48 protein-coding genes (2 of these 48 running past the window's edge) are annotated in these 57,671 nt (G+C 54.7%); 25 read left to right on the top strand and 23 right to left on the bottom strand.

The features are described 5' to 3' along the window. Positions 1 to 1,348 carry the 3' portion of an MFS transporter gene (locus tag LZ463_RS18555; protein WP_241457303.1) on the top strand. The gene continues 44 nt to the left of window position 1, outside the view, so the window shows 1,348 of its 1,392 coding nt (coding positions 45-1,392); its start codon lies beyond the left edge, outside the window; the stop codon is at positions 1,346 to 1,348. Positions 1,349 to 1,414: 66 nt separating this feature from the next. Here the strand turns inward: LZ463_RS18555 and LZ463_RS18550 are convergent, their stop codons facing one another. Together LZ463_RS18550 and LZ463_RS18545 are read right to left on the bottom strand one after the other, a co-directional pair. Next, on the bottom strand, positions 1,415 to 2,338 hold the full coding sequence (locus tag LZ463_RS18550; RefSeq protein WP_241457302.1) for a prolipoprotein diacylglyceryl transferase: 924 nt from the start codon (positions 2,336 to 2,338) through the stop codon (positions 1,415 to 1,417). Positions 2,339 to 2,437: 99 nt separating this feature from the next. Then, positions 2,438 to 3,121: a M949_RS01915 family surface polysaccharide biosynthesis protein gene (locus tag LZ463_RS18545; RefSeq protein ID WP_241457301.1), complete on the bottom strand. Its 684-nt coding sequence runs from the start codon at positions 3,119 to 3,121 to the stop codon at positions 2,438 to 2,440. A gap of 232 nt (positions 3,122 to 3,353) precedes the next feature. Between LZ463_RS18545 and LZ463_RS18540 the strand changes: the two genes are divergently transcribed. After that, entirely contained in the window at positions 3,354 to 4,154 is an 801-nt protein-coding gene (locus tag LZ463_RS18540; RefSeq protein WP_241457300.1) for a substrate-binding periplasmic protein, read from the top strand. A gap of 47 nt (positions 4,155 to 4,201) precedes the next feature. Here LZ463_RS18540 and LZ463_RS18535 read toward each other — a convergent pair whose 3' ends face one another. Beyond that, complete coding sequence (locus LZ463_RS18535) at positions 4,202 to 5,821, bottom strand: ATP-binding protein (protein WP_241457299.1); 1,620 nt, start codon at positions 5,819 to 5,821, stop codon at positions 4,202 to 4,204. 46 nt (positions 5,822 to 5,867) lie between these two features. After that, the gene (locus LZ463_RS18530; protein ID WP_241457298.1) at positions 5,868 to 6,848 is read right to left on the bottom strand and encodes a substrate-binding domain-containing protein; all 981 of its coding nucleotides are present in this window, start codon (positions 6,846 to 6,848) and stop codon (positions 5,868 to 5,870) included. A gap of 366 nt (positions 6,849 to 7,214) precedes the next feature. Between LZ463_RS18530 and LZ463_RS18525 the strand changes: the two genes are divergently transcribed. The 7 genes from LZ463_RS18525 to LZ463_RS18495 all read left to right on the top strand — a co-directional run bounded on the left by LZ463_RS18525 (position 7,215) and on the right by LZ463_RS18495 (position 12,024). Beyond that, a complete protein-coding gene (locus tag LZ463_RS18525) occupies positions 7,215 to 7,724 on the top strand; it encodes a GNAT family N-acetyltransferase (protein ID WP_241457297.1) in 510 nt (169 codons plus the stop codon). Beyond that, a complete protein-coding gene (locus LZ463_RS18520; RefSeq protein ID WP_241457296.1) occupies positions 7,721 to 8,182 on the top strand; it encodes a hypothetical protein in 462 nt (153 codons plus the stop codon). Before LZ463_RS18525 ends, LZ463_RS18520 begins: the two co-directional genes overlap by 4 nt. A gap of 151 nt (positions 8,183 to 8,333) precedes the next feature. Next, positions 8,334 to 8,549 (top strand): hypothetical protein, encoded by a 216-nt coding sequence (locus LZ463_RS18515; protein ID WP_241457295.1) that lies wholly within the window; start codon positions 8,334 to 8,336, stop codon positions 8,547 to 8,549. 826 nt (positions 8,550 to 9,375) lie between these two features. Beyond that, positions 9,376 to 10,326, top strand: coding sequence for a carbonic anhydrase family protein (locus LZ463_RS18510; protein WP_241457294.1), 951 nt, complete (start codon positions 9,376 to 9,378; stop codon positions 10,324 to 10,326). A 490-nt stretch (positions 10,327 to 10,816) separates the two neighbouring features. Continuing rightward, on the top strand, positions 10,817 to 11,422 hold the full coding sequence (locus LZ463_RS18505; RefSeq protein ID WP_241457293.1) for a hypothetical protein: 606 nt from the start codon (positions 10,817 to 10,819) through the stop codon (positions 11,420 to 11,422). Continuing rightward, positions 11,373 to 11,666, top strand: coding sequence for a hypothetical protein (locus LZ463_RS18500; protein ID WP_241457292.1), 294 nt, complete (start codon positions 11,373 to 11,375; stop codon positions 11,664 to 11,666). Before LZ463_RS18505 ends, LZ463_RS18500 begins: the two co-directional genes overlap by 50 nt. Before the next feature lie 142 nt (positions 11,667 to 11,808). Next, a complete protein-coding gene (locus LZ463_RS18495; protein ID WP_241457291.1) occupies positions 11,809 to 12,024 on the top strand; it encodes a hypothetical protein in 216 nt (71 codons plus the stop codon). A gap of 56 nt (positions 12,025 to 12,080) precedes the next feature. Here the strand turns inward: LZ463_RS18495 and LZ463_RS18490 are convergent, their stop codons facing one another. Beyond that, positions 12,081 to 12,722 carry a Rossmann-fold NAD(P)-binding domain-containing protein gene (locus LZ463_RS18490; RefSeq protein WP_241457290.1) on the bottom strand — a complete coding sequence of 214 codons (642 nt, stop codon included), beginning with the start codon at positions 12,720 to 12,722 and terminating at the stop codon, positions 12,081 to 12,083. Here LZ463_RS18490 and LZ463_RS18485 point away from each other — a divergent pair. The 3 genes from LZ463_RS18485 to LZ463_RS18475 all read left to right on the top strand — a co-directional run bounded on the left by LZ463_RS18485 (position 12,721) and on the right by LZ463_RS18475 (position 14,760). Continuing rightward, positions 12,721 to 12,978: a hypothetical protein gene (locus LZ463_RS18485; RefSeq protein WP_241457289.1), complete on the top strand. Its 258-nt coding sequence runs from the start codon at positions 12,721 to 12,723 to the stop codon at positions 12,976 to 12,978. The genes LZ463_RS18490 and LZ463_RS18485 overlap by 2 nt on opposite strands. Before the next feature lie 345 nt (positions 12,979 to 13,323). Continuing rightward, a complete protein-coding gene (locus tag LZ463_RS18480; protein ID WP_241457288.1) occupies positions 13,324 to 13,896 on the top strand; it encodes a TetR/AcrR family transcriptional regulator in 573 nt (190 codons plus the stop codon). Between the two features lie 36 nt (positions 13,897 to 13,932). Next, entirely contained in the window at positions 13,933 to 14,760 is an 828-nt protein-coding gene (locus LZ463_RS18475; RefSeq protein ID WP_241457287.1) for an SDR family oxidoreductase, read from the top strand. A gap of 128 nt (positions 14,761 to 14,888) precedes the next feature. Here LZ463_RS18475 and LZ463_RS18470 read toward each other — a convergent pair whose 3' ends face one another. Then, entirely contained in the window at positions 14,889 to 16,907 is a 2,019-nt protein-coding gene (locus LZ463_RS18470) for an alkyl/aryl-sulfatase (protein WP_241457286.1), read from the bottom strand. 168 nt (positions 16,908 to 17,075) lie between these two features. On the opposite strand from LZ463_RS18470, the gene LZ463_RS18465 reads away from it, so the two are divergent. The 3 genes from LZ463_RS18465 to LZ463_RS18455 all read left to right on the top strand — a co-directional run bounded on the left by LZ463_RS18465 (position 17,076) and on the right by LZ463_RS18455 (position 20,337). Beyond that, the gene (locus LZ463_RS18465; protein ID WP_241457285.1) at positions 17,076 to 17,990 is read left to right on the top strand and encodes a LysR family transcriptional regulator; all 915 of its coding nucleotides are present in this window, start codon (positions 17,076 to 17,078) and stop codon (positions 17,988 to 17,990) included. A gap of 219 nt (positions 17,991 to 18,209) precedes the next feature. After that, the gene (locus LZ463_RS18460) at positions 18,210 to 18,767 is read left to right on the top strand and encodes a TetR/AcrR family transcriptional regulator (RefSeq protein WP_241457284.1); all 558 of its coding nucleotides are present in this window, start codon (positions 18,210 to 18,212) and stop codon (positions 18,765 to 18,767) included. A gap of 28 nt (positions 18,768 to 18,795) precedes the next feature. Continuing rightward, a complete protein-coding gene (locus LZ463_RS18455; RefSeq protein WP_241457283.1) occupies positions 18,796 to 20,337 on the top strand; it encodes an FAD-dependent monooxygenase in 1,542 nt (513 codons plus the stop codon). A gap of 12 nt (positions 20,338 to 20,349) precedes the next feature. Here LZ463_RS18455 and LZ463_RS18450 read toward each other — a convergent pair whose 3' ends face one another. Then, the gene (locus tag LZ463_RS18450) at positions 20,350 to 20,928 is read right to left on the bottom strand and encodes a PadR family transcriptional regulator (protein ID WP_277624094.1); all 579 of its coding nucleotides are present in this window, start codon (positions 20,926 to 20,928) and stop codon (positions 20,350 to 20,352) included. Between the two features lie 126 nt (positions 20,929 to 21,054). Here LZ463_RS18450 and LZ463_RS18445 point away from each other — a divergent pair, with 126 nt between their 5' ends. Continuing rightward, positions 21,055 to 21,651, top strand: coding sequence for an ester cyclase (locus LZ463_RS18445; RefSeq protein ID WP_241457281.1), 597 nt, complete (start codon positions 21,055 to 21,057; stop codon positions 21,649 to 21,651). 199 nt (positions 21,652 to 21,850) lie between these two features. Further along, positions 21,851 to 22,576: a TMEM175 family protein gene (locus LZ463_RS18440; RefSeq protein WP_241457280.1), complete on the top strand. Its 726-nt coding sequence runs from the start codon at positions 21,851 to 21,853 to the stop codon at positions 22,574 to 22,576. Between the two features lie 43 nt (positions 22,577 to 22,619). On the opposite strand, the gene LZ463_RS18435 is transcribed toward LZ463_RS18440, so the two are convergent. From LZ463_RS18435 to LZ463_RS18415, 5 genes are read right to left on the bottom strand one after another with little or no spacing between them, the layout of a single operon-like run. Further along, on the bottom strand, positions 22,620 to 23,192 hold the full coding sequence (locus LZ463_RS18435; protein WP_241457279.1) for a hypothetical protein: 573 nt from the start codon (positions 23,190 to 23,192) through the stop codon (positions 22,620 to 22,622). Beyond that, positions 23,189 to 23,638, bottom strand: a complete 450-nt coding sequence (locus LZ463_RS18430) for a (2Fe-2S)-binding protein (protein ID WP_241457278.1) — start codon at positions 23,636 to 23,638, stop codon at positions 23,189 to 23,191. Before LZ463_RS18430 ends, LZ463_RS18435 begins: the two co-directional genes overlap by 4 nt. Positions 23,639 to 23,676: 38 nt before the next feature. Further along, a complete protein-coding gene (locus LZ463_RS18425) occupies positions 23,677 to 25,869 on the bottom strand; it encodes a xanthine dehydrogenase family protein molybdopterin-binding subunit (RefSeq protein WP_241457277.1) in 2,193 nt (730 codons plus the stop codon). A gap of 53 nt (positions 25,870 to 25,922) precedes the next feature. Next, positions 25,923 to 26,240 carry an antibiotic biosynthesis monooxygenase family protein gene (locus LZ463_RS18420; RefSeq protein WP_241457276.1) on the bottom strand — a complete coding sequence of 106 codons (318 nt, stop codon included), beginning with the start codon at positions 26,238 to 26,240 and terminating at the stop codon, positions 25,923 to 25,925. A 40-nt stretch (positions 26,241 to 26,280) separates the two neighbouring features. Further along, positions 26,281 to 27,303 carry an MBL fold metallo-hydrolase gene (locus LZ463_RS18415; RefSeq protein ID WP_241457275.1) on the bottom strand — a complete coding sequence of 341 codons (1,023 nt, stop codon included), beginning with the start codon at positions 27,301 to 27,303 and terminating at the stop codon, positions 26,281 to 26,283. Between the two features lie 198 nt (positions 27,304 to 27,501). Here LZ463_RS18415 and LZ463_RS18410 point away from each other — a divergent pair, with 198 nt between their 5' ends. After that, positions 27,502 to 27,972 (top strand): hypothetical protein, encoded by a 471-nt coding sequence (locus LZ463_RS18410; protein ID WP_241457274.1) that lies wholly within the window; start codon positions 27,502 to 27,504, stop codon positions 27,970 to 27,972. On the opposite strand, the gene LZ463_RS18405 is transcribed toward LZ463_RS18410, so the two are convergent. Beyond that, positions 27,969 to 29,033 (bottom strand): hypothetical protein, encoded by a 1,065-nt coding sequence (locus LZ463_RS18405; RefSeq protein ID WP_241457273.1) that lies wholly within the window; start codon positions 29,031 to 29,033, stop codon positions 27,969 to 27,971. The two genes, LZ463_RS18410 and LZ463_RS18405, sit on opposite strands and share 4 nt — an antisense overlap. A gap of 214 nt (positions 29,034 to 29,247) precedes the next feature. Between LZ463_RS18405 and LZ463_RS18400 the strand changes: the two genes are divergently transcribed. Continuing rightward, positions 29,248 to 29,679 (top strand): winged helix-turn-helix transcriptional regulator, encoded by a 432-nt coding sequence (locus LZ463_RS18400; RefSeq protein ID WP_241457272.1) that lies wholly within the window; start codon positions 29,248 to 29,250, stop codon positions 29,677 to 29,679. A 56-nt stretch (positions 29,680 to 29,735) separates the two neighbouring features. On the opposite strand, the gene LZ463_RS18395 is transcribed toward LZ463_RS18400, so the two are convergent. From LZ463_RS18395 to LZ463_RS18385, 3 genes are all read right to left on the bottom strand, one after another. Beyond that, complete coding sequence (locus tag LZ463_RS18395) at positions 29,736 to 31,991, bottom strand: xanthine dehydrogenase family protein molybdopterin-binding subunit (protein WP_241457271.1); 2,256 nt, start codon at positions 31,989 to 31,991, stop codon at positions 29,736 to 29,738. Continuing rightward, positions 31,988 to 32,488: a (2Fe-2S)-binding protein gene (locus tag LZ463_RS18390; protein ID WP_241457270.1), complete on the bottom strand. Its 501-nt coding sequence runs from the start codon at positions 32,486 to 32,488 to the stop codon at positions 31,988 to 31,990. The genes LZ463_RS18395 and LZ463_RS18390 overlap by 4 nt, the downstream gene beginning before the upstream one ends. A 145-nt stretch (positions 32,489 to 32,633) precedes the next feature. Continuing rightward, positions 32,634 to 33,611 carry a sodium-dependent bicarbonate transport family permease gene (locus tag LZ463_RS18385; RefSeq protein ID WP_241457269.1) on the bottom strand — a complete coding sequence of 326 codons (978 nt, stop codon included), beginning with the start codon at positions 33,609 to 33,611 and terminating at the stop codon, positions 32,634 to 32,636. A 92-nt stretch (positions 33,612 to 33,703) separates the two neighbouring features. Here LZ463_RS18385 and LZ463_RS18380 point away from each other — a divergent pair, with 92 nt between their 5' ends. After that, positions 33,704 to 34,606: a LysR family transcriptional regulator gene (locus LZ463_RS18380; RefSeq protein ID WP_241457268.1), complete on the top strand. Its 903-nt coding sequence runs from the start codon at positions 33,704 to 33,706 to the stop codon at positions 34,604 to 34,606. 4 nt (positions 34,607 to 34,610) lie between these two features. Here LZ463_RS18380 and LZ463_RS18375 read toward each other — a convergent pair whose 3' ends face one another. The 7 genes from LZ463_RS18375 to LZ463_RS18345 form a co-directional block, all read right to left on the bottom strand. Then, a complete protein-coding gene (locus LZ463_RS18375) occupies positions 34,611 to 35,435 on the bottom strand; it encodes a purine nucleoside phosphorylase YfiH/LACC1 family protein (protein ID WP_241457267.1) in 825 nt (274 codons plus the stop codon). A 79-nt stretch (positions 35,436 to 35,514) separates the two neighbouring features. Next, positions 35,515 to 36,165 (bottom strand): polar amino acid ABC transporter permease, encoded by a 651-nt coding sequence (locus LZ463_RS18370; RefSeq protein ID WP_241457266.1) that lies wholly within the window; start codon positions 36,163 to 36,165, stop codon positions 35,515 to 35,517. Then, the gene (locus LZ463_RS18365; protein ID WP_241457265.1) at positions 36,162 to 37,856 is read right to left on the bottom strand and encodes a transporter substrate-binding domain-containing protein; all 1,695 of its coding nucleotides are present in this window, start codon (positions 37,854 to 37,856) and stop codon (positions 36,162 to 36,164) included. Before LZ463_RS18365 ends, LZ463_RS18370 begins: the two co-directional genes overlap by 4 nt. Before the next feature lie 11 nt (positions 37,857 to 37,867). Further along, positions 37,868 to 38,695, bottom strand: coding sequence for a class I SAM-dependent methyltransferase (locus tag LZ463_RS18360; protein ID WP_241457264.1), 828 nt, complete (start codon positions 38,693 to 38,695; stop codon positions 37,868 to 37,870). After that, complete coding sequence (locus tag LZ463_RS18355) at positions 38,692 to 39,585, bottom strand: transporter substrate-binding domain-containing protein (protein ID WP_241457263.1); 894 nt, start codon at positions 39,583 to 39,585, stop codon at positions 38,692 to 38,694. Before LZ463_RS18355 ends, LZ463_RS18360 begins: the two co-directional genes overlap by 4 nt. Next, positions 39,582 to 41,702, bottom strand: a complete 2,121-nt coding sequence (locus tag LZ463_RS18350; protein ID WP_241457262.1) for a SpoIIE family protein phosphatase — start codon at positions 41,700 to 41,702, stop codon at positions 39,582 to 39,584. Before LZ463_RS18350 ends, LZ463_RS18355 begins: the two co-directional genes overlap by 4 nt. 2 nt (positions 41,703 to 41,704) lie before the next feature. Continuing rightward, entirely contained in the window at positions 41,705 to 42,148 is a 444-nt protein-coding gene (locus LZ463_RS18345) for an ATP-binding protein (RefSeq protein ID WP_241457261.1), read from the bottom strand. A 385-nt stretch (positions 42,149 to 42,533) separates the two neighbouring features. On the opposite strand from LZ463_RS18345, the gene LZ463_RS18340 reads away from it, so the two are divergent. The 5 genes from LZ463_RS18340 to LZ463_RS18320 all read left to right on the top strand — a co-directional run. After that, positions 42,534 to 43,220: a hypothetical protein gene (locus LZ463_RS18340; protein WP_241457260.1), complete on the top strand. Its 687-nt coding sequence runs from the start codon at positions 42,534 to 42,536 to the stop codon at positions 43,218 to 43,220. A 114-nt stretch (positions 43,221 to 43,334) separates the two neighbouring features. Next, positions 43,335 to 52,181, top strand: a complete 8,847-nt coding sequence (locus LZ463_RS18335; protein ID WP_241457259.1) for a type I polyketide synthase — start codon at positions 43,335 to 43,337, stop codon at positions 52,179 to 52,181. Then, on the top strand, positions 52,178 to 53,254 hold the full coding sequence (locus tag LZ463_RS18330; RefSeq protein ID WP_241457258.1) for a TauD/TfdA family dioxygenase: 1,077 nt from the start codon (positions 52,178 to 52,180) through the stop codon (positions 53,252 to 53,254). The genes LZ463_RS18335 and LZ463_RS18330 overlap by 4 nt, the downstream gene beginning before the upstream one ends. 14 nt (positions 53,255 to 53,268) lie before the next feature. After that, the gene (locus LZ463_RS18325; protein WP_241457257.1) at positions 53,269 to 57,237 is read left to right on the top strand and encodes a non-ribosomal peptide synthetase; all 3,969 of its coding nucleotides are present in this window, start codon (positions 53,269 to 53,271) and stop codon (positions 57,235 to 57,237) included. 65 nt (positions 57,238 to 57,302) lie between these two features. Next, positions 57,303 to 57,671, top strand: partial view of a non-ribosomal peptide synthetase gene (locus tag LZ463_RS18320; protein ID WP_241457256.1) — the start only. 4,293 nt of this gene lie beyond the right edge of the window; 369 of the gene's 4,662 nt are visible here — the first part of the coding sequence; the start codon lies at positions 57,303 to 57,305; its stop codon lies off the right edge, out of view.

The following is a 57,671-nucleotide window of genomic DNA, read 5'->3' as shown; positions in this document are numbered from 1 at the left end:
ACGCACGGGGACCCGCTGGGGTATCTTGCTGATTTTATTTATCGTAACGACCATTAACTATGCTGACCGTGCATCCATCTCCATCGCCGGGCCAGAGTTAAGCAAGAGTCTGGGTTTGTCGTCGGTACAGATGGGGTTTATCTTTTCGGCATTTGCCTGGTCTTATGTGCTGGCGCAAATTCCAGGTGGATGGCTGCTGGACAGGTATGGTTCCAAGATCACTTACTTTTTCAGTATCTTCATGTGGTCACTGTTTACCATGCTCATGGGGCTGGTAGGGTTCTTGTCAGGAGCGTTGGCGATTGCGGTGCTGTTTGCGTTGCGCCTGCTGGTCGGTGCGGCAGAGGCCCCCTCGTTTCCTGGTAACAGCCGTATTGCGTCTGCCTGGTTCCCTGTCAGTGAGCGTGGGCTGGCAGCGGCGATCTTCAATTCTGCACAATATTTTGCGACCGTGATTTTTGCCCCCTTCATGGGCTGGATAGTCCATCAATGGGGATGGCCCAGCGTATTCTATGTCATGGGAGCGCTCGGTATCATGATGTCTGTGGTCTGGAAGTTCAGACTGCACGACCCGCAAACACACCCGCGCATCAATGCTGCAGAACTCCAGTATTTAAAAGATGGCGGGGCCTTGATCGATCTTGAAAACGCGCATCAGGTCAAAAAGGCGGAGCAGCTCGATACAGCGTCCATCATCAAACAATTGCTGTCCAACCGCATGTTGCTGGGTGTGTATATCGGCCAGTATTGCATCAATACCCTGACGTATTTTTTCCTGACCTGGTTCCCGGTATACCTGGTTTCTGAACGGCACATGACTATCCTCAAGGCGGGCTTCGTTGCTGCCATACCCGCCATCGCAGGTTTTATTGGCGGAGTACTCGGCGGTATCATTTCTGACCGCATGATCAAATCTGGCGTGTCTTTATCCAGGGCCAGAAAAACACCTATCGTCATCGGCCTGCTCATGGCGATGAGTATGATCTTTTGCAATTACATCAGCGCGGATGCAATCGTCATTGCGACCATGTCACTGGCCTTTTTTGGCAAGGGCATAGGCGCTCTCGGTTGGGCGGTGGTATCTGACACAGCACCAAAAGAAGCGGGAGGTTTGAGCGGCGCGTTGTTCAATACTTTCGGTAATGTCGCAGGCATCACCACGCCCATCGTCATAGGCTATATCCTGCAAGCCACAGGTTCATTTGCTGGCGCCCTGGTTTTTGTAGCTGGCAATGCTGCTATTGCTATCTTTTGCTATGTGTTTATTGTTGGTGATATCAAGCGTATGGAGTTTAAACCTGTCAAAGGCGAAGGAAAAGAAACAAACCTCGTGGTCAGCAAACAGTGAAATGCATAACCCAGACAAACCTGGACTGTATGCCGATGAAAAATGGGTGTTGATAGATAAGTCTGGCTAATTCGCCATTGCGCCTGACACAGGTGTTGCTGTCGAGCGCTTGCGCAACATCAGCATACCGGCAAGCCCAGCGACAATCAGGACGCCGGAGATGAATTCTGCCTGCGTCGCATGGATACCAAGGACATCGAATACAGGATTGATGCGGATTTTTTCTATCAGCAATCGTTCTATACCAGCCAGCAGCATATACATGGAAAATAACCATCCGGCCTGGAATCGATTTTTCCTGAAAACCCATAACAAGGCAAAGCAAACCAGGCTCATTAAAACTTCATACATGGGTGTGGGGTAGACACCCGGCGCTGCAATGACGGCGCCGACGATATTGTTATCATAGGTTTGAGCCCATGCCCACAGGGGTAACCAGTCTGGTTTGAGTGTCAGGTTTGCCACGCTGCCCCAGTCCCCATCACCAGATACCTGGCAACCGATGCGGCCTATCGCATAGCCCAGCATCATCGCTGGTGCTGCTGCATCCAGGGCTGGGCGCAAAGCAAGTCGCCACCGCCTGACACAGTACAGGCCGGTCAGCGTACCGGCGATCAGCCCACCAAAAATACTCAGGCCGGATGTGGTGAATATCATCGCCATTGGGTTGATCATAAACTCGTCGGTATGTTCAAGTATATGAAATAACCTGGCACCAGCGATACCCGCCAGCATGACCACAAAGCTGAGGTCGGCGACGATTTCTTGTGGCTGCACGTCCATAACAGTACTGGCGCCATTCTCATTTTTTCTCTTCATTCTGGCTGTGCCGATCTGCCCGTTACTGTGCTTGCGCTGTAATTCACGCTTGAGCGCGTAGGCAGCAACCAGCATGGCGATGCCAACGAAGAGGCCAAACATGGGTATAGGCAGCGGCAGCGAAATGCCAAACAGACTGCGTACTACATCTGTCAAATAAGGAAAGGCCATGTGCGTCTTTAGTCAAAAGATAATTTTTTATCTTAACATGGGGGAGCTCACCAGTTATTTCTGTATTGATTTTTAAGTGAGGCTTATGGATGGCAGCAGCTAATTTCCCTGCGATTTTCTCGGCATGAATTTATAGCTATTATCAAACCCGTACAAATCACCTTTGTACATCGCTTCCATCTTCTTTATCAGATTCTTTTGCACTGAGGCCGGCAGGGCAAAGAAATTTTCTGTCGCCGTGGTCTGCCGTTGGCCGTCAAGCTTGCCCGTCACGGCGCGGATGACGACCTTGCTGCCCTTGTAGAACATCACGATCTTGATGCGGCCAGAGAAGGCGTCACGATCGACGAGCCCGTCATCACCCTTGTTATAGAAGCGATAGACGATGACTGCCCCCACGTTGCCGTCCTTGTCGATGTCGCTGGTATCGGTCAGCCTGCTCCAGAATTCCATGCCTGCTTCTTCTGCGCTGGCCTTGTCGCGTATGCTGGCAATATTGCTCAGGGATTTGTCTGCCTCTATCTTCAGCAGATGGGCTTCTATGGCGCTTGACAGTGTTTCTGTTCCATATTTCAGGTCCTGCTTTTCGGTCAGGTAAAGCACATAGCTGCCGGATTGATCGCTGTAGCAGTAATGCTTGAATAGCGGCAGCGTTACCCTGGCTTTTTGCAGGGTATCGGGGGCGGACATCCAGGCCTCAGTCTCGCATGTGCCAGGTGGATTCTTGCCTTGTCCCCAGGCCAGGACGGGTAGTGCAAGGAGTAAAACGATCAAAGACTTCATATCGTTGCCTGTCTGATTACAAAATACAAAAGGGGGCTTAGCATAGCAAAAAGTATGAGGTGACGATTGAAATCTTGATGTTTGTTACAAGTCAAGGCTTGTTCAATGTGAGCGACATGGGAATGGCATTTAACAAAAGTACACACATGCTGATGGCAATCTGTCGGACACTGTTATAGTCCACCAAACATCACTGTTCAGAAATGTCAGTTGGAAAAATGAGCAAGAGACCATGATGTTGCGCATCAAATTACTGCTGTTGCTGAATTGCTGCCTGTTTGCGCAACAAGTACTGTCTCAGGATAAACCAGCCTGTCTGTCACACCCTATCCGTTACGGTGTATTTGATTCCGGTTATTACTACCATGACGGCAAGGGCATGGATGTCGACATTGCCAACGAGCTTTACACCAGGACAGGCTGCCGTTTTGAAGTCATTGTCCTGCCTATTGCCCGACAGTGGTTTGCCATGCGTAATGGTGAACTGGACATGATTGCAACAGCAGTGCGCACGCCGGAAAGAGAGGGCATGGCCTATTTTTTCAGCATGCACTATGCGACACCCTTTCTGATTTCGCTGGCGATGCTGCCGCCAGACATTCAGAGCATGGAAGGCCTGCTGAAAAGCCCGGACTTCACAGTTGGCGTGCAGAGAAAAGTTGATCATGGCCCTTATCTTGAATCCATCATTGCCCAGTTTCGCAAACAAAACCGTCTGATCGAAGCCACTGACACCAGGGCGCTGGTGCGTATGCTCAATGCCAACCGCTTCATGGTGGCCTTGTCCTACCCTATGTCTTATCGGGCGACGGCTGAGCAGATGGGGCTGGCGAACCGCCTGCAAACCTATGACCTGAGCCTGCCGCAGACGGGCGAATTCAGCAGTCTGGCGCTCTCAAAAAAAACCTTTGACCCTGTCGAGGCGGGCAAATGGCATGAGCTGATCAGGGACATGCACAGGGATGGTACGGTCAAATCCATCCTGGGCAAGTACCTGCCGCCTTCAGAGTCCCCCCGTGCCGTAATGGAATAACAAAAGGGAAATGCAGCCAGCCAGCCCGGAAGCTTCACTGAAGGCATTTACTGAATGCAACTGAGCGGCAGCAACAATTCAAAACGTGTTCCGACACCTGGTTTGCTGTTGACATGTATCGTACCCTGCAGGATAGAGTGCACAATATTGTAGACGATGTGCAGACCAAGGCCAGAACCGCCTCGGCCAAGCTTGGTCGTAAAGAAAGGATCAAATATCCGTGGCAGGTTTTCCGGTGTGATGCCGCAACCATCATCTTCCACGGCGAGCAGCACGGAACTGTTGCCCTCAACTCTGGCTGAGATGTGAATGTGGCCCTCGGTTCGCTCTTCAAAACCATGTACCAGCACATTATTGATCAGATTGCTGATGACCTGCCCCAATGGACCGGGATAACTGTCCATGGCAATCAAGGGGCTGATATCGATACTCAGTTCAAAACGCGTCTTTTTGAATATGGGCTGCATCATCAGCACGATTTCCTGCACGATATCAGACAGCAGGAAATGCCTGGCCTGTGAAGTCTCACGATCAACCGCCACCTGTTTGAAGCTAAGTACCAGCTCACTGCTGCGTCGCAAATTGCGCAACAGGATCTCGCTGCCCTGTTTGACTTCACTGATGTATTTATCCAGGTTTGAACGCTTCAGGGTGTTGGCCCGTGCATCTTCTGACAGGCTCTCTGTCATGTCAACCAGACTGCTTGCCATCATCACGCTATTGCCTATCGGTGTATTCAATTCATGCGCCACGCCGGCCACGAGCGAACCGAGCGCTGCCATTTTTTCGCTGGCGACCAGTTCATTCTGGGTGCGTTTAAGCGTGTCGACGGTCGCCTCCAGCTCCATATTGGTCATCTCCAGTGTTTCTGTGCGTTCTATCAGACTGTCGCGCATGGTGCGCATGACATAGAGGAGACTGGATTCGTCCCCTTTGTTGAGCCTGATTTCAGAGAGCAGGTCACCTTCGGCGATGCGCCTGGCAATGGCGGTGGCATAGTCTGGCTCGCCACCCAGTTGTCGCAACAGTGAACGGGTCAGCCAGACAGTCACAATGATGCTGAGCACAACTGCAGTAGCAGCCAGGGCCAGCATCCATTGCCTGGCAGACAGATAGGATGTGGCGATCTTCTCACTGGCCTCTGCCATCGATGCACTTTGCAGGCGATTGAGCTTGCGCAAGGCATTAAAGTATTGAATCTGGTAAGGATGCAAATCAACCAGCAGCAGGTTCTTGGCTTCCCCCATGTGCTGGTCGGTCACCAGCTCGACAAAGTCTTCCTGATTAACAATGTAAGCTGAATGAATCACGTCAATTTCATGCAGGATTTCCTTGCCTTCCGCGTCATGGATACTGTCTTTGAGATGAGCGAGCGACTGCGCCATACTGAACTTGGCGGTATTGATGTCCTGTAGTTGTTCGCGGATTTGTTGCGCATCGTTGAGGAACAGGGTATTGCGCATTGCCCGCGCAATACTCTCCAGATCATTGATGACCTCGTTGACCAGCTGAGTCTTGGCGTAACGGTCTTTCAGGGCGCTGCTTGTGTTTTTTTGCAGTTCTGACAGCATGGAAAGGCCGGACAGGCTGACCAGTATCAATAGCATGATCACCAGGCCATAACTGAGTGCAAGACGCTGGCCCAGTTTCAAACGGCGACTGCGCATGGTTGTCAGGTTTCAGTTGGACATGAGGTCATCAGGCTGACGGGGCCTATTTCGCCTCATTCCCGAACACAGTTTTATTTGCAGTCGGTAACAGTTCGATAATATTTTTATTGGTCGCGATCAGGATGGGGACGATGATCTGTTTGGGTGGCGTTTGCCCAGCCAGGCGCGAGAACAGGGCTTCTGCCGCCTTGGTGCCTATCAGGTAAGGCTGCTGCATGCCGACAGCGACGATGGTGCCGCTTTTCAGGTGATCGATAAATTCAGGGATGCCATCAAAAGACCCGACCAGGACCTCGCCGGTTTTATGCTTGTCCTTGAGCGCAGCCAGGGCGCCCAGCGTAGGTTTGTCGACCTCAATGAACAGGCCGCGCAGCTTGGGGTTTTCTTTCAGGATGTCGCTGACAAAGGCGTAGGTCTCTTCTATCGTATAGGTCTGCATTTGCCGCAAGGCGACTTCTTTGGTAAAGCCGGCCTCTTTCATCGCATCCCTGAAACCATTGGTCCGGTCCTGCCCGTTCTTGCGTGACAAAGAAATCGTGCACAAGGCAAATGCTTCATTGACCCAGCCCTTTTCTTTCATGGCAGCGGCCAGGGCGACGCCGACACCATAGGCGCCCTTATAATTATCGGCCTTGACGTAAGACACAAAGTCACCGCCATTCGTGCCGATGTCGGCAATCACCACCGGCACTTTGGCCTGGCTGGCCAGGGCCAGTACGGCCGTGGCCGACTTGCTGTCAGTGGGCGAAATGACAATGCCCGCTGCTCCTTTGGCAATTGCCGTCTTGACATGAGCCATCTGCTTGTCGTCATCATTGGTACTGTCCATGACTTCATAACGATAGGCATTCGATTCCACAACAGACTTGACGCCGCTGCCCAGGGTGCGCCAGAACGGCAGGTCAAGACCGGGGGTAATGTAGACGATCAGTTTTTCAGTTGCATGCGCCGGGCTGCTGAGAACAAGGGCCATCATCAGTTGCGGGAACAGGTAGCGCCAGAACCATATGAATTTGTTTCTCACGTCTTTTCCCCTTTACACAGGTTGGGACTGATGCACAACAAAAATGAAGGAAGCGATGCCTGCCTGCAGACCAGAATAGCAAAGAATGATCAAAAAACGAAGATAATCTATGTGATCTGTGCAAGCCTGAAGACAGGAGATGAGTCAAGAGAGTAGGCTGGGGAATGATTCCATCAACCAATGAGAATCATCTTGCAGCGCAATATCCCCGTTGCAGCTTGCGTCGCCCTGAAGGCCATGTTGGCGTCCATGTATCGAAGCAATCGCACCTGTCGCTTCAGGCAAAGCAGATACCTTACTATTGGCGGCACGGCGCATCTGTCGTAAGCTGGCGACAGATCACGACAGAAAGTGAATGACGCCAGCATGACTGAAAACCATATCACCATTCGCCGCCTGGGTGCGGCAGACTTTGAAGACTATCGCCACATCCGCCTTGAAGCCCTGAAAACAGCGCCTGAAGCATTCGGCTCCACCTATCTGGTTGAATCACAGCGCAGCGATGAAGAATTCTTCGCCAGACTGTCGTCCACCATCGTCCATCTTGCCTATGTCAATGGCAGCGTGGCCGGCATGGTTGGCCTCAAATGCGAGACTGGCCTGAAAGACAGCCACAAGGGTTTTATCTGGGGCATGTACGTACAGCCGGAACACCGCCACCTTGGACTGGGTGCTGCCCTGCTCACGCAGGCGCTGGAAGTCGCCGCAGGCCTGGTCGAACAGGTCACCCTGAGCGCCGTCAAGGACAACCTCGCCGCAGTACGCCTGTACCAGAAACTGGGTTTTGACATCTACGGGACCGAGCCACGCTCATTGAAAAGTGAGGGTGTGTATGTTGATGAAGTACTGATGGTGAAGTTTTTGCGTGAAACATGAACTTCAAAATCCAACATGAAAGCAGGGCAATGCGATACTGGTTCTATGTTTTTGTAGTGGCCGTCATAGCGGGAAAAATCTTTCTTGCGACACAGAGAATCGAAGGCGTCATTGTGAAACAGACGATTTCCGCGAACAAGGGCTACGTGATGAAAGCTGACGCATCGCCTGCCACAAGAAAGGGCAACCCGATTCATAGCATAACGACGCGTGCTGAGAATCCGGCAAAAACCCGGCTATCAGAGGAGCAGGTCAAATCGATTGCCAGGGCAGCATTGGAAAAAAAGCACATGGTGTTTAGCGATTTTCATGATCCGGTTGTGGAATTTGAACCAATTGATAAAGATCACAAATGGCAGATTTTTTTTCGTGATAAATCGATGACTGTCGATGGCGATGTCATGATCTTGATCGACGACCTGACTGGCGAGGTCCGGTTTGTTCCAGCTGGTGGGTGACAGGGAACATAGCAGCCATACGCGATAGCGGCGGTCAGCATGAGCGATGAAAGTCATGACATTTGTCACAAAATACTGCTTACAGTTGCTACTGATGCAGACGACCTGCCTTCCTTATACTGAAGTCTCAATCAACCAAGGAAAGACTGCCATGTCTGATATGCTCGCTTACTCACAAATCGTTCCCCTCGGTGCATTTTGTGTTGCCATCGCCTATTCTGTTTGCCATGCCTGGATCAAGACCAGCCAGCAGGAAACGGACCTGCAATACCGTACCATGGAACATCAGGAAAAGATGAAAGCCATGGAACTGGAAATCGCCAGGAACAATGCAACTGCCGCCGAGAGAAAAACACAGCAAGCCTGAGTCAGTCTACCGCAGCCCATGTCATGCAGTAGCGGCGTCAGCCGCAAAGCGCCACATACGCATCTGTCCAATGACACCAATAGCGTATGCGACGCTCTCATGATCGCGGCCCGAGTAAGTACGATTAGTGGAACATAATCGTACTTACCTGCGCTTGCTATCGATGGCCCCAGGCTCACGAAATTGAACCGCCACGACATAGCTACCAGCTATCCAGGAAAAGAGCCAAACTAAGCCGGGTATCAGCGCGATCATTAATTGATCCCGATGGTTAAACACACCGTTGTCTGAGTTTAATAAAGTGTAAGTTACCATTGCTATCCAGCCGGTCGAAGCAATGAACGCAGTCAGGTACCAGAGATACTGGCCCCAGAGTTTTCGTTTGAATAGACCTGCAGATCCGGCGAAGCACATTATTACAGCAATTGACCATATCCAGTTTGATGTGGATATAAGCCAGTAACTAATGCTCGTAGCTAAGACGAACAAGTATAGCGCGAGGATATTGATTATCATTTTACACACTGAATTTGAGCAATCAGATTTTAGCGTAGTTATCTACCGGTTCAGTGAAAGTTCCGAGCCATGTCGACAAAAGATGACGCTCGCCGCTTCAGAATGAATTCAGGACGGCGCCTGTTCGTGCTGTATCCATAAAGCCGCATCAGGCAATAAATTTTTTGCAATATTTACGAACCTGGCCTATATTGTAAAATATTTAATTGTAAATAATGCAATTAAATGTTTTTATTCGCTATACTGCGTCTGCGTTTTTTCAGTCTGCGGTTGGCCCAACTTCCATAGACGAATGAGGCAGGCAATGTTCATGAACAGGAAAAAACTGACAAACACCCGGCGTTTGATACTGATGCTGGCCTTGTTATCCGGCTTGGGCGGTTGCGCAGGCAATCAGCCAGAATCGTCCACACAGTCGACGTCAAAGCCTGCATCGGGTATAGAATCACAAAAAACAATGCCCGCCAGCACGGCCTCAGACAGTTCTGCAGGGCAGTGCCACGACTGGAAATATCCCGAACTGTCAGGCACCACCAACAACTGGGTCAAAGACGGCTGCGCCAAATGCGCCGCCAGCGTACCAAACCAGTCGCCTATCGTGCTGGACCCGACTACAGCCAATGGACGCAGCGCATTTGCCCTCCCCACCAACCTGAGCGACTACAGTTATACGGTTAGCCTGGTGCGCAGGGATGACCACAACAACTACGCCTTTGCAGTCAGCCGCAGCGGTGACAGACCACTGACGGTGATGTCTTCCAACTGGGGAAGACCGATGACATTGAAGCTGGAAGAGTTCCATTTCCACGTCCCGGCAGAACATGTCGTTGTCGGCCAGCCTGTTTCCATGCTGGAGATGCATGTCAAAGCACCTGTTATCGGCAGTGTCCCGCAGCTGACAGCTGTATTCGCCATCCAATTTGCCATAGGACCAGAAACAGGCGCCCCTTACAACGTACTTCAGCCAGTGGCAGAAAGCATGGCAGGGAAATCACTCGCACAGGTTAAGCCATTCGAACTGGGCAGCCTGATCGTACCGTTCCTGACGCAATCGCAATTCCAGTACTACGGCTCACTGACCACCCCTACCTGTGATGCACCGGTATTCTTTTTTGTACTCCGCGAACCCGTACGTATCAACTCCGCCGACTGGAAATCCATCGCCAATAGCCTGACAGCATTGAACGGTGTCTCCAACGCCCGCCCGATACAGGCGCGGCCTTTGACGATGCCGTCGAGTGTTGCGATTGTGGGGCGTTGAGCGGGGGATAGGGGATTGGGCGTTGGGACAGCAGGTTGGTACGATTAGTGAAACGTAATCTTATTAAGGAACCTCTGATTAAGTCCAACAGATCATTAGAAAGGCATTGATTTTTCGAGGATTAATTTCGCGATTTTGGACTCATTCAGAAGTTCCTTAATGTTGACTCTTTAGAGACGCATCGACGGAAGATGATGTTCGCGATAACAAAATGAATTCAGGCTGATAAAGCAGCAACCCGCAAAATACGCTTCACTAGATGTATTTAGTGTCATATTGGAGAGACCTATTGCTGCTTGAGCGCTTTACATGTGTACGATTACACTAAGCATACCTATACATGTTAATGGGCATGACAAAGCAGAGAGTTAAATATTATTAATTGTGCAATTGAACGGACTTTGATGCTGAAATCTCTTTATAGTTAGTGTTGATGTCGCATCATGCTTTTATAAAGTGATACTAGAGTTTATTTGATTCAAGGCAATTTATGAATAATATTAAATCGTTTGTCGATTGGTTATTTGTTTCCGTATTAGGTCGGCTCTTGGTAATAACAAGCGTACTAATTGGACTGTTTACTCTTTATACAAACTTCTATCCTGATAAAGCTCAAGTAAAGGCAATGTGCCAATCTTTCGATTATGTCGCCATTCCGAAAGATCTTTTTAATACTGAAATTCTTGCCCCTAATAGTGGTGCTACGGATTCTAAATCTGGCGCGAAGGAAGTTAAAAAAAATAATATCCAAAAAGTTGAGCCGGCTGAAGAACTGAAGAAGTTTCGTAAAACGGTTACAGATTTACTTATGGAAATTCCATCTGAACGTCCTAGTTCTGTTTTGCATTGTTTCGTTACTAATTCTGGTACACAAGAGGCAAAAGATGTTGTGTTAGACACTCCTGACGATATAGTTGCCGTTAAGTTAAACGAAGAGGTTCAACACAGTGATAAAAAAGCAAAAAAATCAATTAATTTAGGGGTTATACGTCCAAAAGGAAAAATTAATCTGATGGTGTGGACAGGGGCGTCATATTTAAGTAAAGATGACGAAGAATATACTTTGTCTTTTTCTGGGGGGGAAAGGGTATTTTGAAACCCCGTTTCTTGCATATGGTTGGGTTGCGACAGTAGCAAAGATAGCTAAGGCTATAGACCGAAATCCCATATTAATGATTGTTATTTTTGTAATTTTTATCCTAATGGGTAAATCTATACTTGATGGAATAAAGTTCGATAGACGAATTAAATCCCAAATTGAATCAAAATCTGAGTTGGCTAAGACTGAAATTTCGAATGCAGTTAATGACCCAATGAACAAACAAGATTGGCGTGACTGACATGTCCAGTAAGCTCAAGTCTCTTAAGCCAAAGTCAAAGAAAGTCATGACATTTGTCACAAAATACTGCTTACAATTGCTACTGATGTAGACAGCTTGCTTTCCCTATACTGAAGTCTCAATCAACCAAGGAAAGACTGCCATGTCTGATATGCTCGCTTACTCTCAAATCGTTCCCCTGGGTGCATTTTGTGTTGCCATTGCTTATGCTGTGTGTCATGCATGGATCAAGACCAGTCAGCAGGATGTCGACCTGCAACTGCGCACCATGGAACATCAGGAGAGGATGAAAGCCATGGAGTTGGATATTTCCAGGAACAATGCAGCTGCGTCTGCTCAGAAAAATCTGCTGACCTGAAGCAGCTTGCCCTGCGCTTGATCAGCTTGCCTGCGACGGGCGCATGTGATGTTTCGCTATCGCATGTCGCCCGACAACAGAATTTGCCTGCCCTTTGCACGCGGCACTGACCAGAGCAGTGCCCTGGCGACATCGGTGGCTTCGATGGGTTTGTAATTGGCAGGGAAGAGGAAACCCAGCACTTTGCCAAGTTTTGCCGCCCAGATTTCGCCTGGTCTGACTGCTTGTCCCAAAGCCTGTCTGTCACCGATCAGCATGGATGGACGGGCGAAGACCACTGCTTCAAATGGCATTTGCGCCAGTGCAGATTCGACTTCCCCTTTGACGCGGCTGTAGAACACGCTTGAGCGGGGATTGGCGCCCATGGCGCTGACAAGGCCGATTTTTTTGACGCCTGCAGCCAGCGCCGCAACGGCCACCGCCAGATTGGCGTCGTGGTCCACGGCCCTGAAGGCGGCCTGGCTGCCAGCCGTCTTGATGGTTGTTCCCAATGCCAGGTACAGTTCATCCGCTGCTGGCAAGGCGGGCAGGGCGGTGAAGTCGACCAGGTGCGCCATCAATTTGGAATGTTCGATTGCTGGCTTTTTGCGACCAAGAACATGTATCGCAGACACGGTGCTGTCAGCCAGCAGTCCCTCAAGAATCTGGCGGCCGACCAGGCCGGTGGCTCCTGCCAGAATGACGATTCGGTCAGGCATGAAAACGCTCCTTTCGTGTGGCAATACTGAAGTTGGCTTGCATGGGCTATCGACAGCAAGTCTCCTGTCCCTTGATTATTGGCAGCTTTTTTTCTATATTAAGCGAATATCTATTCGTTTTCAAGTGCAAAGGTTTGAGGCTGATGCGGGCGATGTGCTGCGCCTTCTGATGTTCTGTCTGGCAGGGGTAAGCAAACAGGCTGGCGCAACATTGCACCGGACGGTTTTTGCTTCGGCGATGCCTGTATATCAATGAGGACGATACACCTAAAACCGTCATTCCCGCGTGCTTTTAGCGGGAACCTATCGTTGATCAACCTGCGCAGACGTAAGAAGGACACGGCTGATCAAGCATAGATACCCGCCTGCGCGGGTAGGACGAGGGAATGACGGCAAGTTGCAGCCTTTGGGATGTTTTGCGTAAGTGCTGCTTAATTTCTGCAAGAGAAATCTCTTATGAAAAAGCACCTGTCGACAATCAATTAAGCGAATGTTTTGTCCCGGTTATTTGCCCTGAAAAGATCGATATTGCTTTTGTAACTAAAAAAAATAATGAAAATTTCTCTTTTAATCGAATATTTATTCGTTTAAAATTTGAGTCATGAAACCAAAAGATGAAAAAAAACTTGCCGCCATCATTGCCACAACCTGCCGTATGGCAGCGGAACGTGGTTTGCTGGGCCTGACGCTGATTGACATCGCCAAGGCTGCCGGCATCGCTACCAGTACGCTCTATGTTTATTTTGCTGACAAGGAAGCCTTGTTCAACGAAGTGTATCGCCATGCCAAACAGGAGGCGATGAATTTTTATATTGAAGAGATTGACCCGTCTGCTCCCCTCAAGCTGCGGGTGCGCAAAGTGTGGAATCGCATGCTTGACCATAGATTGCGCCGGTACGATGAAGTCAGCTTCATGGAGCAATTTATCGGTTCGGCCTACATGACGGATGAAATCCGGGCCTACACCGCGCAGCTTAGTGACGGTTTGCTGAAAATCGTTGCCGAAGGGCAGCGCGAAGAAATATTAAAGGATATTCCGGTTGCGTACCTGAATGCATGTTTCATTGGTTCGGTTCGCGAGACTGGCCGAATGATGCGTGCCGGTCTGGTTGCCGATAGCGAAGAGTCCCGGTCGCTTGCCTTTCGGCTTTGTTGGGACGCCATTCGCTGTTGATTTTTTTTGATGCTTAACCAAGCAAGGAATAATGCCATGTCTGCTGAAACTTCTCCTGTTGTATTGATTACCGGCGCTTCGACCGGGATAGGCAAAGCGGTTGCCAACCTGTTTGCCGACAAGGGCTGGCGTGTTGCCGCCACCATGCGCGACCCGGCAAAGGGCGGGGATCTGGCCGCGCGCCAGGGTGTGGCGGTGTTGCCGCTTGATGTCACGCAAGCGGCATCGGTGGCAGCAGCCGTTGCGGCCACGCTGGAGCGGTTCGGGCGGATTGATGCTGTTGTCAACAATGCCGGTTATGGCCTGTTTGGCCCGTTTGAGACGGCAAGCGAAGAGCTGATCGCCCGTCAGTTTGCCACTAATGTTGAAGGTGTCTTTGCCGTGACCAGGGCCGTGCTGCCGACGATGCGAAGCCAGGGCAGTGGTACGATCATCAATGTTGCCTCGCTTGGCGGCTTGATCAGCCTGCCATTTTTCTCGCTTTACGCAGCGACAAAATTTGCCATTGTCGGTTTTACCGAGTCCCTGTCTTTTGAGCTTGCTCCATTGGGAATCCGCGCCAAGTACATTGCTCCCGGTGGTGTCAGCACTGACTTTGCAGGCCGCTCACTCGCAACGACAGTCGGTCAGGGTGAAAACCCCTACGCAGCCAGCCTTGGTAAAGTCATGGCGGCGACGGGCGCCCGTCGCAGTAATTATTCTTCACCCGAACTCATTGCAGAGGTCATCTACACGGCAGCGACCGACAACACCGGGCGCGTGATGTACCTGGCAGGGCCAGATGCCGAACAGGCCTATTCGCTGCAAAGAACCCTGTCGGAAGCAGACAGGCTGGCGATGTTGCGCCAGCACGCCGGTTTATAAATATTTCCAGTAGATGTACATTGTGTCAGCGTACGATCGGCTTCACCTGATCGTACGCCTGTCGTGTTTTGAACCTGCAAAAGTTGCCAAATCACACCTGTGGAGCAATCGCCAGGTGGTATAAAAATTCACTTCGTCACAATCGCAAACGTCCCCGGCGCTTTATCGATCAGGCCAAAAAAACGTACCAGATCGATCTTGCTGCCGTCTACCTTCAGGTCATCGCTGAACAGCGTATCTTTTACACCTGCCGTGCCCGCCATCATCTTGATGAAGATGGTTTTGGTCAGCGTGAGTGTGGCGTTGGCGTCTTTGACTGGTGCTGCTTTTTTGTGGTGCAGGACGGCGTTTTCTATCCATAGCACGTAAGACTCCTTGGTGTCGGTCAGCACCAGGTTGAGCTTGTAGTCTTTGCCTTCGGCGTTGGGGCCGTTGAGGCCGGCGGCCATGGCTTCGAGGAAGCGTTCTATCGGGGTCTGGCCCAGCATGTCTATCATGGCGGCGCGGTTGACGCCTTTGGCGGGCGGGCCGTTGCGCAACTCGCTGGCGGCGGTCAGATAGCTGTTGCGCCAGGTTGATGCTTCTGCCATAAAGCCCATTTGTTCATAGGTGCGGGCCAGCAGTTCTTTGGCGTTTTTGTTGCTGCTGTCGGCAAAGACGACGTGGTTGAGCAGTTCTGCTGTCCAGCGGTAGTCACCTTTGTCGAAGGCGGTTTGTGCGGCGGCGATGGCCTTGTCGGCACCGCCTGCCAGTTCGACATAATGCTTTGCCGATTCTTGCGGGGGCAGGCGGTCGAGGTTGGCCGGGTTGCCGTCATACGCGCCGATGTAGAACTGGTAGACGGCTTTGACATTGTGGCGCAGATCGCCATAGTAGCCGCGTGCGCCAAAATAGCTTTCCAGCGATTTGGGCAGTTTGATCTTGTCGGCGATTTCATACGGGGTATAACCGGCATTGATCAGGCGTACGGTCTGGTCATGGGTGTATTTGTAGACATCGCGCTGTTTGGTGATGAATTCTGCAATGCGCGCTTTGCCCCAGACCGGCCAGTTGTGCTGGCCAAAATACACGTCGGCGTCGGCGCTTTGTTCCAGCGCCTGTTCCAGGTACAGGCCCCAGCGTTGCGCATCGCGTGCCTTGGCGCCGCGTACCGGCAGCAGGTTGTGCATGGTTTGCGCCAGTATCTCTGCACCGGCATAGGCTTTTTTGTCGGGGATGCTGAAGGTCAGTTCTGAGGGGGCCTCAGCACCGGGCACGTTGTGGAAGACAAAGTTCACGCCATCCACGGCCAGTTCTTGCGTTTGTCTGGTGATCAGCTGGTTTGGCTCCAGCACGCCGATGCTGCCATAGGCCACGGCCTTGCCCAGGCCGGTATCGACCATGCCTTTGGCTGAACGTTCAAGGTCTTTGCCAAACTGGTAGCCAGAGCGCCTGGCCATGGCAGTGCCGACCAGGATGTTTTCGCTGGTGGCTTCTTCCATGAAGCCATCGGGGGCAATGACGGGGATTTTTTTGCTTGCAACTTCTTCCGGTGTGATGACACCGAGCGCGCCGCCAAAATGGTCGGCGTGGCTATGGGTGAAGACGACGGCGGTTACCGGTTTGTCGCCCAGGTGTTTGCGGGCAAAGGCGATGGCGGCTGCGGCGCTTTCTTTTGAGGTCAGCGGGTCGACAATGATCCAGCCGGTCTTGCCTTCGATGATGCTCATGTTGGCGATATCAAAACCGCGCAACTGGTAAATGCCATCGGTGACCTTGAACAGGCCGATCTGGGCGTTGAGCCTGGCATGCCGCCACAGGCTGGGGTTGACAGTGGCCGGGGCTGGGCCTTCTACAAATTTCCAGGCATCAAAGTCGATCAGTACTTCACCTGTGGGGCCCAGTATCTTGCCTTCCGGCCTGGCGATCAGGCCACGTTTGGCGTCTTCAAAGTCTTGCTGGTCATCGAGCGCCAGGGTTTGGGCCATGTCGGCATTGGTCTTGAGGGTGGCGGCCGTGGCGTCACCGATGGCGGCTGCCGGAGCGCTGGATTTTTGGCCGCATGCCCCCAGCAGCAGGCTGCCGGCCAGCGTGGCGGCAAGCAGGCTCAGGGGCAACCGCTTTGGCGTGAAGAATGTTGATTGAGGCGCAGGGGCAGGGTGTGGCATGGCAGGTCTCCATTTTGGTCTTTAATGGAAGAGTGTAGGGCTGGCAATGTTATCCGTCCAATGCATTTATACGATAAAATCAATGCACTGCATGCATGGATAAATTAAATAAATAACATCATGCGATGATGCCCGCTGCCAGCTTGCCGGTGCTGCCTTTTGGAGGGGATGATGGAGCTGAAACGACTCAGGCATGTTGTTGCCCTGGCCGATGAAAAGAATTTTGCCCGTGCTGCCGAGCGGGTACATCTGTCACAGTCAGCTCTCAGCCGCAGCATACAGGCGGCGGAGGCAGAGTTGCGTGTGCAATTGTTTGATCGCGGTACGACCGAGGTCGTCCCCACCCCGGTGGGCAGCTTTTTTATCGCCAGGGCGCGCAAGCTGCTGTTCGACAGCAATTGCCTGCAAAGAGATATCGAGCTTTACCGCAGCAAGCAGATCGGTGAGCTGGCCATCGGTGTTGGCCCTTTCCCGGCGGCGACACTGCTGCCGTTGTTGATGCCAGAACTGCGTCAGGATTATGCCGGGGTCAGCCTGCGCGTTGAAGTCAATAACTGGCAATACCTGACCCAGCACTTGCGTAATGAAGAGCTGGACTTTTTTGTTGCCGATACCCGTGACCTGCCGCCCGACCAGGACCTGGACATTGATTTGCTGGCGCGACAGCAGGGCGGCTTCTTCGTGCGCGCCCGTCATCCTCTGCTGGGCAAGGTCAGCCCGCAGGCGGCTGACATCCTCGACTATGGCCTGGCATCAGTACGCTTGCCGCAGGCGATACGCAAGGTGCTGGCCCAGCTGTTGGGTTTGCCAGCCGGGGCCAGTCTGCCGGTGGCGCTGGAATGTGATGACGTACAGACATTGAAGCGCGCCACGCTGGAATCAGACACCATACTGGCCGCCATCAATGCCGCCGTTGCAGATGAAGTCAGGCGGGGTGACATGCTGCCGCTGGTGATACCGTCTTTCCCGGCCATGCATTCTGAAGTTGGCATTGTATCGCTGCGCGGGCGCAGTCATTCACCGGTGGCGCAATTCGTGATCAGACGGTTCCACGAACTGGCGGAACAGCATGCACGTGCCTGAACAAAGAGCTGACTCTCAAGACTGTTTCTCAAGATTGTAAGCACGGGGCGATACCCGGCAGGCAAGTCGCTTTCCTATCTCTCCTTGTGAAAATGCTTATGGATATATCCTGATAGGATGGCTGGTTTTAAAAATTATGTAGTGACTACAAAATTCTACTTGATAGTAAAATGTAGTTGCGTATAATTTGTGTTGAGATTGGATAAAGAAAGCATGCGCATGACAGGATTACGAGAAAGAAAGAAGGCCAAAACCCGCAAGCTCATTGCAGACATCGCCCGCGATCTGTTTATTGAACGAGGCTATGGCGACGTCACCGTTGCCGAGATTGCCGAGAAAGCAGAGGTGGCGGTAACGACGCTGTTCAATTATTTCCCGACAAAAGAATCCCTGATCTTTGATCTGGAAGATGAGATCGATGCCGATATCCTGACGGCGATCAGGGGCAGGGATGATGACGTATCGATCCTCGACGCGCTGCATCAGTATTTTTTGACCAGCAAGCTGTTCAATCCGCCGAGCAGGCAGACATTTGCAGGGTTTGGCAAACTGATCCGGTCCACGCCCGAGCTCAGCACGTATCTGCGCGGCTTGTGGGGCCGTTATGAAAAGACCCTGGCCAAAGAAATCCAGGGCGAGTCTGGCATCAATAAAACCGAGGCTGAATGCATGGCCAAGCTGATACTGGAAGGGGTTAGCTTTGCCTGTAATTCGCCCTCTCCCAAAGACGCCCTGAATTTTACGTTTACCGTCCTGAAGCAGGGCTGGAACAAGTGAAGCACAATCAAGTAAAGCAATAACACCAATGGATACACCATACAATAACAACAAAGAACAGCCGGTTTACGATGTCATCATCAGTGGTGCCGGCCCTGTCGGGCTTTTCCTGGCGTGTGAACTGGCGTTGGCCCAATGTTCAGTCCTGATACTGGAAAAGGCCGGGAGCCCGGATTCGCCGTTCAAGCAGCGCCCTTTCGGCATACGCGGGCTTTCTGCACCGACCATAGAAGCGCTCTACCGTCGCGATCTGCTGGCAGGGCTGGAACTGCATAAGCAACTGAAAAACCCGCACCAGAATGCCGGGCAGGGGGCACGCCGCCAGGTGGGGCACTTTGCCGGCATCCCCTTTCATGAAGGGGATGTTGATACGGCGCAGTGGGGGCACAGGCTGCCGGGTTCTACCGACCTCAGCCTGATTTCCGAGATGAAGGAGCTTGAAACGGTGCTGTCGCACCGCGCATTATCCCTGGGTGTGGAAATCAGGCGCGGGCTGGCGCTGGCTTCTTTTCAGCAGAGCGATGACGGTGTTACTGTCCGGGCTGGTGAGCAGGGCTTCACTGGCCTGTGGCTGGTCGGCTGCGATGGTGCACGCAGTGTCGTTCGCAAGTCGGGCGGTTTTGAGTTTGCCGGTACAGAACCGGAATTCACCGGTTACTCCACCCAGCTTGAGCTTGTCGACCCGGAAAAACTCCAGCCTGGCCGCAACCTGACGCCGCGAGGCATGTACCTGCAGTCCCAGCCCGGCTTTATCGCCATGCAGGACTTTGACGGCGGTGCTTTTCATCAGTCAGAGCAGCCCATTACGCTTGCGCATGTGCAGGCAGTGCTGCGCCGTATCTCTGGTACGGATGTAACGGTCAAGGCCCTGCATGTCGCCAGCACTTGGACAGACCGGGCGCGCCAGGCAATGGCTTACCGGGATGGGAGAGTGCTGCTGGCAGGCGACGCCGCGCACATCCATTCACCGCTCGGTGGCCAGGGGTTGAACCTGGGCTTGGGCGACGCCATGAACCTGGGCTGGAAGCTGGCGGCAACCATACAGCACTGGGCGGCGCCAGGTTTGCTAGACACTTATCAGACAGAGCGGCAGCCGATCGGTGCGCAAGTGCTGGACTGGTCGCGAGCCCAGGTCGCCATCATGCGGCCGGACCCGCATGCCCGTGCACTCAATGCGGTCATGCGCGACCTGATGACGACGCGCGACGGCGCTACCTATATGGCGGCCAGGGTCTGGGGCGTTTTCACCCATTATGATCTTGAAGGCAGTCACCCATTGACGGGCCGTAGCGTTCCCAATATTGAACTTGAGAGCGGCACCTTTGTCGGCGAACTGATGCGCGATGGCAAGGGCATGTTGCTCGATTTTGACATGAACGTCACATTGGCAAAATTGGTTGCGGAATATGGCGGACAGGTAAAGTATGTGGCGGCCAATGCAAAAGAGAGCCTGGGACTGAGCGCCTTGCTGATACGCCCTGATGGTATTGTCGCCTGGGCTTCAGATGGTGGGTTTGATGAGCAGGCAGTCAGACAGGCATTGGCTCTCTGGTTTGCAGCACAGGCTTGAATCAGGTGCCTGCTATTGATCTGCCCCGTCGGGGGTGGAACTGGTATTGATGTCTTCATTGGCAGCGATTACCGCCATGGCTTCATTGCACCAGTTCAGGTAAGCCTGCTCATACAAAATACCACAGCGCAGCACCAGGTATTCCAGCACTTCATTTGCCTTGCCCTGACCCGCATCGGGGTATTTGCTGGTGAGCACTTTTTCATAAAATTGCAGGGTGCCCTGGTGCGACTGGCCATGCCGTGCAATCTCTTCGAGTAAAACACCTGGTGCAACTGCAGTCCCTGCCTGCAACTTGACCATCAGGTCTTCACGCATGCCCGATACCGGAACCGGTTGGGCTACCCAGGCTGCCAGCACCTTGCGCCCCAATGCCGTGATGGAATACACCTTGCGGTCTGGCTTGTCTTTTTGCTTGCTGGTCTTTGACTTCACCCAGGCATCTTTTTCCATGATGGACAGTTCACGGTAGATCTGCTGGTGTGTGGCATGCCAGAAATGGCTGACCACCCGGTCGAATTCTTTCGCCAGGTCATAGCCTGTGGCGGGTTGCTTCATCAGGGAAGCGAGTATTGCATGTGCAAGCGCCATCGTCGGAATAAAAAAACAGTCAACAAGCGAACAATAGCATATCTATGCAAATCATTGCATATGCCTGAAAAATGCATTAGCATTCATATGCAACTTTTTGCATATGGTTAAAAAGGGCAAGAAAATATGATGAAACAAACGTCGGGCAAGACAGTCCGGGCGGCCTTGCTGAGTGGTTTACTTGGGCTTGGCGGACTATTTCTTTTATCAAATCCAGCAGCCAGTGCTGCTGCACAAGACGGGGTCAAGGCAATGGATACAAAGATGAAATCTGGACAGAAACCGGGCGCGGTACCGGACATGGCAGTCAGTGAAGCTGAAGCCATGGTGAGAAAGTATTATCAGACCATAGAAATGCAGCCTTTCAATGAAGGCCAGGCCAGTGAATTCTTTTCTGACGAGTACACCAACTATCCAAAAAGAGACATTGCGCCTGGCAGTTCGGTCAAAAGCAGTACGCTGGGTTTGCTGCGCAGTCTGTCCCATGCTTTCCCTGATGCAAAACGCAAGCTGCTCATCGTCGAGGCTTTGAGTGACAATCGGGTGCTGGTGTATTTTTCTTTTGAAGGTACGCACAGCGGCCAGTTCTTTGGCTTTCCAGCGACTGGTAACAAGGTGTCTTTTATTGGTGTCGACATCTTCAGGATCAAAGACCATCAATTCATCGAGAACTGGCATGTGGAAGACTTAAGCAAGCTGTTTGAGCAATTGAAGGCCAGGTAAATGGTTTCCCTGTCATGGTCCGGCAGTTTTGCTGTCGGCCACAGGTCGAATAGGAATCAAACACCAGTCAGACCAAACTGATCGTGGCATGGCAGACTCAGACTGGCATATAAATGCATCAGGGATGTACATCCTGATTGCCTAACTTATTGTAATTGCTATAATTTGCTCACCCATGCCCAGCCCAGAGGAGAGCGCCTTGTCTGACAATGATCATCAAAAACATCGCGGTTATATTTCCCTGCACAGGATGGACGGTTTCAGCGATGCCGTGTTTGCCTTTGCAGTGACACTGCTGGTGGTGTCACTGGAAGTGCCGAAGTCAGCGCATGAACTGTTTCACCTCATGCACGGATTCATTGCCTTTGGCGTGGCGTTTACCCTGCTGATGATATTGTGGTACCAGCACAGCAAATTCTTCAAGCGCTTCCCGATTACAGACCTATGGATGATTTCGCTGAACATGATGTTGCTGTTCGTCATCCTCATGTATGTTTATCCACTCAAGTTTTTATTCACCAATCTGTTCGATACCCTGATCTGGAAAAGTGGCGGGGACAGTTTTTCGTCCGTATCTGAAATCAGGCTGCTGATGATGATTTATGGTGCCGGGATGATCGCTGTCAATTTTGTTTTTTTTCTCATGCACAAGCATGCCTGGCGCTTGCGTGAACGCTTCGATCTTGATCAGTCGCAGATCAATGAACTGTATTCAGACATGGCGGGCAATATCGTCAACATGAGTGTGGCTGCCCTGTCGGTATTGATTGCGGCAGCAACCAGTGACCAGGGAGCCTGGGCCGGTTATATCTACTTCTTGCTGGGCCCTGTACATTGGGGCGTAGCCGAATGGAGCCGCAAGCGAATGGAAAAGAAAGCCTTGCAAGACAAGGCTACCGAAGAATCAGCCAAGGCTGATGTCTGACGCCGTCACGGCGTGCGGGGTAAAGTCTTTTCTGTTGCAAGTTTCAGGGAGGGCACTTCCCGCCGGTATTGCTCCACAGGCTGGCGTAGCTGATCAATTCTTCATGACTAAGCGGCGGTGTCGTCCTGGCTTCGCCTCTGGCATTCTTGCCTGGTGACCAGGCCCACAGCACCAGGGGTTCTGTGCGCAGATGTTCGACCAGCGCCGCCAGGTTGCGGTCGCCATTCTTTTTCGGGTCACGCAGGCTTTGGCAAAGCTGCCTGCCTTTCATGGCGATGCCGGGGCTGCTTTCCCATGTCATGCTGGCCGGCGCATGCTGCCAGTTGCTGGCCCCCGGTACGCCGCTGGTCTGGTTGCTGGTCTGGTGACAGCCTATGCAAAGTGCACCGGGTTTGCCTTTTCCTTCATGGCCATTGAACACACGGAACTGGTGCACATGCCTGTCGTCTGCCTGCCTGGGACTGTCACCGGCAGAATGGCAATTCAGGCAGCGCGGATGGAGCAGGACTTTTTCCACCTGCTGCCAGGCGGCAATGCTGTCATTGCTTTCGGCGGCGGACGCAGCAGCCAACGGCATTGACAAGAAAAATATCAGTATGGAAACCAGTTTCATCATATGGCTTGCCCCGTTGCTTTCTTGATGGCGATGCGTACCCGGTGGTAGGTGCCGCAACGGCAGATATTGGTCATCGCCTCATTGATCTGCTGGTCAGTCGGTTGCGGTACTTTTTTGATCAGTGCTGCGGCAGCCATCAGCATGCCTGACTGGCAGTAACCGCATTGCGGCACCTGGGCTGCGATCCAGGCCTGTTGCAGCGGATGCGAGCGGTCAGGCGACAAACCTTCTATGGTGGTGATACTGGCACCCTGCGCAGCACCGGCAGGGAAGGAGCAGGACCGGACCGCATTGCCGTCAATATGTACCGTGCAGGCGCCGCAGGCGGCAATGCCGCAGCCGAACTTGGTGCCGGTCAGGCCCAGGGATTCGCGTATTGTCCAAAGCAGGGGTGTTGTCTCTGCGACGTCGACCTGGTGCTTCTGGCCATTGACTATCAGTTCCATTTCATCATTCTTTCATTGTGGGTGATCAGGTCAACAATTCAGGCAAGCCTGAAACCATGATGCGAGAGCGGCAGCCTGCGTATTCTTTTGCCGGTGGCGGCAAACACGGCGTTCGACAGGGCAGGCGGCACGGTGATAGGGCTGACTTCACCCACACCGCCCAGGGCAGCGCCGCTGTTGATGAAGGCGACACTGATCTGCGGCGTCTGCGCCAGATAAGGCAATTCATAGTCGTTGAAATTATGCTGCTCGCAGCGGCCCTGCTTGAAGCTGATGGCGTTATTGGCATAGGCCATGCCAAATACCACGCCACCCTCTATGCCCGCTGTGGCGATACCAGGGTCCAGCACTTTGCCGCAATCGACAGCCAGCCAGGTGTGCAGCAGGTGGATGTCATTGCCCCTGACTTCCAGTTCCAGCACCTGGGCGATATAGCTGCCGAAGGCATAGGCAAAGGCCAGTCCCCTGGCGCGATTCTTTTTGCCCGGTTTTTTTGACCACTGGCTCATGACGGCGACTTTATCCAGTACCGCCAGCGCCCGCGGATTATCACGTAACAGATGCCGGCGATAGGTCAGGGGATCTATCCTGGCGGTGTGCGCCAGTTCGTCGATGAAGCATTCCAGTGCAAACAGGTTGGGGCCGTAACCGGTCGTACGCATGACAGATGTGGGGATGGGCGTCTCCAGCAAATGAAAGTCGACACGTTTTGCGGCGATTTCATACGGTATTTCTGTCAGCCCCTCGATGGCGCTGGGGTCGATGTGTTTTTCTTTCAGCATGCCAGCGATGGGCGGGAATACCGGCAGCAGTATTGTCGGTGATACCAGCTTGATGGCCAGCGCTGCCGGGTAGCCTTGCGCATCAATGGCGGCGTCGATGGCCAGCATGCTGGCCGGACGATAATAGTCGTGGGCAAAATCTTCTTCCCTGTCCCACAAAAGCTTGACCGGCTTGCCTGCGGCTTTTGAGACCAGGGCTGCCTGTATGACAAAATCAGGCAGGAGCCGTCGTCCAAAGCCGCCACCTATGGCGCTGGTGCGGTGGATGATGACTTGCTCGTCCTTTAACTGGAAGATGCTTTTCAGGGCGACGTGAGCAAATTCCTGTCCCTGGGTGGGCGCCCAGATTTCGCATTTGTCTGCACGCACATCAGCAGTGCAATTCATCGGCTCCATGGTGGCATGGGCGGCAAAGGGGTTTTCGTATTCTGCATGCAGTCGTTTTTTGCTTTGCGCCAGCATGCCGCTGGCATCACCTTCGCCGGCGGCCATGGCGTAGGGGCCTTCATGCAGGGCTTTGCCATACTGTTGCGCCAGCCTGGCAGAGTCCAGCCCCTGATTGGGACCGATATCAAATTCTGGCGGATGCGCCAGCAAGGCCGATCTTGCCTGCCAATAGGTGGCGGCAACCACGGCGATGCCATTTTGCAGGGGGACGACGGCAAGTATCCCAGCCTGAGACTTCAGCGCGGCTTCGTTGTAAGACTTCATGCTGCCACCGAGGTAAGGGCAGATGCGCACGGCTGCATGCAGCATGCCGGGCACTTGCATGTCTATGCCAAACCGGGCGCTGCCATCGACCTTGGCCGGGACATCCACCCTGGGCAGGGGGCGGCCCAGCAATGTCAATTGCTGCTCCTGTTTGAGGCGTGGACTGGCCGGGACCGGCAGTCTGGCGGCATCGGCCGCCAGCGCACCAAACGAGATGTGCCTGCCGCTGGCTGCATGCCATACCTGGCTGTTTTCGGTACGGCATTCTCCTGCCGCCACCTGCCAGTGTTGTGCTGCTGCCGTCACCAGCATTTCACGCGCTGTTGCACCGGTTTTGCGCATCAGATCATAGAAGGATTGCGTACTTTCGCTATTGCCGGTAAACATCCAGTTCAGCTTGGGGTTGCGAAAGGCCGGGGCAAAGTCCGAGGTTTCCAGCTTGACCCTGTTCCAGTCCGCACCCAGTTCATCGACCAGGATGGCGGGCAGCGTGGTGCTGATGCCCTGGCCGATTTCTGCCTGCGACACCATGACCGTGACCTGGTTGTCTGGTGTGATTTTTATCCAGCTGCCCAGCGCAGTTTCAGAAAGCGTGGAAGGAGGTGTATCCGTTGCCAGGGCAGGCAGCCTGAATCCCAGCGCCAGAGAGCCTGCAGCTGACGCCAGCAGCTTGATGGCATGGCGGCGTGACGGATCAGGCAGGTTTGTACGGTTGCTCAGTTGCACGTCTGGTTTCATCGTTGATTCCTGTATGGGGATACGTGTATTGGATACGCTTATTGGATAAGTGCTCAGGCCGGATTGATCTGTTCGCTGGCCATCTTCAACTGGTAATGGCGCATCTCCGGCATGGAGGGGATATACGGGCGCACCAGCGCCAGAAAAGGCATGAAATCAGCACTTTTGCGAAAGCCTTCGAGATGGCCGGCCACGCTATCCCAGGTGATGCGTACGATATAGTCGGTTGGCGCATCCAGGCATTGCGACAGCTCTGCACCCAGGCAATGTGGTGAGCGGCGCAGTATGGCCATGGCTTGCAGATAGGCCTGTTCAAATTCAGCGCAGGCGGACTGGTTTTGCAATTGATAGCGCAGGTATTCGGTAATCATAGTATGGATGTCCTGATCGTGTCTTTGTTAAGGGAAAAACTCAGTACGCCTTGTCGCCTGTCGCGGCGCCAGGTGGCAGCGAAATGGCCAGGCCGACGATCATGGACCAGCAATGCGATTTCAGCGACCTGGCAAGGCCTTTCAGACGCTGCTCCCAGACCGGTAACAGCCTGGTGTAGCAGGCGTTCACGCGCTCCTGTTCATAGTCGTCATGGGCAAACCAGCTTTCGCCGGCGGCGGCCAGCCCCGTGGTTTTCAGATAATCAGGGAAGGTCTTTTCTGCCAGCACCTGACGGGCAGTTACTTCCACTGCTGTCAGAAAGGCCAGTGAGGTTTCTATATCTGCCCTGTTGCCTGTATTGCCGACATGGCCGCCGACGAAAGTCTGAAAGTCATAATCGAGTGCCTGCCTGTTGATACGGATGGTGCCGCCTATGTCAGTGCTGACGCCAAGATTGGGATAGGGTGCATAACCGGGGTAGATCACATCGACCAGCATCAGAATTTTTTGCCGTGGCAGGTGGATGAAGATATTGCCGGGCGCATGATTGGGGCTAGTGTAGGCAAGTTCCAGCAACTGATTGCCGACTTCGAGGCGATAGGCATGTTCAAAGCTGATGTCGGGTGAAGGCCGCCGGGGGTCATGCAGGTGGTCCAGGCTGCGTTTTGTCTCTGCCTGGGCGATGATGTGTGCGCCGGCAGGGAACAGGCTGGCTGCACCGATATGATCAAGATGTTCGTGGCTGTAGATGATGTGGGTGACAGGCTGTGCAGTGACTTCGGCTATCGCCTGCAGGTATTTTTTGCCCAGCGTGGGCAGGGGATCAACGACAATGACACCCTGGTCGCTGACAACGAAGATGGTGTTATAGGCTGTGTCGGACAGAAAGTAGACACCATCGCCTATCTGCCTGAGTTGGTAGCCTTTGCCTGCAACATCATTTGCCAGCGCAGGCTGCATGAGGCCAATACCAGTCATGGCCAGCGCAACCGCACAGGTGATGCAGTAAATGGCGTGCAGGCAGCGTCGGTAACAAGCAGCAATGATGGTGTGGAGGCACATGGTCTTCTGTTGGATGGAGGATGTAATCAGTTCAAAAAAGTTGCGAGGATCATTCTAGGGGCCTTGTTTCAGCTTTACTATTAGGCACAATTTTGTAACCGGACGCTTTGCAACATTCTTCTTCGCGCAATAAAAAAACCGACATCGCACTGGCAGGACTGATTACAATCTGCTGAAATCTATTCATGGGGGATGTACATGCAAGAACCGGTTTTGGACAATATGCTGAAGCAGGAAATCAGGCAGAGCAGCAAGGTAGCCGCTGCTTTTTTGGGTGGTTTCATTTTTGCGATGGCGGGATTGACGTTCCTGATGGCGCGCCACATCATGCACAAGGCTGTGGGCGTCTGCCTCATCGCCTTGCTGGTATCTGGCTTTGCCATACTGTCCTATGTCATTGATGTGTTGCACTTGCGACACCTGCGCGATAGTGGCCTGCTGGGCACGATGAATGAATGGGAAAGCGTACGTTTCAATTTCAGGAACAGGGGAACGGACCTGGACACCAGTCAGGGCGCGGCAATACCGGCGACGGCAAAAAGAGTCTTTTTATCTGTGCAAAAACGCGATGGCCAGCATGTCGGCATGCGGTTGCCGGCAGCTTATGCCGGGAAGTTGCAGCAGGCAATCAGGCAGCACTTCCCGGATATCAGGGCGAAAGGAATTTAACGGGCTTCCGCCATGGCACGTTTGTAATTGTCCATCGTCAGCTCGCGCGGCTTGCCATCCAGTTCAACCTCTATCCTGCCATTGACGGGATATTTCCTGACGCTGAGGTTCTGGTAATACGGCTTCTTGTTCAATTGTGTCAGCAGTGTTGCCGTCGTGATCTGGTATTCAATCTGGCCGATGCCGTTGCGGTGATCGGACCAGCCGTCATCGGTGAAGTAGGTCGCTTCCGGCTTTCTGCCCAATAGCTGACTGGCCTGTCTGACTACTTCTTCGCTCAGGCGGGCATCGCGACGGTGGATATTGAGCGGCGCTTCATTCGATGCCGGGTCGCCGATCATGAAGCGGTTGCCATATTCCTTGATCATCGCCCGGTATTTGCTGATGCCATTGCTGACCTCTGCGGTCAATGGCGCGACAGCCAGCATGCTCCTGTTCTTGCCGAGCAGGCGGATTTCGTTTTCCCAATGGCCGGGGCTGCCACCACCGACGGTTTCCATCCAGGCCAGCATGGCTGACTTCCTGACTTCACCCGGCGCAAGATTCAGATGCAGTTCTGTCGCTTCCATTTCTGCATTGGTGAGTAACAGCGCCATGGCATTGTGCTGCTGGCCCGGCTGGCCGCGAGGTCCGACAGACAGGATCAGGCCGACCCTGTCATCGGAAAAAGTGGGGAAAACATAGTCCTTCAGTGACCGTGGCAGGCGGACGTGAAAATACACCGGGTCGCCATCCTGTACCGATGCCATGATTTTTTTGCTGGCCTCGTCAAAGCTGCTGCTGGGGGTAGCAGTTACGACGGCTTCGCCGGGCAGGCCCTGATAGTCTGCAGGGCTGGCAAGCTGGCCGAGTGTGCCGGGTTTCGCCGCAACCATGCCATTGGGCGCCTGCGCGGGTTTGCCGGTGGCGGCTTTCAATGCCTCGGCCGCCTTGCCCAGATCGCTGAGACCGCCGGCGCAGGCAGGGTAAGGCAATAACAATGCCATGCCAAGCGTACAGGCGAGTGCAGGCAGGTATCGCCAGCCAGAGGCGATAATACGGGTTTTATTTGTCAATGCCATGTTCGTATCCAATAGAAAAATGAAAGGAAAATGTGAACTGGCGCGCGCCTGCATGGATTCTAATGACATATGAACAGCTTCACCATCAGGCACTTTTTTGTACCTGCGCCTGACGACCTTGCCTTATTTGGAATCTGATGCCTGTGCGTGTGTCGCAGTATAATTCCCGGCAATTTCCGGCAATTTTTTGCCACTGCTTACAGGAGCATCCATCATGAAAATAGTCAGACTGCCGATGCGGCTGGAGGATTGCCCGGTAAAGACCACGACCGATGTCATTTCCGGGAAATGGAAGACCCTGGTCCTGTACTACCTCAAGGATGGGCCCATCCGTTTTGGGCAATTGAAGCGCCTGACCCAGGGGGCGACCCACAAGGTGCTGACCGAGCAATTGCGTGAACTGGAAGAGGATGGCATCGTTACCCGCATAGAAACGCCAGGCAAGACCCTCAAGGTGGAATACAGCCTGTCAGAATACGGGCAAACGCTGGCACCCATCCTGGGTCTGATGGCAAAATGGGGTGCCGGATTCAGGGAGAGGCAGGCCAGCCAGGTAAGCGAAGCAGAAATATCTGCCGCTGCCGTAACTGACAGTGCAGCCACACGCGGGGCTTCTTTTGTGCATGAATTGAAACGCAAAATCTGAAGCAGTGACGGACTGGCGTGGTGGTATGCCTGCCACCACGCTGCTGCTGACAGATATTATTCCCAGCTCAGATCCGTATGTGTCAGCGGTAATTGCCGCACCCGTTTGCCGGTCGCCGCAAAGATGGCGTTGCAGACTGCCGGCGCCAGTGGCGGGAAGGCTGGTTCACCGAGGCCGGTGACAGGGAAGTCGGTCTTCAAAAAGTGGACTTCTACTTTGGTCTTGCTGTCATTGATGCGCAGCAAGGGGTATTCGTGGAAATTGCTTTGCACGATACGGCCTTTTTGTATGTCCAGTTCCGGATGTTTCAGGGTGCTGATGCCGTCCAGCACCGAGCCTTGCACCTGGTGTTCTGCACCGCTGAGGTTGACAATCTGTGCACCGATGTCGGTGACTACCACGACCCGGTCAACGGTCACTTCGCCTTTTTTGCTGACAGTGACTTCGGCCACCTCGGCAATATAGCCGCGATGGCTGAAGTGGAAGGCGATGCCCTGGCCCTGGCCGCGCGGGAATTTCTTCTTGCCCCAGCCTGACTTGTCGGCCACTTCCTGCAATACACGTTTCATGCGGCCCACATGATAGGGCTGGCTGCGCTCGCCCGTGCCGGGCATGATTTCCTTGTCGCCCAGCATGGCCAGCCGGAAGGCCAGCGGGTCTTGTCCTGCTGCATGGGCCAGTTCATCAATGAAACTGTGGAAGACCCAGGCAAACACATTGCTGCCCGGCGCGCGCCAGGGGCCCATGGGGATGTGGCATTCCATCAGGGTCTGTTCCAGCAGGCAGTTGTCCAGCCAGCGGCCAGGGAATTCATCACCGGACAGGCTGCCACCGCTGCCCGCCTGCAATTGTGTTTTACCATCGCGCGTCACCTTGTTGCCAAAGCTGACGAAATGATTGTGCCAGGCAGTCAGTTTGCCACTGGCATCGACAGCACCACGCAAAAAGTGAAAACCGCCGGCACGGTAATGGTCATGGCGCAGGTCGTCTTCACGTGACCAGGTCAGCTTGACCGGCGCCTTGACAAGTTTGGCAATGGCGACGGCCTCGACAATAAAGTCCGAACTGAGACGACGGCCAAAACCACCGCCGCTGCGTATAATGTGCAGCCTGATTTTTTCCTTGGGGATGCCAAACAGGTCGGCCACCAGGGCCTGACCTGATTCCGGTAATTGTGTCGGCGCCCAGATTTCGACGCTGCCGGTGGCGGCATCAAAGGCAGCCGTGCAGTTTTGCGGCTCCATGCTGGCGTGCGAGATGAAGGGGTAGCTGTAAGCTGCTTCCACGGTTTTTGCTGCCTTGCTCATGGCGGCAGCGACATCGCCGTCCTTGCGCAAGGTCGTAGTCGCCGGTTTGTGTGACAGCTCTTTGGCCTGCTTGCTGAAACTGTCCCAGCTGGTGTCGGCCCACTGTCCTTCATCCCATTGCACGGTAAGCAGCTTGCGTGCACTGAAGGCGGCCCAGGTGGTGTCTGCCACGATGGCGACGCCGGGCATGAGGCCGCGCAGATTGTCGGTGCCCTCGATGATGAAGGCATCGCGCACGCCAGGCTGCTTTTTGATGACATCCAGGTTGGCGCTCAGCACCTTGCCGCCAAATACCGGGCATTTTTCATACACGGCATACAGCATGCCAGGCAGCTTGATGTCGATGCCAAACAGGGGCTTGCCGCTGACGATGGCGGGGTTGTCGACACCGCCTATGCGCGTGCCCAGCAATGTGAATTGTGCCGGGTCTTTGAGCTTGACTTCTTTTGCGTCGGGTACCGGCAGGGTGGCAGCAATGGCGGCCAGTTCGCCAAAACCCAGCCGGCGTTTACTGGCGGCATGGTGGACGGCGCTGTCGGCTGCATGGCATTCACTGGCGGCGACATGCCAGATCTGTGCCGCTGCCTGTATCAGCATGGTGCGCGCCGTGGCACCCAGGCGGTGGAATTCATTGTAGTTGGTCGGCGTCGAGGTCGAACCGCCGGCACCCTGGCTGCCATAGGCGGGGTTGAGGTCACCCTGGATAATGCGTACATCTTTCCAGTTCACTTCCAGCTCTTCGGCAATCACCATCGGTAACGAGGTTTTGATGCCCTGGCCGATTTCCGGCTGTTTTGATACCAGGGTCACCGTACCATCACTGCCTATGCGTATCAGGGCATGCGGCGTAAAGTCGGTAGCGGCTGTCGGTTTGTTGATGACGGTATCGGCGGCATTTGCGTGATTTGAACTCACACCCATGCAGGCCAGCACCAACCCGCCGCCTGTGAAGGCGGACATGCGCAGGAAATCGCGGCGTGTCGTGGATTGCAGGGGCGCGCTCATTTTGTACCTTTCTTGCCGGCTGTACTTCTGGTGCCGGCTGCGGCCAGCTCCGCCGCGCGGTGTATGCCTGCGCGTATGCGTATATAGGTAGCGCAGCGGCACAGGTTGCCACCCATGGCGGCGTCGATATCGGCATCACTGGGATGGGGCTTGTCCCTGAGCAGGGCGGCAGCACTCATGATTTGCCCGGCCTGGCAATAGCCACATTGCGGCACGTCAAGTTCTTGCCAGGCTGCTTGCAGAGGGTGGCTGGCTTGTGCATCCAGACCTTCTATGGTGGTGACTTTCTGCTTGCCCAGGCTGGACACGGGCAGCATGCAGGAACGTGTTGGCACGCCGTTGACATGGACAGTACAGGCGCCGCATTGCCCGGCGCCGCAACCATATTTGGTGCCGACCAGGTTGAGTGAATCGCGCAGGGCCCAGAGCAAGGGAGTATCTGGCATGACATCTATAGTCTGCATTTTGCCGTTAATGTCCAGCTTGTATCTACTCATGGTTTTCTCGGCAAGGATGTGTTTAAGATAAGCTGCTTATTGTAATAGTTATTCAGTTGCCTGTATTCAGCGCTGTCACGATATTGATAAAAACACAATATTTAGTTGATTCACGGTAGCGCAGGCATAGAGGAGAAATGTACGATCAAAGCAAGACATGTTGCGCAGCCGTTATATAGAGGGGAATGCCAAACAGGATATTCAAGGGGAAGGTGATGCCCAGTGACATGCCAAAATATAATGAGGGCGATGCCTCTGGAACGGCATGGCGCAATACAGCCGGGACAGCAATGTAAGAGGCGCTGGCGGCAAGCACCATCAGCAGACCTGCATCTCCGGCAGGAATATGGAGGACCATGGCCAAGCCCAGGGCAATACTTGCATGTGCCACAGGTGCGAGCAGTGAAAATATCATCAGCAGGGGAGACTTTCCGCGCAACTCAGGCATGCTGCGGGCAGCCATCAAGCCCATGTCCAGTAGAAAAAATGCCAGCATACCTTTGAACAAATCACCAGAAAACGGTTGCATGGCCGCTTTGCCTGTATCGCCAGAGAGTATGCCGACCAGCATGGCACCGAGTAACAAAAGTTGCGCGCCATCTGTCAGGGATTCATGCAACACTTTTCTGAGACCATGCTGATGTTTTTGAGCGAACGAAGCTGGGCCAGAGCGTTGTTGTTGCCGGATATAATTTGCAAGAACTACAGCAAACAGAATGGCCGGCGATTCCATTAAAGCCATGGCTGCCGCCATATGGCCGCCATAAGCAAGCCCGTGATTATCAAGATATTGGACTGCTGTGATATAGGTTACTGCACTGACAGAGCCATAAGTAGCGGCGACGGACGCTGCGTCAAATGCCGAAAGAAGGCGTCTCAGAACCAGGTAGGCAATGGCTGGAATGATGAGGGCTAGTACGATGGCGCAACCCAGACTGCTGGCTATCTGAAGGTTCATACCTGAGTGGGAGAGTGCGAATCCTCCTTTCAATCCTAACGCCATCAGCAGGTAAAGAGACAAAAAGCGTGAAATTTGTGGTGGAATTTCCAGGTTTGATTTGATGCCCCCAGCAATCAAACCGAAGATGAAAAATAGAATTGCAGGGTCGAGCAGATTTTGCATACAGGCTTTCAATGATTGGATTGACAGATGGTATGCATTTCCATGTATCAGGTAAAATCAATTTTTTGCACTGTTATAATAGATAATTCTCTATGCATGTAACATTCAGACAATTAAGGCTGTTTTTGGAGCTGTCAGAGTTGCGTAGTATCAGCGCTGTCGCGCGCGCTTGTCATGTGACGCAACCAACTGTTTCAATGCAATTGCGTGAATTGACGGAAACTGTTGGTATTCCACTGTATGAGGTGATAGGCAAGCAACTTTTTTTGACTTCCGCTGGCGAGGAATTCGCTGCTACGGCACGTGCCATGATGCAAGAATGGGATATGCTGGAGCAGCGTATTGCCGCCATAAAAGGCTTGACGAAAGGGCGTTTGCGGGTAGCCGTCGTCAGCACGGCAAAATATTTCATTCCGCGCATGCTGGGGGCTTTTTGCAGAGAGCATCCAGAAATTGATATCGCGCTGGAGGTGCAAAATCGTGACGGTGTGGTGCAAAGACTGCGTGAAAATCGCGACGATATTTACATCATGTCGATGCCGCCAAAAGATATCGACGTGATCCAGCAAGTTTTCTTGCCTAACCCCTTAGTCGTGGTTGCGCCGTTACGGCATGCCCTGGAGGGCAAAGCGGACATCCCTCTGGACGCACTCTTGCAGGAGCGTTTCATTTTGAGGGAGCGCGGTTCAGGCACCCGACTCGCTTGTGACCGCTTTTTTTCAGAGAGAAACGTTACGCCCGTGGTACGCCTGGAACTGGGGAGCAATGAAGCGATCAAACAAGCAGTGGCTGGGGAAATGGGGCTCGCGATCCTGTCTCGTCATGCCTTGGGTGAGCATTTGGTCGATCAGTCACTGACGGAGTTGGACGTGCAGGGTTTTCCTATCCTGTCGCACTGGTATATTGTGCATTTGCGGGAGAAGCGCCTGTCGCCTATCGCCAAAGCTTTCCTATCATATCTTGACATGCAGGCGCAGAAGCTGACACCAATCTGAAAACTCAGGAAAGTATCACCAACCCCGAATGCTGGAAAGAATTGCGGTCACCACGCCGGTAGCTGCGGAATACATATTTACCTTCCGGGGTCTTGCTGCACATGGTGCAGGGTGTTTCGTGATCAATCTCGCTGATCCCAATCTGCTGCAAGGCGCGACGGGCCAGGATGTTCAGGTTGATGTGGCGGTGGCGCGGGCGCAGGGCGCTGGCATCTACATCCGGGTAGCGGGTCACGAATTCGTCAGCCAGCTCTTCACTGACTTCAAAGCAGCAGGGGCCGATATGGGCGCCGATTGCTGCCACCCAGTCCTGCGGCTGTTCGCCCTGTGCTGCCAGCTCCTGCCACAGAGTTTCTATCACACCGCCGACCATGCCGCGCCAGCCTGCATGGGCGGCAGCGATGGCCTTGCCGTCACGGCGCGCCAGCAATACCGGTACGCAATCAGCGGTGATGACAGTCACCGGTATGCCGGGCAGGCGGGTAAAGAAGGCGTCGGCGTCACCGCAGTCTTGTCGCGGCGTGGTGACTTCTACCACGCGTATGCCATGTACCTGCAACTTGTCCGGCACGGTATCCCAATGACCGGCAAGAGGGGCTGGTACAAACTCGCGGGCATGACCGAAGCCGTATTGAATATTCGGGATAGCCGCGAGAAGCTGGCTGTGGTGAGGGCGGCGTTGCAAGAGTTGCTCCGGTAATTTCTGTGAAAGCAGGATTTTAGCGAATTTCTTTTTCCAGTGCCTGGTTCGTACAAAAGAAATGAACGGGAACCAGGGGCGGCAGGCCGTGGCCGGATTGCTGGTTTCGTTCTTTTTAAAAGGGGACATCGATGCGGTCAGTCGCAGGGGCAGTTTTTCTATCCGGCATACTGGTATTGGGTTGCAGCGTGCAGATGGCGCGCGCAGCTCAGCCGGTCATGCCGTAGCGTATCCTGAGCCTGAGCGAAATCCGCTTCATCAATAGCGTCAATGGGTAACAGAAACAGAAAAAGAACAGGCAGGCATACAGGTAAATGGGCAGCATCAACTGGGTATTGCCGGTGGCATTGATGACCGTATTGCAGCGACTCAGCAGTTCACTGACACCGATGATGGATGCCGTGCTGGACGCCATGACGATGATCAGGGCGTAGCTGGTCCAGCTGGGAATGAACAGAAAGGCGGCATGGTGGTCGCCTTTTTTCCAGTCCGCCATGGCGATGGTCAGGTTATCGCTGGTGAAACCGATGACGGCAATCGCCAGCGCCAGAGCCGCCTTGATCCAGACCGGGAAGGCGATGATATGCTTGAAGTAAGGCACCAGGATTTCTGACGGCAGCATGAAGGCCAGGTAAAACTGGAAGACGATGGTCGGTATGCTGCGCGAAAATTCCGTGGCGACCAGGCTGGCCCTGGCGCGGCGCGGATGGCTGGACAGGCGCAGCGTCGCCAGTATCCAGCCTATGCCTGTACCGATGACCATGGCGACGATGGATATCCATATGTTCATGGCAAAGCCACCCAGCAGGTAGGGCGTCCAGGTCAGCAGGTGCCGGAAGATTTCTGAAGTGTCCATCATGCCACCCTCGCCAGGATTTTTTGTTCCAGCCTGCGCATGATGCGCACCACGGCAAAGATGATCAGCAAAAAGGTCAGCAGCAGGGCATTCATCATCACGCCGACATTGCCGCGCTCATTGATGATGGAGGTGGTGGCCGACAACAGCTCAGGTACGGCGACGGCGGAAGCCATCATGGTAGCCTTGGATACATTGATCAGTGAAGCCGTAACGGAACCGCTGGCCAGCCTGGCTATGTCGGAAGTATTGGAAAAACGCAGGCGGAAGTCAGCATGTCCGGCATGTTTCAGACGGTAGGTGGTGGCGGCATCGAGCAAAGCAGTCATGACACCGGCACCAGTATAGACGCTGAGACAGACCACCACCACGCCAAAAGCAGGCAGGGCAATGCCAAAGGATTCGCCGAGCACCGCACCAAAGCCAAACAGTATCAGATACATGCACAGCAGCGGCGGTGTCATGCGCCCGATTGTGCCTAGCAGCAGGGCCGGGGCAGACAACAGCGGCAGGGGTGATTCTGCCAGTACCGCGCCGGTCCACCCCAGCAGCAGACTGCAGGTGATGCAGAGCACGGTCAGCAGCAACGTTGTCAGCAGGCCCTTGACGAATTGCATGCGGTCAAAACTGTCATAGATCAGGGTCAGGTTGATGCCCGTGGTTTCATTGAGCCACAGACCCAGTTGCGCCAGACCACCGACATCGGTCGACGTCAGGAATACCTGGTTGCGGCATTCTGCCCGCCAGTTGCCGTCAGTATTGCGCCTGCAATAGTCGCTGCCATCACTGTCTTTTTGCAGCCACAGTGCATGGGTGTCGGCCAGGAATTTTGAAGGGGTAATGCCCCAGGCTTTTTCCCTTTCCTGTAAAAAGCCGCTGCGGTGCCAGTCGGCAACAATGTCGCCGAGCAGGCGTTCAAACTCGCTGCCTTTCTCGTCCTTGCTGATGGCCATGGCCCAGGGGGTATTCAGGGTAGGTGGCAAGGGCGCCTTGTAGCCCTTCCATTCCGGATTGGCAAGGTCATTGATGACGGCGGTGTTGTCGAACAGGTAGCCTATACAGCGCCCATCCTTGACGGCCAGTTTGGCATCCCTGGCGTTGTTATACATTTGCAGGTCCATCAGGTAGCGCTGCTGCATGATGCGATTGTAATACGAGCCCTGGGTGGCGCAGACCAGGTGGCCGCGGGTGTCGGCCCAGTCCTTGATACTGGCTGCCGGCGGCATGAACAGGGTGACACCCGACGCATAGTAATTGGGCTCTATCATGGTGACGATCTGGCGACGTTCTGATGTGTCGCCCGTGGTGGCGATGACCAGATCAATCACGCCTTCCTGCAATTTTTGCAGGCGGTTGCTGCCGGTGACGCTCTGCTTGCGCAGACTGACACCCAGGCGTCTGGCAATGTCGGCCGCCAGGTCGTGCTCAAAACCTTCGGGATTGCCATTGGTGTCGAGCATGCCAAAGGGGGCATAGTCAGTCTTGACGCCGACGATGATGGCGCCGCGTTCGCGTATCAGGGCCAGCCTTTCGCTGGGGACTGGGCTGGAGGGGGCCGTTGCTGCTTTTGTACTGGCAGCAGATGCCTCTGTAGTATTTGCTGCACGGGCAACGGGGAAATGCAGGCAGATCAGCATGCAAAGCAATAGATAAAACAACAGGCAAAAAGTTGGGCGAAACTTTGTCATCATCATATTGGTCAGGATCAGACGGGAACGGCGACGGCGCGTATGCCATAGCCCAGGGCAGCGGGTAACAATGGCAGCAAGGCTTCATCGAGTTTGCCCAGCCAGCCGGACTGGGTAATCATCCATTCGGGCAGCAGGCTTTCCGGCGACAGGGCGGTGATGCGAAAGCCCGCTTCGAGCAATTCCGCACGCAAGCCGCCAACAGAATACAGGTGATAAAAGAACTGGTGCGCTTCTTTATCTATGTTGCGGGTGAACAGGATATTGCCCGGCTCTTTTTGCGTATCCTGTGCCCGGCCTGTCATGCGTGACAGCCGCGCCTCCAGCAATTCCAGGGGGCGACGCCGGAAGATGCTGGGCACGCTCAGTATCAGACGCCCTTCCGGTCGTATCAGGCTGCGCAATTGCCGTAGTGTCGCCAGGCGCGCTGTGTGGTCGCCCACATGACTCAAGACACCAAACAGCAGCATGATCAAATCATAGTCGCCCTGCGAATTGAGTTCGCCTGCATCGCCTTCAAACAATCGCATACGGTTTGCTGACGGATGATTTTGCAAAAAACGCGACAGCTCGGCAATCGCGGCGTGGGAAATATCAAAACCGGTCAGCCTGGCGCTGGTTGCCTGCAACAGGGGTAGCGCATAGCGGCCGTTGCCGCAACCGAAGTCGAGGATGTCCCTGGCTTCTCTGGCGCCGTGCTCAAACAGGAAGTGCAGGGTACTCTGGTTGGGCTTGGGGTAGCGCTTTTCATATGCATGACTGGTGTAATAATGGTCGTACAGGTCCGTCATCGCCTCGGTGATGTGATGATTGTCCCTGAGTGTCGCTGGCAGATCATCTTTCACAGGCATTCTTTCGGTGTGGTTACACTGATGCTGTCGCCGCAAAACCAGGCGTTGCCGGTTTTTTTGCTCCAGAGTTTGTGCATGTCGTCCAGGAAGCGCGACGGCGGTATCCCCCAGTTTTTTTCTACTTGCTGCAAGTAGCCGCTTCTGTGCCAGTTGATGATGGTTTTCGACAGGTATTTGTCGAATTCGCCGCCACGCTCCGCCGGGGCAATGGCGAAGGACCAGGGAATGGTGAAGATGGTTGTCATGGGCATGACAAAGTTATTACTCCATTCCGGCGACCGCAACATGGCGACGATGGAGGTGTCATCATAAAGAAAGGCGGCACAGCGGCCGTCACGCAGGGCTTGCTTGGACCAGTCATTGGAATACAGGGCGACGATGTCTGCGCCATAGGTGACCGTAACACGACGGTTGTAGAAGGCGCCACGGCGGCTGCAGATACGGCGATTCTTGAGGTCCGTCCATTCCTTGAAATTTTCTGTCTTGCGGGTCAGCAGGTTGACACCGGAACTATAGTAATGCGGTTCCACCAGGGTCAGCTGCTTTTGTCTTTCCGGTGTGTCGGACAGCGTGGCGATCAACAGGTCGACCTTGCCGCTGGTGACGACATCTATCCGTTCCGCAGTCAGTACACCGACCAGCTCCAGTTCCACGCCAAGGTCTTTGGCAATACTCTGGGCCAGGTCGGGCTCCATGCCGACGATCTTGCCGCTGGCTGCATCCTGGTAACCCCAGAGCAGCACATCTTTCTTGACGCCGACGATGAGCTTGCCGCGTTTCTTGATGTCTTCCAGGCTGCTGGCCTGGGCGGTATTGCCCAGTGTCAGGCACAGGAAGGGCAACAAGGTGAACAGGGTAAGGGACAGACTGGTGAATTTTTTCATGGTGCCACCTGCGCCAGGGGTTGATTGTCTGCCGGTGTTTCAGCATGGAAATGGAAATGCAGGGCCACGCAGGTAATATCGTCTGACTGCGGCGCGCCGTTGGCATGGGCGTCAACGGCGGCAACGATACGTTCCACGGCAATATTGACATCACTGACAAGGCGATGCTCAAACAGGGGAGGCAAACGCTCTTGCGTAAATTCTTCATTCTGCGGATTGAAGGCTTCCGTCACGCCATCGGTATACATGATCACGTAATCACCGGGGCGCAGCTGTATGGTTTTTTGCGCAAACGGTATGCCATCCATGATGCCCAGGGCGCTGCCGCCCGTCATGGGCAGGAACTCTGTGGTGCCGTCCCTGTGCACCAGCAAGGGCGGCGGGTGGCCGCCGTTGACATAGGTGAGGCTGCCGGTTGCCGGATCAAACACGGCGTAGAAGGTGGTCACGAAAATGCATTCATCATTGTCCTCGCACAGGATGTCGTTGGCGACGGCAATGGTTTGTCCGGCTTCACCGCCGGTAGTACGGGTGGCCGTGGCGCGTATCAGGGTCTTGGACACCATGCCGAACAGGGCGGCAGGCACGCCCTTGCCGCTGACATCAGCGACGACGATGCCGGTCTTGCCGCCGGGTAGTGAGAAGTGGTCATAAAAGTCGCCGCCCACTTCCTTGGCCGAACGCATCAGGCCCCAAAGTGAAAATTCCCTTTGATTGGGCCAGTGACGAGGCAGTATCGATAATTGCATGTTGGCGGCAATATCAAGTTCTTGCCGTATACTGACCAGTTGCAGGCTTTGCCTGAAGGCTTGCGAAATGGTTTCAAACCAGGGCTTCCAGCTGCCCGGCACGACTGGTATGGGCGCTGGCGTGAACTGGCTCTCTGTGGCGATGTGTGCAACCAGCTTGGAGGCAGGCGAGATAAATTCGCGCGTGGTGACATAATAAGTGACGACCATCAGCAGCGTCAGTCCCAGTATCACCAGCAGCATGATGGGGCCGCGTTCTGCCAGCAGGTTTTTCCAGAGCTGGTTTTTGGGGACGACAAATATCAGTTGCCAGGGGGCAGAGATGAAGGGGTGGCGTATCACCAGGTAGTCACCGGCTTCCGTCGCCTTGTTGGCTGGTATGTCGAGCAGCTTGCGGCCATCTGTCAGTATGCCGGGCGGCATGACCTTGCCCAGGGACTGGGTGGACTGTACCTCAAGTGCATTGGCATACACCTCGGGGTGGGCCACCACTTCACCATAGGCATCTACCAGGAATGCAGTGCCAGGCTTGTAGGCAAAGTCGGAGTTGATGCGGTTCAGGTAATCCAGGCTGGTGTCGATGGAGACCACGCCGCGGAACTGGTCGTTATGATAAATCGGCGCCGCAGTCGGCACCAGCAGGCCGGCAGCCGTGCCGCCGTAATAGACCGGCGCCCAGTATTTTTCACGGGTGGGGTTTTTTTCCGGCGTGCCCATCAGCCAGGCCTGGCTTTGATACACCTTGTCACTGTGCGGACGCTTGGCGGCATCCATCCACGGATAGGTATTTGAAAAATTATCGACAGAAATGAAACGGCTTTCGCTGGCATTGGGCAGGTTGAAGGCAACCGCCTGGAATATCTGGTTCAGGTTCAGCGCCATCTCAACATCGAGATAAAATTCCGGCTTGCGGCCTGACAGCCTGCCTATGCCATTCAGGTTGCCGGTGGCATCTTTTTCTATGGGCTGGTCGAGATTGAAACCCTGAGCATCCTGTTGCAGCTTCTTGAACAGCGGTGTATGGGCAGGGTGGTTTTCAGCCTCACTGAAAGTTGCTGGTACAGTGTCATAGAAATTGTCCGCTGACAGACGCATGGCTTCGAGGTTGTCGAGTGACGAACGCAAGATGAATTCGACGAATTGTGAATGCCTGTCCACATGACCCTGTATGACCCTGATTTCTTCCGTATGTTTCTGCTGTATCTGGAACAGGAAGAATCCTAGCGTCAGGACCACAATGGCGATATAGGTAAAGCCAACCAGGCGGTTGTAGTTGCGGAAGAAATTGATGTTGTTGACTGGCCTGGTGTCTGTGTTCATTTTTTGAGCCGATGTCAGCATGGCTTGTCCTGTCTTTGTATTGACCATGATCAGGCCGGGAAGTTTTTACTGAAACGCACTTCATTGATATCGCCATCGCGGCGGTATGAAAAGCTGTCTGCCATCTTTCTGACAAAATGCACGCCCAAGCCGCCGATGTCACGCTCATCGATATCGAGTGTGGTATCGGGCTCGGCTATGGAAAACGGGTCGAAGGCGGGGGCGCTGTCACGCAGGCATGCCTCGATGACATTGGCATTGAGTGTCAGGCTGACTTCCATCTCACCGCCATCGTCTTCAGCATAGCCGTGCATGACGACATTGGTCAGCAATTCATCGAGCATCAGGATCACGCTGTTGATGGTCCTGGCCGGGATGGCGCATTGGTCTGCCCAGGTGCGTATGTCTTCCGTGATGCCTTCGATTTCAGAAATCTGCGCGGGTGCCCGCTTTTGAAAGCGTGCCTGATCCGAAGCGGGACTTGCATGTGACATCTGGGCCTCCATTTGCAGACAGGATTGTTGAAACTGTTGCCGTCCCTGTTTTTATCATTGATACAGGATAGGTGGAGCTTGTTGCGTTGCTGCTGCCTTCAGGATTATGACATCTGCATGAATTGATCGACATGGCTTGACCGGCATGCAACCAGCATGTTGCACTGACTGCAAACATTATTCCCGTAGCGACAATTTTTGTCGATGATTTCTGACGGAATTTAGCAGTTTTGTCGCCTTTTTTTCAGTCCGCATTTCACTTCGCCTGATGATATCGGCGCTAATTTATTTTATCTGTCAACTAGTGTTGTTTGCCTGCATTCATCTTGCAGCGCTGAACGCAGATCGGTTAAACTTTTTGCATCGACTCAGCCGGACAATGATAATGAATTCACAGTGGTTGTTTCCTACCCCGTATTGTCTTTTCGTACGATTGTCCGTACGCCGCGAGCGCTATGTGCAATTCAAGGAGCTGGCTGGCAAGGTTGCTTTTGCTTATCAGCAACATAGTCGTCGCATGCGCTGGATGGCGTATGCCACCGTCGCTGGCCCGGCCAACTATGTCTATATCATGCTGCCCATGGCTGAGCTGGCTGATCTGGATGTCATGCCTTCGCTGGACAAGGTCATGAGCGATGTGTATGGCGCAGACAGCATGCCCCTGCTGGAAAAATTCCAGGAATGCGTCTTGCAGATGGAAACCTTCGTACTCAATCGCATCAACGATGGCATAGACCCGATAGAACGTGAAACGCCGCCGCCTTACCTGTATTACCTGAACCTGCAGACCGAACCTGGCCGCATGGGACAATTGATGCAGAACCTGCAGCAACTGGGCGCGGCAGCTGCCGGCAGCCCGCTGTTCTGTTTTGCCACCTTTGCCGGACCGGTCAGGCTGCATGCCTTCACCATGGGCAATACCATCGCCGAACTCGGTGAGGTTGCCACGCTGGAAACCAGGGTGGTCAAGCATTATGGCAAGGAAGAAGGTCATAAGGTCATTGCCCAGATACATGATACGCTGACCGATATCGATGCTTCGATACTGCGCTACATAGGCCACCTGGACTGAGGGCGCCATGCAGACCGGAAGCCTCATTTCTTTTCATGACTTGCCTGTTTCTGTTTGTTTTGCTGTTCCAGTTTCATCGTCTTTTACTTGTTCTTATTTTTGCCGGGATTGTCCATGAGTGCTGACATGCCCCTGCAAGAAAAACCTGATCAGGACAACGGCGCAAATACGCACGCAATTGCCATCACCGGCATGTCCTGTGTGTTCCCTGGCGCTCCCGGTATTGAGGTTTTCTGGGCCTTGCTTGAGCAGGAGGTCTGTGCAGTCGGACCGGTGCCGCCTGATCGCTGGGACGCTGCCAAACTGCCGATGTCAGCCGCACCGTTTGGCGGGTTCATTGATGATGCCGCCTGTTTTGATCCGGCTTTCTTTGGCATTTCTCCCAAAGAAGCAGCTGCACTGGACCCGCGCCAGCGCCTGACCTTGCAACTGGCCTGGTGGGCGCTCGAAGATGCAGGCATCGCCGCTGACAGCCTGAAAGAAAGCCGGCTGGGCGTTTTTATCGGCGCTGTCAATGGCGAATTCCTCGGCAGTTTTGCCCATGTCGATGATGTTGAGGCCCATATGGGCATAGGCAGTTCGAACGCTGTGCTGGCCAACCGTATTTCGCATGTACTGGGCTTGCGCGGCCCAAGCATGAGCATAGATACCGCCTGTTCTTCTTCACTGGTAGCCGTACACCAGGCTTGCCGCGCCTTGCAGGCCGGTGATGCCGACATGGCGCTGGCTGGCGGTGTCAGCCTGATGTTGCGGCCAGACAGCAGTGTTGCCCTGGGCGCAGGCAATATGCTGGCGCCTGACGGACTATGCAAAACCTTTGACGCTGCCGCCAACGGCTATGGCAGGGGCGAAGGGGCTGGCCTGGTATTGCTCAAGCGCCTTGACGATGCATTGCGGGACGGCGACCGCATTCATGCCATCATACGTGGTTCGGCCAGCAATCATGATGGCGTGTCGAATGGCATCACAGCCCCCAACGGGCTGTCGCAGGAAAGCCTGATCAATGCCGCCATCCGGGATGCCGGCCTGCCGCCATCCGCCATACAGTATGTCGAGGCGCATGGTACTGGCACCCTGCTCGGTGACCCGACAGAAACCCGTGCACTGGGCCGCACGCTGGGGCAACAGGCCAGGCAGACACCACTGCTGATCGGTTCGGTCAAAACCAATATCGGCCACCTTGAAGCGGCTGCCGGTATCGCTGGCCTGATTAAGCTGATATTAGCCCTCAAACATCAAAAACTGCCGGCGAGCCTGCATTACCGGCAAGCCAATCCGCACATTAATTTTGAGCAGTTAAATTTACAGGTAGTGGCGAAGACCCGTGACTGGCCTGCCAACCCGGTATTGAAGGGCAGGCTGGGTTCTGTCAGTGCCTTTGGCTTTGGCGGATCGAACTGCCATGTCGTGGTGCAGGAATACTCTGCGACAAAACCTCAGAAACAAACCGGGGATATTGCAGGCGATATCCTGCTTCTGTCTGCCTCAAGCAAGGATGCCTTGCAAAGACTGGCGGAACAGGCTGCCACGAAATTTGCACAAAACCCGCATGCAGACTTCAGCGCTGTGTGCGCTTTGTCGCGCCAGGGCAGGGCGCAATTGCGCTACAGGCTGGCCGTGGTAGCGGACAGCCTGCCTGAAGCACAGACGCGTTTGCGGTCCTATCTTGATCAGGGTTTTGATGGGCAGATAGCCACAGCCCTTGCCGCCAGAAGACCGCCCAAACTCGGTTTTGTCTGCCCTGGCCAGGGTTCGCAGCGCCCCGGCATGGCGCGCGGCTTGTTCAGCTTCGCCGGTTTTCGCGCTACTGTCGCAGTAGCGGACAGCATCCTGCCCTGGTCGCTTAGTGAACTCTTGCAGACGGCAGATGAACGCGTGGACCTGACGGCCTATACCCAGCCAGCCTTGCTGGCTTTGGGTGTAGGCCTGGCACGCACGCTGGCCGACCATGGCATCAAACCACAAGTCCTGGCCGGGCACAGCCTGGGCGAATATACGGCTGCCGTGATCGCCGGTGCGCTCAGTTTTGAACAGGCATTGCGCCTGGTTGAGCGGCGTGGCAGGCTGATGGGTGCCTTGCAGACGGACGGCGCAATGGCTGCCGTACGTATCGATGAAAAAACGATACAGGCTTACCTGCATCCGGCAGTCAGTATTGCTGCTGTCAATGGTCCGCAGTCACTGACGATATCGGGCGCCAGAGAGCAAGTCGAAGAAGTCAGCAAAAAACTGAAGGCTGATGGCATACGCGTGCGCCCCCTGCGGGTGCAGACAGCCTTCCATTCTGCGCTGCTGGAACCCATGCTGGCTGAATATGAGCAGGCTTTGAATGATGTGCAATGGCAGCCGCTGCACATCCCGATATGTTCCAATCTGACCGGCGAATTGCTGCCGGCTGGGCATGTCTACGATACAGCCTACTGGCTGCAACATACACGTCAGGCCGTGCGCTTTGCCGACAATGCTGCCGTACTGAAAACAGCGGGTGTGGATACTGTCCTTGAACTGGGGGCTGTGCCTGTCCTGTCCGGCATGCTGGAAGATAATGGCGTGGACATCCGCAGCCTGCCCTGCCTGTTGCCCGCCATGGCGGACAGCAGTGCCTTTTTGCATTGTCTTGGGTCTTTGTATGTCATTGGCGCCAGACCGCAATTCCCGCACAGTGATGCGGCTGCCGGTGACATGTTGCCACTGTATCCATTTGTTAAAGACGTTTTCCCGCTCAGGCTGGGCCTGAACAGTTTTGAACTGACTGCAAACCGTTCCATAAATCAATCCCTGCCTGCAAGAACCGCGACGGTGGCAACGCGTGTGGCGGTGCACGACCAGGCAGCAATACGTCAGCGTATCATCGCCATCGTCGCCAGCCTGCTGGCGACCGACGTGTCGAAGGTCGACGCCAGCGCACCTTTGCTGGAAATCGGTGCTGACTCCCTGATACTGATGCAGGCAGTCGGGCGTATAGAAAATGAATTTGCCGTCAAGATACCGGTGCGCGCTTTCTTTGAAAACCTGTCGACGATAGAAGCGGTAGCTGCATATCTGCATGAAAGACAGCCGGCGCTGACAGAAGTGATAGCGGATGGGCAGAAACCAACGGAGCAGACGACAAAGTCTGCCGTATTGCCTGCTACATCATCCGCCATTGTCCGACCCAAGAACAATGCTGCTCCTGGCGCTAACCTGACGGAGCAACAGCGTTTGCATCTGGAGCAGTTCAGCAGTATGTATTGCAGCAGGACGGCCAGATCGAAACAGCAGGCGCAGCAATACCGGCATGTGCTGGCCGATAGCCGGGCGTCTGCCGGTTTCCGTTTTTCCATCAAGGAAATGCTTTATCCCATCGTTGGTCAGCGTGCCGCAGGTTCCAGGATCTGGGATATTGATGGTAATGAATATATCGATATTTCCATGGGTTTTGGCGTGCAGCTGTTCGGTCATGAGCCGGAATTCCTGACGGCAGCCATGGCAGAAAGCCTGTCGCGCGGCATACGCATAGGCCCGCAATCGGACATGGCTGGCGAAGTGGCGGAACTGATCAGCGAATTGACCGGGGTGGAACGCGTGGCCTTTTGCAGTTCAGGCACCGAAGCCATCATGACGTCGCTGCGCCTGGCCAGGACGTTTACCGGCCGCAACAAGGTCGCGATTTTCCGTGACAGCTATCACGGCCACTTTGACGGTGTACTCGGTGAAGTCAATGACGACCCTTTTGCCGCCATACCGCGCGTCGCCGGTATCACGTCTGGCATGGTGGCTGATCTGGCTTTCTTTGAATACGGTTCAGTCACATCGCTGGAACAATTGCGTGGCCGCCTGCATGAATTTGCCGCTGTCCTGGTCGAGCCTGTGCAAAGCCGCAACCCTGGCCTGCAACCTCAGGATTTTTTACACAAGCTGCGAACCATGACGCGCGCGGCAGGCAGCCTGCTGATTTTTGATGAAGTGCTGGTTGGTTTTCGCATCCACCCTGGCGGGGCACAGGCGCATTTCGATGTGCAGGCTGATATCGTCACTTACGGCAAGATCGTCGGTGGCGGTTTGCCTATAGGTGTGATTGCCGGCCGTGCCGACATTATGGCAGGTATAGACGGCGGCCAATGGCAGTACGGGGACGCCTCCTTCCCGGCGGCAGATACAACTTTCTTTGCCGGTACCTTTAATAAACACCCGCTGGTGATGGCTGCTGCCCATGCGGTGCTGAGTGAGATCAAACGTGGCGGTCTGGCCGTCTACCAAAAGCTCAATGACAACACGGCAAGGCTGACCGCAGAACTGGACCAGGTATTCCGCGCTGCCGGTGCGCCTGTGCAGATGAAAAACTTTGGTTCGCTATTCCGCTTTGTGTTCAGCGAAAACCTTGATCCTTTCTTTTATCAGTTGCTGTATCGTGGTCTGTATGTCTGGGAAGGACGTAACCTCTTCCTGTCGACTGCACACACCGATGACGATATGGCGGCCATCGTGGAACGGGTCAGGGAGAGTGTCGACGCGCTGAAGCAGGCTGGCTTTATTACATCTGTCAGCAGGGCAAATGTGGAAAAACGGTTGCCGCTATCGAAGGCGCAACGGCAACTGGCCACCCTGGCAGCCTTGTCGGAACAAGGCTCTGCTGCCTATGTGCTAAGTGTGGCGCTGGATTTGCGGGGCAAGGTCAATCCGCAGGAGATCAGCACTGCTTTTAGCCAGCTGGTACAAAGACATGATGCCCTGCGTGCTTCGATAGACCTGGAAGCAGGTGTGCAAAAGATAGCCGTCCATGTACCGGTGCATCTGCGCAGACGTCAGGTGAAGGCCAGCGAACTGGATGCGGCCTTGCAGCGCAGTGTGGGTGAATCCTTTGACCTGACAATGCCTGGCGCATTCCGTTTGGACCTGTTTGAACTGGCGGAGGATCATGCCGTATTGCTGCTCGCTGTTCATCATGTCTTCCTGGACGGGCAATCGCTGCAGATGCTGTTTGAAGAATTTGCCGCTTTGCTGAGAGGCGAATCTTTATCTGCCATGCCAGACTATGATTTGCTGGCGCAACGTATGGCTGAGGCGGGTTCTACGCCGGCAGAGCAGACGCATAAGCACTACTGGCTGCAAAAACTCAAGGATGCACCAGCAGGCATAGAACTGCCATTTGCGCATGCCAGGCCAGGCATGCGCAGTTTTGCAGGGCAACGCCTGGTTCATGCGCTTGATGCAAAGTGCTTGCGCTTGCTTGAACAAAAAGCAAACCGTCTTGGCATGTCATCGACCATGGCCCTGATTGCCGCCTTCGCCGCCAGCCTGCGCCGTGCCGGAGCAGGGCAGGACATGGTGATAGGCGTGCCATACTCTGGCCGCGATGAAGCCCTCGCGCATACGCCAGGGTACTGTGCCCACCTGCTGCCTCTGCGCCTGTCCATTCCGGCGCGGGCGCATACCGGTGAGGTGCTGGCGCAAGTGAAGCAGGAGTTTCTTGATGCCATCAGCCATGCCAATTATCCACTGTCGCAACTGGTGGATGACCTGGGCATAGCTCGCGACCCGGCCAGGCCGCCGCTGGTCAATATCACTTTCAATGTCGACAGGCTGACGATGCTGCCGGATTTGCCGGGCCTGACAGTACAGACCTACAGCTTGCCAGTCAGCCATGCCCGTTTTGATATTGCCTGCAACATCATCGACTGGCATGACGGTGCGCGCATGGAGTTTGATTTTGATACGGCGTTGTTTGATGCGCAGTCCATGCAAGACCTGCTGGACAGCTTTGTCGCCATGCTGAGCCGTATGGCCGGTGCTGACCAGCCCTGTGATGAACGCCATGGCCTCATCGATCATTGGTTGCCGGTACAGACGCCTTTGAGCACGCCCGACCTGTTGAGCCGCTTCAGGCAGGCTGTTGCTGAGGATGCTCAGTCTGTCGCTGTCAGACTGGATGCAACAGACAGCCTGACGCGCCGTCAGCTAGACATATGGTCGGACCAGCTTGCACAGCATATCCTTGATAAAACAAGGGGCTGCCAGTCTGCAGGGCCAGTCTGCCTGTTGCTGGAATGCAGTCTTGCCATCCCCGCCGCCATGCTGGCCGCCTGGAAGAGCGGCAAAGCCTATCTGCCGCTGGACCACAGCTTGCCGCAGGGCCGCTTGCTGGAATTGATCAGGCAGGCGCAGCCTTGCTGTGTGCTGATGCGGGACGGGGCAGCAGGTGAGGAACTGCATCTGGAATTGCGCAAGGCAATTGAAGACATGGACATTGTCTGCCTGCAAATACCAATCAGGCCAGCTCCGGGTGATGGCAGTCCGGCCATGCCGCTGCCAGCTTTGCATCATGAAGATTGCGTCTACCAGTTGTTTACTTCCGGCTCGACCGGCAAGCCCAAGCGGGTGGCCGTACCGCACCGGGCTGTCCAGCATTATCTGGATGGCATCATCGCCGCCTTCGATTTGCAAAAGGGGCTGCGTTACGGTGTGGTATCGACCTTTGCCGCTGATCTGGGCCTGACAGTGGTGCTGCCAGCCTTGTTTCACGGCGGCTGCCTGACCATCGTCAGCCATGAACTGGCGCGTGATGCTGATGCCTATGCCGCACTGATGCAGCAGGCGCCGGTCGATGTATTGAAGATCGTTCCATCCCATCTTGAAGCCCTGCTCAGTGCACAGGCATACCAGCAGACATTGCCGCGCACGCATCTGATACTCGGTGGTGAAACTGCCAGCCCGCAGCTTTTGCAAAAACTGAAAGCCAGTCAGGCGCATTGCCGTATCTTTAACCATTTTGGCCCTACTGAAGCAACTATCGGTGTCATGGTGGGGGAATGGCAGGGCGATCTGTCCGGCATGCGCTTCAGCCAGCCCATCGGTAATAACCGCATACATATCCTCGATGCGGCAGGGCATGCCTGCGCGCCCGGTGAAACCGGAGAGATTTACCTGGGCGGCCCTGGTCTGGCACTGGGCTATGCGGGCATGACCAGCGAGGCCGCCAGCCCTTTCATCATCAAGGAAACGGGTGATGGAATAGAGCGCCTGTACCGTACCGGCGACCTGGCCGTCATGCATGCGGATGGCCGCATACAGATACTGGGGCGCAAGGACGAACAACTGAAAATACGTGGCTACCGCATAGAACCGGCAGAAATCATTGCCGCCCTGATGGCGCAGGATAATATCGCCGCAGCAACCGTGTTACTACATAAACCGGGCAGTTCTGCACGCCCCTGCCTGCTCGCTTATGTCGTTGCTGCGGACAAAAATAAAGCGCTTGATACAGACAGTCTGCTGAATAATTTGCGCCGGTATTTGCCCGACTACATGTTGCCCAGGGCCGTGCTGGACATTGCGGCTCTGCCATATACCGCCAACGGCAAACTGGACCGTGCAGCCCTGCCGGTATTGCCCGATGACGAAGCAAGCGACGATGCAGGTGAAGTCGCAAATGCCAACGAAGCACTGGTGCTGAGTATCTGGCGTGCACTGCTGCAAAACGACAGACTCGGTACGCAGGCTGACTTTTTCCAGGCGGGCGGTGACTCCATCCTGGCGATACAAATGATGGCTCGCCTGCGTCAGGCTGGCTGGGCAGCAAGGGCAGTGGATTTGTTCTCTTCACCTGTGCTGGCGGATTTTGCCAGAAAACTGACACCGGTCGGTTTGGTAAGTGGCTCAACAGTCAGGCCGCAAGGCGCATGCCCGCTGCTACCTGCGCAGATCAGGTTGCATGAAATGATGCAGGGTTTGCCCGCGCATTACAATCTGTCGGTACTGCTGGAAATGGCTGCTTGGGTCAATGCCGATATCCTGGAACAAGCATTGCAGGCTTTGCTGGCACAGCATGATGCCTTGCGTTTGCGCTTTACCAGTGCTGATGATGCTTGTTCCGCAGACTTCATTGATGCGTCGGGCAAGATCATATTGCAAACGGGACTGGATCACGCCAGCCTGCAGGCTTCGCTGGACCCTGCGCAAGGCAGGCTGCTGGCAGCGAACTGGACTGCTGCCCAGGCTGACCAGCCCGCTCACCTGCTGCTGGTCGTCCACCATCTGGTCTGTGACGGTATCAGTATGCACATTTTGCTGGAAGATTTACGTAACTGCCTGCTGGCATTGCAGGCAGGCCGTACACCAGGGTTGCCGGCAAAGACCGCATCAGTACAGGCCTGGGCTGATCACCTGCAACGTCAGGCCAGACAGGACGCCCTGCAGGGCGAGGCAGAATACTGGGAAGTCTGCACCTCCATCCCGCCGCCCGAATTACCGGTGTCTGCTTCAGTACAGACTGCTGCCACGATTGGGAATGAAGCACAAGTTATTGTCAGGCTTGATGCCGCCGCCAGCCAGCGTTTTGCGCAGACTAGTGAGACAGCCACTGCCGAAGACATGCTGATCGCTGCCCTGACGTTAACCCTGGCAGACTGGACTGGCGAGGCCGTCGTCTATGTCGAGCTGGAAGGGCATGGCAGGCAGCCTGAACAGGGTGAGCTCGATGCCAGCAGGACCGTAGGCTGGTTCACCAGCCGCTATCCGGCCTGGTTTGATCTGAGCGATATCGCGCACCCTGATGCAGCGCAGGCGATTGCCGCACAGCGTCGCGACATTCCCGCACATGGCATGGGCTATGGACTGTTGCGCTATCTGGGGCCAGAGCAGGTACGCGCCAGCCTGGCGCAGGGCCAGATGCCGGAGATCAGCCTCAATTACATGGGGCAGATCAGGCCACCGCCTGCTGATGCATTCAGCCTGTTGTCGTGGTCGCCAGAACGTGGTGACCGCGGGCCAGAACGTGCCCTGAGTCTGCCGCGCTTGCACAAGATCGCAGTAGAGGCCTTCATCATTGAAGGCCAGTTGAACCTGCTGTGGCAATACGACGGACGTCGTTATACCGAACAGGAAATGACAAGCCTGACGCAGAAAATGCGGACGCACATACTGACCATGCTGACAGACAGCAAGCTTGAAGAAGCCGAATACGGGAAGGAAGAAATGCTATGAGCACTGCCCCTAAATCAGCCATGCCCAGGCCAGCCGTACCAAGGCCCGGCCTGAACCTGCGCCCGGCCGTGCGCCTGTCAGACGCCAGCCTGGTCGATAAGCAGGTGTTTGACAGTGCATCAGGTTTGCCCCTGGTGATCAGGCCGCAGGCCAGGGGCGTGGACCTGCTGGGCTGGATCAGAGATAACAAGACACAGCTGCAACAAGACTTGCTGCAATATGGGGGCCTGCTATTCCGTGATTTTGAGTTGCGTACCGTACAGGATTTCCAGGCTGCATTGGCGGCTGTCGGTGTGCAGATGATGAACTACATAGAAAAAGCCACACCGCGCAAGCAGATAGACGGCCATGTGTATACCTCAACCGTCTTCCCGTCAGAGCATGTGATCGCCCTGCACAATGAATTGTCTTACGTCAGGCAATGGCCAGGCCGCATTGCCTTCTTTTGTGACGTGGCGGCAGAAACCGAGGGTGAAACACCGATTGCCGATGTGCGCCGTGTACTGGCCCGCATCGATCATGATGTCAAGGAAAAATTCCGCAAGCTGGGTTGGATGCTGGTGCGTAATTTTGGCTCTGGCATAGGCCCGTCCTGGCAACATTCATTGGCCGTTGACACGCGTGAAGAGGCCGAAGCCTACATGCAAAAATCAGATACGCAATGGACCTGGATGGAGGGCGACAGGCTGCGTACGACACAGGTCCGCTCAGCCATACGCTGTCATCCGCACACCAGGGAAGAGCTGTGGTTCAACCATATCGCCTTCTGGCACCCGTCCAGCATGACGGATGAAATACGCCGGTCCCTGACTGGCGACCTCGGTGTGGACAATCTGCCCTACAACACTTTCTATGGGGATGGCAGCCTGATACCTGATGAGGTCGCTGCCCACCTGCGTGTCGCCTATGATGCCGAGACAGTAAAATTTCGCTGGCAGCCTGGTGACCTCCTGCTGCTTGACAACATGCTGGTGGCTCATGGCCGTTCCCGCTTTACCGGTGAACGCAAGATACTGACGGCCATGGGGGATGAGGTACGCCCGGCCAGTGTCGCTCCCGGCTCACTTGATTAATGAGGACAGGTAAATTGAGCAGCACATTACAAAGTGGTTTTGCCTTGTCGCCAGGCCAGCAAAGACTGTGGCAACTGGCGCAAAGTGACGGTCTGCTGACTTACCTGGTCAGTGTCGACTTTCGTACGGCTGGTATAGCTGAAGACGCCCTGTGCCGGGCCTTAGCAAAGGTCATGGCCCGTCATGAAACACTGCGTATGGAATTTGGCATGTTACCTGGCATGCAATTGCCCGTTCAGGCTGCAAGAGATAGTGGCGTTGAGCTGGTGGCGACGGCACCGCAATTGACAGCCATTCGTGAAGACCTGCAACTTTGCCTGCAAAAACTCAATACCGATCATTACCGGCTGGGTCTGTCGGCGCTTTGTGGCGACGCGCAGACCCTGTTATTGCTGCTCGAAGAAGTTGCCGAATACCTGACCAAACCGTCGTCAGATACAGAAGTAATGGAAGAAGACCTGCCTTTCACCAGCCTGGCACAATGGCAGCACGATATGCTGGCAGAAACCCAGGAAGTGCAATTGCCCGTATGGGCAGAAGGCAACAGCCTGCAACAGACGGGCAAGATGCCGGACTGGCCTTTTTTGCGCAAGCATGCGCACAAACAGGGACAGGCGGGTGGCTATATGACCAGCTACATCAAACGCCAGCAATTGCATTTGCCCGATGCACTTGCCAACGGCCTGCATGCCCTGGCTGCAACACAGGACCTGTCGCTGCCGCATCTGCTTTATTTTGCCTGGTCCGTACTCTTGTACAGACTCAATGCCGAGACACCGACGGTAGCATGGCGGGCATCTGGCCGTGCCTATGACGAAATGTTGCATGCAATGGGGCCATTGGCACGCTTCATCCCTTTCAACGTCGTAATGCAGCCACAGGCAGGGTTCATGGATTTGCTGAAAACCCTCAGCGCACATATCGAAGAAGTCTCGGCCCTGCAAGACTATATTGCCCCACTGGATAGCAAACATGGCCTGGCTGCCGGATTCAGCTGGCTGGAAATGAAGCGCAACATGGACTGCCTGACAGTCGATGCGCCATTTGCCTGGACTGACCGTAAGCTGATCGTTCTCTCCGCTTTTTGTGATGAAGAGCAAAAGCTGGAGCTGTACTTTGATTACGATATGGCGGCTTGCGACCCGGCCGGCATGCAGAATTTGGAAGAGGAGTTACTGATCCTGCTGGCTGCGATCGTGCAAACACCTGGGCAGCAGATTGACCGGCTGTCCATACTCGGGCCGCATGAAAGGCAGCAGATATTACATGGGTTTGCCGGACAAGCCGTGGCAGAGCCTGAACACTGGCGGGCGCCGGTGCAGGACATACTGCTGCGCTTGCAACAACATCCTGATCAAGTCTGCATCACCGATGCGGACCGGCAGTGGGATGCCCAGGCATTCGCCATGCGCCTGCAGACACTGACTGCCCAGGTGCAGTCAGCACAAAAGACCAGCGGTGCGCCCGGCCGCATCGTCGCCGTCCTGCTTGACCGCAGCGTGGACATGATCGCCAGCCTGCTTGCGATACAGCTTGCCGGCTCGGCTTATCTGCCGCTTGACACGGCTTATCCGCAAGAGCGTATTGCCTTCATGCTGGCAGACAGTGGCGCCGGCCTGCTGATGACGACTTCAGCAATAGCTGGGCAATTGCGCGAACAGACGGCATTTGCCGGGCTGCTCGACAAAATCCGTCTGCTTGTTGTCGATGATGTACCCGCAACAGGTGATTGGGTCTTCACGCTGCAGCAGACCAGCCTGCCGGAATTGCAGCGTGATGACCTGGCCTACCTGATCTATACCTCAGGCTCGACCGGCCAGCCCAAGGCTGTAGCTGTCAGTCACGGCGCGCTGGCCAATCATATGCGCTGGATGCTCAGGGACCTGCCTTTGCATGAAGATGACGCCGTCCTGCAAAAGACCGCCATCAGTTTTGATGCTTCTGTCTGGGAGGTGTTTGCGCCGCTGATGGCTGGTGCAAGACTGGTGCTGGCTGCTCCCGGTGTGGAAAGAGATCCCGAAGCCATGGTGCAGACCCTGGCGGATTTTGATATCACGGTGCTGCAACTGGTGCCCAGCATGTTGCGCATGCTGGTGGCCCGGTCTGAGCTGGCCAACTGTACGCGCTTGCGCCGCTTGTGCTGCGGCGGTGAAGTGCTTGATGCTGACCTGGCGCGGCAGGCGCTGGCAGTCTTGCCGATGGGGGCAGAATGCATCAACCTGTATGGCCCGACCGAGGCCACGGTACAGGTGGTGTTTGAGCGTGTCTGTGCCGATGATGACGTGGTCGCCATAGGCAGACCGATAGACAATACACGCATTTATGTACTCGATGCCTGGCAGCAAATCCAGCCCATCGGTGTACGTGGGGAATTGTATGTGGCAGGTGCCAGTCTGGCACAGGGCTATTACCAGCGCGAGGCCCTGACGGCGGAACGCTTTGTCACTGATCCCTTTGCTGTGCATGATGATGGTTCGGCTGAACGCATGTACCGCAGTGGCGATCTGGCCGCCTGGCGTGCTGACGGCAGGCTTGATTGTTTTGGCCGTGTCGACAGACAGGTCAAGTTGCGTGGCTACCGCATAGAGCTGGGCGAGATTGAAAACCTGGTTAACACCCAGCCAGAAATTGCCGCAGCCGCCGTGGTGGTCGACAGGGACGCCGCCAATATCGACCAGTTGCTGTGCTTTTATACGCTCAAACCAGGGTTGGCGCTGGATGTTGCCGAACTCAGGCAGCGCCTGGCCGCAGCTCTGCCTGACTACATGTTGCCCAACTGGCTGATTGTCATCGACAGCTTCCCGTATATGCCTAACGGCAAGGTCGATAACCGGGCGCTGCTCAAGCTGAGGCCTGTCCATACGACTGTGTCGCAGGCGCCGCGCGACACATTGGAAATGCGGCTTGAACGTATCTGGGAAAGCGTGCTGCATGTGGCACAGGTCGGCGTCAATAGCAACTTCTTTGACCTGGGCGGGCACTCCCTGCTGGCGGTGCGCCTGATGGCAGAAATAGAAAAAGAGTTTGCCCACAGATTACCGCTGACCTCGCTTTTTTCTGCCCCCACCATAGCAGCACAGGCTGAATTGCTGCGTAACGAATCCCTGCTGCTTGACCCCGTGCTGATACCGATACGTACTGGCAATGCCGCGCATTCGCCTATCGTTCTGGTGCATCCTACCGGTGGCAGCGTTCTGTGTTATCGCGACCTGGCCAGCGGCCTGACGACAGAGCGTCCGGTGATTGCATTGCAAGACCCTGGCCTGGTGGGCGAGGCACATTATCAAAGCGTGGAAGAACTGGCGACGCTTTACCTGGACAAGATACAAGCGCTGGTGAAGGACCAGCGTTACCTGCTGGCAGGCTGGTCATCGGGTGGCATTATCGCGTATGAAATGGCCAGGCAGGCGCTGGCGCGCGGCTATGAAATCGCCTTTTTATGCCTGATAGACAGCCAGGTCGCACCGCTGGCAGAAAGCGCGCCGCCACGCGACCGCTTGCTGCGCTCGATCTCGCGCCTGATCGCCCACAAGGCTGACCTTGTCTGCCCGGACCTGTCCGGCCTGCCGTTTGAACAGGCCCTGCAAGGCTTGCTGGAACTGGCGAGGGAAGCGGACTTTGTACCACCGCATGCGGATGAAAAAGAAATCGCCAGATTGTTCAAAGTCTTTGAAAAAAATGTCACCGTCATCGGTCGTTACGCCGCAGGCCCCTTGCCACGCCGTACCTTGCTGATGAAGGCGACCCAGGCATTGCCTGATGCCATACGAGAGGCCGCAGTGCATTACAAATCGGAAGACAGCCACCTGGGCTGGGACAAGCTGTGCTTTGTCAGGCTCAGGGATATCCAGGGTGACCATATGTCCATCATGGAAACACCGAGAGTGTCTGCCGTGGTGGCGGCGCTTAACCAGGAACTGAAAGAAGTCGAAAGGCTGCATGGCCTGGGCAGGCAGATGCTCATGCCCATGCTGGGTTTGTAATCGGAGCATGTGGTTATTGCTGTAATGCGCCTGTTGTTTTCTGTTTGTATGATGAACAAGGAACTATGAAAACCGGACCAGATATGGAAATGTTTTACCCCCTGACAGCAATGCAGCAAGGCATGTTGTTTCACCATCTGCGTGAACCGGCCAGTGCAGCGTATTTCCAGCAATTGCAGGTCAGGCTTAGTGGCAGTCTGGATACCGGTAAATTGCAGCAGGCCTGGGAGCAGGTGCTGGCGCATTACAGCGCCCTGCGCATGCGTTTCTTCTGGACCGGTGACCAGCCGCGCCAGCAGTTGCAGACAGAAGTGGTTTTACCATTTGCTGTACATGATTACAGCCAGCAGCCGCAGGATACCCACGAAGCCTTGCGCAAAGAATTCTTGAGGCAAGACAGCCAGCAAGGTTTTTCCCCCGATACGGCTCCCCTG

Origin of the sequence: Undibacterium paludis (assembly GCF_022568815.1) — a bacterium.
Taxonomy (GTDB): Bacteria; Pseudomonadota; Gammaproteobacteria; order Burkholderiales; family Burkholderiaceae_D; genus Undibacterium.
Note: the sequence above shows the minus strand (reverse complement) of the source record. Positions and strands in the feature narration are given on the sequence as shown.

Coding starts and splice junctions, on each gene's coding strand:
- LZ463_RS18435 (WP_241457279.1), bottom strand. CDS start 23,192: ATGATGAAACTGGTTTCCATACTGATATTTTTCTTGTCAATGCCGTTG.
- LZ463_RS18485 (WP_241457289.1), top strand. CDS start 12,721: ATGAAAACGCTCCTTTCGTGTGGCAATACTGAAGTTGGCTTGCATGGG.
- LZ463_RS18465 (WP_241457285.1), top strand. CDS start 17,076: ATGATGGAGCTGAAACGACTCAGGCATGTTGTTGCCCTGGCCGATGAA.
- LZ463_RS18380 (WP_241457268.1), top strand. CDS start 33,704: ATGCATGTAACATTCAGACAATTAAGGCTGTTTTTGGAGCTGTCAGAG.
- LZ463_RS18405 (WP_241457273.1), bottom strand. CDS start 29,033: ATGGCATTGACAAATAAAACCCGTATTATCGCCTCTGGCTGGCGATAC.
- LZ463_RS18490 (WP_241457290.1), bottom strand. CDS start 12,722: ATGCCTGACCGAATCGTCATTCTGGCAGGAGCCACCGGCCTGGTCGGC.
- LZ463_RS18550 (WP_241457302.1), bottom strand. CDS start 2,338: ATGGCCTTTCCTTATTTGACAGATGTAGTACGCAGTCTGTTTGGCATT.
- LZ463_RS18480 (WP_241457288.1), top strand. CDS start 13,324: ATGAAACCAAAAGATGAAAAAAAACTTGCCGCCATCATTGCCACAACC.
- LZ463_RS18330 (WP_241457258.1), top strand. CDS start 52,178: ATGAGCACTGCCCCTAAATCAGCCATGCCCAGGCCAGCCGTACCAAGG.
- LZ463_RS18400 (WP_241457272.1), top strand. CDS start 29,248: ATGAAAATAGTCAGACTGCCGATGCGGCTGGAGGATTGCCCGGTAAAG.
- LZ463_RS18395 (WP_241457271.1), bottom strand. CDS start 31,991: ATGAGCGCGCCCCTGCAATCCACGACACGCCGCGATTTCCTGCGCATG.
- LZ463_RS18515 (WP_241457295.1), top strand. CDS start 8,334: ATGTCTGATATGCTCGCTTACTCACAAATCGTTCCCCTCGGTGCATTT.
- LZ463_RS18495 (WP_241457291.1), top strand. CDS start 11,809: ATGTCTGATATGCTCGCTTACTCTCAAATCGTTCCCCTGGGTGCATTT.
- LZ463_RS18460 (WP_241457284.1), top strand. CDS start 18,210: ATGACAGGATTACGAGAAAGAAAGAAGGCCAAAACCCGCAAGCTCATT.
- LZ463_RS18415 (WP_241457275.1), bottom strand. CDS start 27,303: ATGTGCCTCCACACCATCATTGCTGCTTGTTACCGACGCTGCCTGCAC.
- LZ463_RS18475 (WP_241457287.1), top strand. CDS start 13,933: ATGTCTGCTGAAACTTCTCCTGTTGTATTGATTACCGGCGCTTCGACC.
- LZ463_RS18520 (WP_241457296.1), top strand. CDS start 7,721: ATGAACTTCAAAATCCAACATGAAAGCAGGGCAATGCGATACTGGTTC.
- LZ463_RS18545 (WP_241457301.1), bottom strand. CDS start 3,121: ATGAAGTCTTTGATCGTTTTACTCCTTGCACTACCCGTCCTGGCCTGG.
- LZ463_RS18510 (WP_241457294.1), top strand. CDS start 9,376: ATGAACAGGAAAAAACTGACAAACACCCGGCGTTTGATACTGATGCTG.
- LZ463_RS18375 (WP_241457267.1), bottom strand. CDS start 35,435: ATGTCCCCTTTTAAAAAGAACGAAACCAGCAATCCGGCCACGGCCTGC.
- LZ463_RS18345 (WP_241457261.1), bottom strand. CDS start 42,148: ATGTCACATGCAAGTCCCGCTTCGGATCAGGCACGCTTTCAAAAGCGG.
- LZ463_RS18505 (WP_241457293.1), top strand. CDS start 10,817: ATGAATAATATTAAATCGTTTGTCGATTGGTTATTTGTTTCCGTATTA.
- LZ463_RS18450 (WP_277624094.1), bottom strand. CDS start 20,928: ATGGCGCTTGCACATGCAATACTCGCTTCCCTGATGAAGCAACCCGCC.
- LZ463_RS18370 (WP_241457266.1), bottom strand. CDS start 36,165: ATGATGGACACTTCAGAAATCTTCCGGCACCTGCTGACCTGGACGCCC.
- LZ463_RS18455 (WP_241457283.1), top strand. CDS start 18,796: ATGGATACACCATACAATAACAACAAAGAACAGCCGGTTTACGATGTC.
- LZ463_RS18430 (WP_241457278.1), bottom strand. CDS start 23,638: ATGGAACTGATAGTCAATGGCCAGAAGCACCAGGTCGACGTCGCAGAG.
- LZ463_RS18470 (WP_241457286.1), bottom strand. CDS start 16,907: ATGCCACACCCTGCCCCTGCGCCTCAATCAACATTCTTCACGCCAAAG.
- LZ463_RS18500 (WP_241457292.1), top strand. CDS start 11,373: ATGACGAAGAATATACTTTGTCTTTTTCTGGGGGGGAAAGGGTATTTT.
- LZ463_RS18420 (WP_241457276.1), bottom strand. CDS start 26,240: ATGATTACCGAATACCTGCGCTATCAATTGCAAAACCAGTCCGCCTGC.
- LZ463_RS18390 (WP_241457270.1), bottom strand. CDS start 32,488: ATGAGTAGATACAAGCTGGACATTAACGGCAAAATGCAGACTATAGAT.
- LZ463_RS18535 (WP_241457299.1), bottom strand. CDS start 5,821: ATGCGCAGTCGCCGTTTGAAACTGGGCCAGCGTCTTGCACTCAGTTAT.
- LZ463_RS18540 (WP_241457300.1), top strand. CDS start 3,354: ATGATGTTGCGCATCAAATTACTGCTGTTGCTGAATTGCTGCCTGTTT.
- LZ463_RS18425 (WP_241457277.1), bottom strand. CDS start 25,869: ATGAAACCAGACGTGCAACTGAGCAACCGTACAAACCTGCCTGATCCG.
- LZ463_RS18355 (WP_241457263.1), bottom strand. CDS start 39,585: ATGAAAAAATTCACCAGTCTGTCCCTTACCCTGTTCACCTTGTTGCCC.
- LZ463_RS18365 (WP_241457265.1), bottom strand. CDS start 37,856: ATGATGATGACAAAGTTTCGCCCAACTTTTTGCCTGTTGTTTTATCTA.
- LZ463_RS18340 (WP_241457260.1), top strand. CDS start 42,534: ATGAATTCACAGTGGTTGTTTCCTACCCCGTATTGTCTTTTCGTACGA.
- LZ463_RS18410 (WP_241457274.1), top strand. CDS start 27,502: ATGCAAGAACCGGTTTTGGACAATATGCTGAAGCAGGAAATCAGGCAG.
- LZ463_RS18335 (WP_241457259.1), top strand. CDS start 43,335: ATGAGTGCTGACATGCCCCTGCAAGAAAAACCTGATCAGGACAACGGC.
- LZ463_RS18445 (WP_241457281.1), top strand. CDS start 21,055: ATGATGAAACAAACGTCGGGCAAGACAGTCCGGGCGGCCTTGCTGAGT.
- LZ463_RS18525 (WP_241457297.1), top strand. CDS start 7,215: ATGACTGAAAACCATATCACCATTCGCCGCCTGGGTGCGGCAGACTTT.
- LZ463_RS18385 (WP_241457269.1), bottom strand. CDS start 33,611: ATGCAAAATCTGCTCGACCCTGCAATTCTATTTTTCATCTTCGGTTTG.
- LZ463_RS18350 (WP_241457262.1), bottom strand. CDS start 41,702: ATGGTCAATACAAAGACAGGACAAGCCATGCTGACATCGGCTCAAAAA.